The sequence below is a fragment of the Sulfuritalea sp. genome (assembly GCF_031426875.1).
GTDB lineage: Bacteria > Pseudomonadota > Gammaproteobacteria > Burkholderiales > Rhodocyclaceae > Sulfuritalea.
In genome coordinates, this window is record NZ_JASJPC010000003.1 from 1 (window position 1) to 55,426 (window position 55,426).

Sequence of the window (55,426 nt, forward strand, 5' to 3'; positions counted from 1 at the left end):
GTAGCGCAGCCTGGTAGCGCACTTGCATGGGGTGCAAGGGGTCGCGAGTTCGAATCCCGCCGCCCCGACCAGTAATACCAAGGGTTTCCGGTTAATCGCCGGAAACCCTTTTTCCATTTGCGGCCGCGATCGCCGCGGCTGCCCGAGCCCTTGAGGTAAGCTTGCGGCCATGCTTGTCGTCATCGCCCTCACGCTGAAAAAAGCCGTCGCGCTGTTCGCCTTGGTGGGGCCGGTCTCGATGATCCCGATCTTCCTCGCCGCGGCGGCCGGTCTGGATTCCGCCGGGAAAGCCCGCTTTGCGCGCACCATCGCGATCAGCGTCACGGTCGCCTTGCTGGTCGCCACCTTTCTCGGCATGCCGCTGCTGGGCCTGCTCGGCGTCACGCTGGGCGCAATGCAGGTGGGCGGCGGCGTCATCGTGCTGCTGCTGGCGATCGCCATGGTGCTGGGCAAGGAAACCAGCTTCAAGGGTTCGCCGCCGGTCATCGACGGCCATGAAGCCGGCAATGCCTCGATCGTGCCGCTGGCGGTGCCGCTGCTGGCCGGTCCGGCGGCATTCAGTTATGTCATGGGCAACAGCGCTTGGCACGACTACGCCGACTTGATCCATGTGGTCCTGCCGATATTCATCGTGGGCATCTCCTGCTGGGTGACCTTTCGCGTCGCGGCGCGGGCACACCGGAGAATTCGCCAGGCGACGCTGGATGTCGTCGAGCGCGTCGGCGGCTTCATCCTCGCGGCGATGGCGGTGGAAATGATGGCTACGGGCTTGCGCGGCCTGTTCCCGATACTGGTTCCCGGTGCCGGCTGAGGCCTGATGGCGGGCGCGGAACTCCTGGAGCTGCTGGTCACCCGAACCATGCCCTTCGGCAAGCACAAGGGGCGACTGATAGCCGATCTGCCCGGAAACTACCTGAACTGGTTTGCCCGCGAAGGCTTCCCGCCGGGCGAGATCGGTCGCCTGCTGGCGCTGATGCATGAGCTTGACCACAACGGACTGACGAGCCTGCTTGATCCGCTGCGCGAAAAGCCTGTTTCCGCACGGCGCAAGGACTAGCGGGTCCAAGTCGCGCCGTACTGCCAGCGCCAACTCTTGTCTTGATCGCGATTCGGGCTGTATGGGAAGCGGAAACAGGGGGCGATTCCCGCTCAATTTCCGGATTACGGGGTACCGGCCGGGGGCGCAGGATGATGGAAAACCCAAGCCTCAAGAGGAAACTTCCATGCGCATCGAATCCGTCGAACTGGTTGCCCTGCCCAACGCCCCGACCTGGCAGGAGAAGGTTTACCGTGCCCACCTCGATACCGGCGAGGACATGGATTTGTTCCAGCAGCACTGGGACGTGCCCTTGCCGCCCGAGAGTCTGGTCGGACTGACCGTGGATGAGGCGCGCAAACGGCGCAATGAACGGATGTTCGCTGTCGCCTCGGGTAATCACTGAGGCTTTCGATGGCCGCGTTCAGCCCGCCTGCTTGAAGGGCAGGTGGTTCGCGGTTTCCGCTTCGTAGTCCTGCATCGCCGAGTCTTCGCGGACGATGAAGTCGGCCACTGCGCGGCGCATGCCGGGATGGGCGATCCAGAACGCCGACCAGGTGGCGACCGGTTCGAAGCCGCGGGCGAGTTTGTGCTCGCCCTGCGCGCCGGGCTCGAAGCTTTGCAGGCCGTGGCGGATGCAGTAGTCGATGCCCTGGTAGTAGCACAGCTCGAAATGCAGGCCGGGCAATTCGATTTCGCTGCCCCAATGGCGGCCATACAGCGTGTCGGCATCGCGGTAGCAGATGGCCGAGGCCACCGGGGTCTGTCCGTGAAAGGCTACGAAGACGACCAGCCGCTTGGCGAGCAGGGCGCCGGCCTCGATGAAGAATTCCAGCGGGAATGCCGGGTGGTTGCCGTAGCGGGCAAAGGTGTCGCGATACTGGCGGTGGATCGCCCGCCAGAGTTCGGCATCGATTTCGTCGCCATGCCTGGCTTCCAGGCGCAGGCCGGACTCGGCGACGGCGCGGCGTTCGCGTTTGAGTTTCTTGCGCTTGTCGGCGGTGAAGCCGGCGAGGAAGTCGTCGAAATCGCGGTAGCCCCGATTGAACCAGTGGAATTGCACGCCACGCCGCATCAGCAGACCGGCCGCGGCCAGTCGGGCGCGATCCTCCTCTTCGACGAACAGGCATTGCCAGGACGACGCGCCGAGTTGGCGCGTGACGTCAAGCGCCGCCTCGATCAGTGCCGGCGCCACGGTGTCCCGTGCCAGGCCACGCCGCACCAGCAGGCGCGGGCCCGGCGAAGGCGTGTAGGGCATGCCGCTGACCAGCTTGGGGTAGTAGTCGAGTCCGGCGCGCTGCCAGGCCGATGCCCAGTTCCAGTCGCGCGAGAAGTCGCCGAAGGAATGGCTGCGCAGATACAGCGGCAGCAGACCGAGCAGCAGCTTGCCCTCGTACAGCGCCAGATGCCGGGCCTGCCAGCCCATCGCCGTGGCGCCAGCGCCAACTTTCTCGGCCGTGCCGAGGAAGGCGCGGCTGGCGAACGGATCATCGCCGTGGTCGAGCAGAGCCCAGTCCTCATCCGGGATGGCGGTGGCGGTGTGGTGGAGCACGATTTGCATGGTGGGCAATCCTACCTCGCGCCGCCTGCCGGTCGTGCATTCGACGCGCTTTTGCAGCCAGGCGGCTTGGCGCCATAGTCCCTTTCTGTTCCAGCCTTAGGACGCATGCCGCGATAAGCTAAAATATGCGCTGGATTTTTATCACTCCGGCTCTGACCCTCATGCGCATCCTGCTCAGCAACGACGACGGCTATTTCGCGCCGGGGCTCGCCCAGCTTGCGACCAGCCTCGGCGATCTCGGCCAGATTACGGTGGTGGCGCCGGAACTCAACCGCAGCGGTGCCAGCAATTCATTGACGCTGGACCGTCCGATGCACCTGCGCCGTGCGGCCAATGGCTACATGTACGTCAGCGGCACACCGTCGGATTGCGTGCATCTGGCGGTCACCGGCGTGCTGGATCACCAGCCGGACATGGTGGTGTCGGGCATCAATCTGGGCGCCAACATGGGCGACGACACGATCTACTCCGGTACCGTGGCCGCGGCGACCGAAGGCTATCTGCTCGGCGTGCCGTCGATCGCGATCTCGCTGGGCAGTTTTGCGGGCAAGCATTTCGACACCGCCGGCCGCGTGGCGCGCGAACTGGTGCAGCGCTTCTGCGCGACGCCGTTTGCCGAACCTGTGCTGCTCAATGTCAACGTGCCGGACCTGCCCTATGAGGAATTGCGCGGCATCCAGGTCACGCGCCTGGGACGCCGCCACAAGGCCGAGCCGGCCGTGAAATCGGTCAGTCCGCGCGGCGAGACGCTGTACTGGATCGGCGCTGCCGGTCCCGCGGCGGACGCCGGCGAAGGCACGGATTTCTACGCCGTGGAGCATGGCTGGGTGTCGGTCACGCCGCTGCAAATCGATCTCACCCATGCCGCGCAAATGGCCAGCGTGCGCAACTGGCTGACGCCGGACCGATGAATACCGCCGCGCTGACCGGCATCGGCATGACCTCGCAGCGCACCCGGACGCGCATGGTCGAGCGCCTGCGCGCGCAGGGCATAGGCGATGCGCGCGTGCTGCATGCCATGGGACTGGTGCCACGCCATATTTTCATCGAGCAGGCGCTGGCGAATCGCGCTTACGACGACACGGCGCTGCCCCTGGGATTCGGCCAGACCATCTCGCAGCCTTACGTGGTGGCGCGCATGATCGAACTGCTGATCGCCGGTCGCGAGTTGGGCAAGACGCTGGAGATCGGCGCCGGCTGCGGCTATCAGGCGGCGATTCTGGGCGTGCTGTCGAAGCAGGTATTCGCGGTGGAGCGCATTGCGCCGCTCCTGGCGCGGGCACGCGACAACCTGAAGCAGATCAAGCTGTCGCATATTCGCCTGAAACACGCCGACGGCAATCTCGGGCTGCCGGAAGCGGCGCCCTTTGATACCATCATATTGGCCGCGGCCGCGGCCGCGGTACCGCAGACTCTGCTGGCGCAGCTGGCGCCGGGAGGGCGGCTGATCATGCCGCTGGGCAGCGCCGAACAGGTGATCAGCCTGGTCGAGCGCAGCGCAAGCGGCTTTGTCGAAACCAGATTTGACGCGGTGCGCTTCGTGCCGTTGTTGCCGGGAGTCGAATGATCTCTAGACGCCTGATTCTGGCTGTGCTGCTGCCTGTCCTCGGCGGCTGCGCCAGCCATGCGCCCGCGCCGGTCGAGGAGCGCGGCGCGGCGCCGGCAGCGGCGCGGCCGGCTGAACCGGCGGCGGCAAGCGATCCCGGCGTCCGTTATCACACGGTCAAGAAGGGCGACACGCTTTACAGCATCGCGCTCGATCAAGGCCAGGATCACAAGGATGTGGCGGCCTGGAACAATCTCGACAATCCCAATGTGCTCAAGATCGGCCAGCAGCTGCGCGTCACGCCGCCGGACAATGCCGCGCCGGTCGCGGTGGCGAAGCCGGTGACTTCCAGCGCGCCGATCGAGGTCAAGCCGGCGACGGGCGCAACGACTGGCGGCAGCAACAGCGCAAGCCTGAAGCGCGAGCCCAAGGGCGGCAAGCTGGCCTGGTCCGATGCGGCGCTGGCCAAGGCGCAGCAGGCAGAGAAAGCCGGAGCGCCGGCGGAAGTCAAACCCGAACTGCGACCGACGGAACCCAAACCTGCCGAGAAGTCGGCCATCACCGGCGACGAGGTGGATTGGATGTGGCCGGCCAACGGCAAGCTGATCACTGCGTTTACCGAAGGCAGCAGCAAGGGGGTCGATATCGCCGGCAAGGCCGGCGATCCCGTGCTGGCGGCGGCCGGCGGCGTTGTCTCCTATGCCGGTGCGGGTTTGCGCGGTTATGGCAACCTGGTGGTATTGCGCCACAACGCGACTTATCTCTCGGTGTATGCCCACAACAGCAAACTGCTGGTCAAGGAAAAGGATACCGTCGCCCGCGGCCAGAAGATTGCCGAGATGGGCAGCACCGATACCGAAAGCCCGCGCCTGCATTTCGAAATTCGCCGCCAGGGCAAACCGGCCGATCCGCAGAAGTTTCTTCCGGCGCGCTGAGGGCCGATGAACGACGACGCCCTGCTTCCGGAACGCGACGCCGCCGACGCCGCCTCGGCCGCCGAGGCGATTGCGGATTCGCACGAATCCGGCTTCATCGAAGACATCACCCAGTTCTACCTGCACGAGATCGGCGCGACGCCGCTGTTGACCGCCGCCGAGGAAATCAAGCTGGCGCGTGCCGTGCGCGCCGGCGATTTCCTGGCGCGTCAGCACATGATCGAGGCCAATCTGCGGCTGGTGGTCAGTATCGCCCGCCACTACCTGCACCGCGGCCTGCCGCTCGACGACTTGATCGAGGAAGGCAACCTGGGCCTGATCCACGCGCTGGAAAAATTCGATCCGGAGCGCGGCTTTCGTTTTTCGACCTACGCCACCTGGTGGATCCGGCAAAACGTCGAGCGCGCGATCATGAACCAGTCGCGCACCGTGCGCCTGCCGATCTACGTGATCAAGGAGCTCAATATCGTTTTGCGCGCCATGCGCAGGCTTGATCGCGAGCGCGGCGCGGACGACGAGACGCCCGGCGCCATGCTGGAAGGCGTGGCCCGCCTGCTGGATCGTCCCGTCGCGGAAATCCGCCAGTTGCTGCTGCTCAACGAACGCTCCGCCTCGCTCGATTCGCCGCTCGACATCGATCCCGACTTGTCGATGTCCGATTCGATAGCCGACGAGGCGACCGAAGATCCAGTCGCCCATCTGGCACAGCACGAGGCCGAGTTGCTGGTGGCGGACTGGGTGGCACAGCTCACCGAGCGCCAGCGCCTGGTCGTCGAGCGCCGCTACGGCCTGGGCGGCAACGACGCGACGACGCTCGAAGTCATCGCCGGCGACCTGGGCCTGACGCGCGAACGCGTGCGGCAGATCCAGATGGAAGCCCTGTCCAAGCTGAGGAAACGCATCGCCCGCGACGGACTGACGCCCGATGCGCTACTTTGACGTCAGCAGTGCGGTCGCCAGGTCCATGACGGCTGCCGCGTAGAAGCTGCTGCGGTTGTAGCGCGTGATCACGTAGAAGTTGCGAAAGCCGAGGCGGTACTCGGTGGCCGCGTTGGGCGTGATCAGATCGATCAGGGCCGCCGGCCGGTCGGGAAACGCCTCGCCGGCGGCGTCCGTCGCCGTGTCGTCAGCGCCAACTCTTGTCAGTCGCACATTGGCCGTGGCCATCTGCCGCGGCGCGCGTTGCGGCGCGATACCCTCGTCGATCAGCGCCTGCACGCCGTCGCCGGCGATACCGACGACGACGGCGATCGGCGTCTCGTGTTCCCAGCCGTGGCCGGCTAGAAAATTCGCGACGCTGCCGATGGCGTCGGCCGGGCTGGCATCCAGATCGATGCGGCCGTCATCGTCGAAATCGATGGCGAAGCGGCGGCGGGAGGATGGCAGGAACTGCGGCAGGCCCAGGGCGCCGGCGTAGGAACCGGTGTAGGACAGCGGGCTGCGGTTTTCCTCGCGCGCCAACAGCAGCAGTTCTTCGAGCTCGCGGCGAAACAGCTCGGCCCGTGGCGGGTAGTCGAAGGCCAGGGTGGTCAGCGCGGCAAAGGTTTCGAAGCGGCCCGGCTGTTTGCCGTAGAAAGTTTCGATGCCGATGATGGCGGCGATGATCTCGGCCGGCACGCCGAAGCGCGTTTCGGCGGCGGCCAGTTGCGCGGCATGGAGATGCATGAAGTGCCGCCCCGCGGCGATGCGTTTCGGCTCGACAAAGCGCCCGCGGTAGGCCTGCCAGGAGCGCACGCCGGGATCCTTGGGCGGCATGATGGCCTTTATCACGGCGGCGATCGGCTGGGTCCGGCGGAACAGCCCGCCGAGCGCATCGGCATCGAAGCCGTGTTGCTGGCGCATGTGCTCGACGAAGGCTTGCACATCGGCGCGTTGCGCGTAAGTCCCGGCGCGCGGCTGCGCGCTGAAGACGGCCAGCACGATGAGGAGAAGCAGACGCCTCATGGCTTGAATGCGGCGATGCGGCGCTTGAGCCGCTCCAGGTCGCTGCCCTGCGGCGCGGGACCGTAGCGCAGGCCTGCATACAGCATGGCGATCTCGCGAATTCCCGCCGCATGGAGCGGCGCCTTGGCTGCGGCGCGTTCGGCAAAGGCCAGCGGTCCCTCCCAGGATTGCCAGGCAATGCCGCGCTTGGCCAGGCGGTGGGTGAAGCGCCGCCATGCCGCCAGGGCGGGATCGACGCGCAGGCGATTGCGCAGTATCCAGGCGGTCAGCCCGAGCATGACCGCACCGCACAGAACCGACAGCACCGCGGTCATGCTGCGCCAGTCCGGCGCGCTCATGCCGAGGCTGGCCAGCAGGTCGCGCTGGCGCTGCGGGTTGTAGCCGAGCACCCATTGATTCCAGCCGTTGGTCACCGCATCCAGCCGGTAGCGCAAGTCCTTGAGCCAGGCGGCGCGGGCCAGGAGGGGCAGGCCTTCGCCGGCGGGAATGGCCGCGGCCAGATTGCTGTTGATGCGGCTCGGCGCGGAAATCGCCGTCGGGTCGATACGCACCCAGCCGCGCCCGGCAATCCAGGCTTCGGCCCAGGCGTGGGCGTCGTACTGGCGCACCTCCAGATAACCGTCCACGGGATTGACTTCGCCGCCCTGATAGCCGGCCACCACTCTGGCCGGGACGCCCGCGGTGCGCAAGCTGAAAACGAAGGCGGCGGCGAAGTGCTCGCAAAAGCCGCGCTTGGTATCGAACAGAAACTCATCGACCATATCGGCGCCCAGCAGCGATGGATTCAGGGTGTAGATCAAGAGCTGCTGGTTGAACAGGTTCTCCGCCGCGGCCAGGATGGCCGCACCATCGTCGCCGTGCTGGGCGCGCCAGGCGGCACCGATGGCGCGGGTGCGGGGATTGCCGGCCTTCGGCAGGGCCAGCGCCGCACGCAACACGGCGGGAGATTCCTTCTCGCCGGCGATCGCCTCGGGCCAGGCGCTTTGCGTATAGCGCAGGCGATTGCGCACCGCCTGGCGGGCGATCGGCTGGTAGTCGATGGTCAAGGCGCTGTCCGCCGGCAAGGTGGCCGGCATTTCCAGCGCAAACAGCCAGAATTTTCCGTGCGGCTCCAGGGTCACTTCGTAGTCCACCGGGGTTCCCGATCCGGAGTATGGAACTGCCGGATAGGCGCCCCGGGTTTGCGTAACCCGCCAGCTGCGTCCGTCGAACGCAGGCATCACCGGGCCGCGCCAGTAAAGCTGCGATTGTGCCGGTACCGCGCCCTGGAAGCGCACCCGGAAGGCTATCGCATCCGACTGCGAGAGCTGGGCGATGGTGCCGGGCGCCATGGTGTCGGACAAACCCGAGACGGCCGAAAAGCGGTCCTGCGGCAGGCCCCAGAGCGGCCCCTGCACGCGCGGAAACAAGACGAACAGCAACAGCATGAAAGGCATCGCCTGCGCCAGCATCAATGCGGCACGCCGCAGCTGTTGCTGCGGTTGCGGGCGGTCATCGCTGGCGGCCAGCAGGGCGGCGGTGGTGATCAGTACCGTCAGGCCGGCCAGCAAGGCCGTGGCTATCGTCTGGGTGAACAGGAACTGGCCGAGGACCAGGAAGTAGCACAGCAGTGCAGTCGCCACGGCATCGCGCGCCGCGCGCAGTTCAAGCAGTTTCAGCGCCAGAAACATCACCAGCAGGGCGATGCCTGGCGTGCGACCCATGATGGTGCGGTATTGCAGGAAGACGCCGACCGTACCCGCCATCACCAGCAGGACCAGCAGCCAGCGCGGCGGCAAGTGCCACTGGCGCCAGGTCAGCGCGGCGCGCCAGGCGAACGCGCTTGTCGCGGCAAGCGAAAGCCACAGCGGCACCTGCTGCGCCAGCGGCGCGCTGGCGGCAAGGGCCGTGGCCAGCAGCCACCACGCCTGGCGGCCGCTGACGGGACGGTTAGCCCTTGCCATCCTGGTACAGCGCCAGCGCCCGCAGGCCGGCGGCAAGTTGTTCCGGGCCGTTGTCCGGGGCCAGCTGCAGCGCGGGCAGCCGCAAGCCCCAGGCCAGACCGGCGGCATCGGCATCGAGCATCCAGCGGGCGAGGATGGCCAGCCGCTGTTCGCTGGCGATCGCGTCGGGCAGGGTATTCCAGTCCAGCCAGATCTGTTGTGCGCTCGCACCCGAGAACAGTTTGGTCAGCAGCGGTCCATCCTGCTGCCGGGCGACGGCCTTCCACGCGACATGGCGCGGCGCATCGGCCACCTGGTGCTTGCGCAGGCCGGAAAAATCATCCGCGCCGCGGCCGTCCCTGGTCGAGCCTCGCGCCGCCTCGCCGCCCCAGGGCAGCGGGGGCGCCGTCGCGGCCGGGGCCGGATAGACCAGGCAGTTGAAATCGGGAACGGCATAGCTCCAGGCCCGCACCAGCCCCAGCGGCCAGGTGGTTTCGATGGTGGCGCGCGGCATGGGCAGCCAGCCGCGTTTTGTGGCGGCGACACCCAGGGTGGCCAGCGTGCTCGCATGCGGCCCGACATCGACTTCGAGCGGCGCATCGGCGTTGACGAACAAACGCAGGCTGGTGCGGGCATCGGGGCGCTGGCTTTTCAGGATCAGTGCAAACCGGGCCACATCGCCGACGAATACCGGCTCGCAGCGGCCGGGCCGGATTTCGAGCAGGGCAAGATTGCGAAAGGTGTGGAGTATGGTGACGACGCCCAGTCCGGCCAGGAGAAACACCAGCGCGTGACCGAGGCTCAGGTTGTAGTTCATCGCGCCGAGCAGGATGACCCCCAGCGCGGTGGCGTAGGCCAGTCCGGCCCGCGTCGGCAGGACATAGACGCGGCGCTGGGTGAGGATGATCGGCGCCGGCTCGGGCGGGCGCACCCGCAAGGCCCAGCGGACGAATGTTTCGTGCATCCGGTGGCGCAAGGCGGCGAGCATCAGGGATTATTCCCGCAGGCGCTTAGGGCAGCGGCACGGCTTCGATGAGAGCGGCAGCAACCGCGTTGGAATCGGTGTGGGCGACGTCGTCGGCGGGCCTCAGCCGATGCGAGATGACTCCGGGCAGCACGGCCTGCACGTCTTCCGGCAGTACATGGTCGCGGCCTTCGAGCAAAGCCCAGGCGCGCGCCACCGCCAGCAGCGCGAGGCAGGCGCGCGGCGACAAACCGGCCTGCCAGCGCGGCGTGGTACGGGTGTGTGCGGCCAGCGCCTGCACGTAATCGATCAGGGCGGCGGAGGCATGCACCGCACGCACCTTGTTCTGCAGATCGATCAGTTGCTGCGGCGCTATGCGCGGGCCCAGGTTGGCGACCATTTCATGACGATCGGCACCGGCAAGCAACTCGCGTTCTGCGGCGGCATCGGGATAGCCGAGTTCGATCTTGAGCAGGAAGCGGTCGAGCTGGGATTCGGGCAGCGGGAAGGTGCCGATCTGGTGTGTCGGGTTCTGTGTGGCGATGACGAAGAACGGCTGGGGCAGGGCACGGGTCTCTCCCTCCGCCGTCACCTGCCGCTCTTCCATGGCTTCCAGCAAGGCACTCTGCGCCTTGGGTGTGGCGCGGTTGATCTCGTCGGCCAGCACGACCTGGGTGAAGATCGGTCCCGGATGAAAATGGAATGCGCCGCTGCCCCGGTCGAAGATCGAAACGCCGAGAATGTCCGCCGGCAGCATGTCGCTGGTGAACTGGATGCGCTGAAAATCCAGGCCCAGCACGCGTGCCAGCACATGGGCCAGGGTGGTCTTGCCTACCCCCGGTAAATCCTCGATCAGCAGGTGGCCGCGCGCCAGCAAGCAGGCTACGGAGAGTCGGATCGGCCGTTCCTTGCCGAGGATGATGCGGTTGATATCTGCCAGGACGGCTTCGAGTTCGGGGAGTCGCATGGGGTCGGGGTTTTGCGCAGACTTTGATGGATAATATGTTTTTGCGCTTCATTGTAAGTCATCAGCCAAGACGCCCGTCATGACAATTACCGCCTTTATTTCCCATCGCGACTGCTGGCAGCACGACATGGGCGCCCACCATCCGGAATGCCCGGATCGCCTCGGTGCCATCAGCGATCGCCTGATCGCGTCCGGGCTCGATGTCTACCTGCAGTTCCACGATGCACCGCTGGCGGAGATGGATCAGTTGTTGCGCGTGCATGCACGTTCCTACGTAGACCACGTGCATGAGAGCAGCCCGGCCCACGGCATCGTCCATCTGGATCCCGATACCGCGATGTCGCCGGGCACCCTGCAGGCGGCCCTGCGTTCAGCCGGAGCGGGCTGCTACGCCACCGATCTGGTGATGCGCGGACAAGTGCAGAACGCTTTCTGTGCCGTGCGTCCGCCCGGCCATCACGCCGAGCGGGCGAAGGCGATGGGTTTCTGCTTCTTCAACAACGTCGCCGTCGCCGCGCGCCACGCACTTGAGGTGTGGGGGCTTTCGCGCGTGGCGATCGTCGATTTCGACGTGCATCACGGTAACGGTACCGAGGACATCTTTGCCGGCGACCCGCGGGTGCTGATGACGGGAATTTTTCAGCATCCGTTCTACCCGTATTGCGGAACCGAGAATCCGGCAGCCAACATGTGCAACGTTCCGCTGCCGGCGGGAACCCGCGGCGAAGAGTTCCGCCAGGTGGTCTACGACATATGGCTGCCTCGGTTGCGTGAATTCCGGCCGGAAATGATCTTCGTCTCGGCGGGCTTCGATGCGCATTACGAGGATGACATGGCGTCGCTGGGCCTGGTCGAATCCGACTATGCCTGGGTCACCGAACAGATCAAGCAGGTCGCCGGCGAGTTCTCCAAGGGGCGCATCGTGTCCTTGCTGGAGGGCGGCTACGTGCTTTCCGCACTGGCGCGCAGCGTTACCACCCACATCAAGGTGCTGGCTGATTTGTAAGCTGGTTTTGCAGGGTGCGCCGCAGGATGGCCATCAGTTAGAATTCATTCTTTTTTGCACTTACCTGGCAGCCGCTTGCGGCATGCAGTTTCGGATACGTTCATGAAGACCATACAAGGTTCCATTCCCGCCATACTCACGCCGATGCAGGACGACGGTTCGCTCGACCTGCCAGGCCTGCAGCGCCTGCTCGACTGGCATATCGACGAGGGCTCCGACGCTGTTGTCGTCGTCGGCACCACGGGCGAATCGCCGACGGTCAATTACGAAGAGCATTGCGCGCTGATCGAGACAACCGTGCGGCACGTCGCCGGGCGCATCCCGGTGATCGCCGGCACCGGCGCCAATTCCACCGCGGAAGCGATCGAACTGGCGCATTTCGCCAAGTCGGCCGGCGCCGACGCCCACCTGTCGGTCGTGCCTTACTACAACAAGCCGACGCAGGAAGGGCTTTTCAGGCATTTCAAGGCGATTGCCGAGGCGGTCGATTTGCCGCTGATTCTCTACAACGTGCCGGGACGTACCGTCGCCGATCTGAGCAACGATACGACATTGCGCCTGGCGCGGGTGCCCGGAATCGTCGGCATCAAGGATGCCACCGCCAATATCGAGCGCGGTAGCGATCTGTTGCAGCGCGCGCCGGCTGGCTTCAGTGTCTATAGCGGCGACGACGCCACGGCCATTGCCTTGATGTTGCTGGGTGGCAAGGGCTCCATCTCGGTTACGGCGAATGTCGCGCCGCGTTTGATGCACCAGATGTGCGCCGCGGCAATCACGGGCGATCTGGCGACGGCGCGGGAGGCCAATTTCCGCCTGCTTGGTCTGCATCGCAACCTGTTTCACGAAGCCAACCCGATTCCGGTGAAGTGGGCCGTACAGCAGTTGGGACTGATCGGCGGCGGCATCCGTTTGCCGATGATGCCTTTATCACCGGACTTCCATGAACGCCTGCGCGCAGCCATGCGCGAAGCCGGAATCGTCCTCTGACCAGGAAACTGATATTCAATGAACCGTCCATTCTCGCTGCTGTCCGTGTCGCTGTTGCTGATCGGCGTGCTTGCCGGCTGCAGCGGCAACATCCTTCCGGAATCGAAGAAGATCGAGTACAAATCCGCCGGCAAGCTGCCGCCGCTCGAAATTCCACCGGACCTGACGCAGCAGAGCCGCGACGAACGTTATGCGGTGCCTGACGTTTCCGCCAGCAAGGGTTCCGCTACTTACTCGGCGTATTCGAGCGAACGCGCCGGACAGGCGCGCACCACGACGGCCCAGGACCTCCTGCCGCAGGTGGACAAGATGCGCATCGAGCGTGCGGGTACCCAGCGCTGGCTGGTGGTCAGCGGCTCTCCGGAAAAACTCTGGCCCGGTGTCAAGGAGTTCTGGCAGGAGCTGGGTTTCCTGGTTAATGTGGAAGTCCCGGAAGCCGGGATCATGGAAACCGACTGGGCTGAAAATCGCGCCAAACTGCCGCAGGACGTGATTCGCAACACGCTTGGAAAAGTCTTCGACAGTCTCTATTCGACAGCGGAGCGGGACAAGTTCCGGACCCGACTGGAAAAGGGCGCCGAAGCGGGCACGGTGGAGGTCTACATCAGTCATCGCGGCATGTACGAGATATATACCAACGAGGGCAAGAGCGAGACTCGCTGGCAGCCGCGTCCAGCGGATCCGGAACTGGAAGCCGAGATGCTGCGGCGACTGATGGTCCGCTTGGGTGTTGACGAAACTCGTGCCAAGACGATGGTGGCTGCCGAGCAGCGACAGGATCGCGCCAAGCTGTCGCGCGCGACCGATGGGGCAGGCGCATTGCTGCTGGAAGAGGCGTTCGATCGGGCTTGGCGGCGCGTAGGGCTGGCTCTGGATCGCGTCGGATTTACGGTCGAGGATCGCGACCGCTCGCAGGGCCTGTACTTCGTGCGCTATGTGGATCCCGATGCGGACAGCAAGAAGAAGGACGACGACAAGGGCTTCCTGTCCAAGCTGATGTTCTGGAAGGGCGGCGCCGGTGACAAGCCGAACCAGGCCCAATACCGCATTCACCTCAAGACCGCCGGCGAATCGACCAGCGTGCAAGTGCTGACCCGTGAAGGGGGTGTTGATCGGTCGGATACTTCTCGACGCATCCTGGGCCTGCTGCACGAACAGTTGAAGTAGGCACGGTGCGCTTTGCGTCGCTCGGCAGCGGCAGCCGGGGCAACGCCCTGCTGGTCGAGGCCGGCAATACCTGTTTGCTGGTCGACGCCGGATTCGGTCCGCGCGAAATGTCGCGGCGGCTGGAGCGCCTGGGCCTCACGGCCGACGCCGTCGATGCGGTGCTGGTCACCCATGAGCATTCCGATCACATCGGCGGCGTTTTCGCCTGTGCCCGACGTTTTGGCTGGGCCGTGCTGCTGACGCATGGCACGCTGGCCGCGTGTGCCGATACCGGCGCCGATACGCGTATCACGATCATCGACAGCCACGAGTCGGCGTCAGTCGGCGATATTTGCGTGCATCCTTTTCCCGTTCCGCACGACGCCCGGGAGCCGGTGCAATTCACCCTTGCCGACGGCGCACGGCGCCTGGGCGTGTTGACCGATGCGGGCCATGTGACGCCGCATATGGTCGCCATGCTGGAGGCCTGCGACGCTCTGGTGCTGGAATGCAATCACGATACGGCAATGCTGGGGCAGGGACGTTATCCGCAGGCATTGAAGCGGCGGATCGGCGGTCCCTGGGGTCATCTCGACAATGCCGCCGCGGCCTCGCTGTTGTCGCAGATAGGGGCCGAAAAACTGCAGCATGTGGTCGCCGCCCATCTTTCGGAAGAGAATAATTCGCCGGCACTTGCCCAGGCGGCGTTGTCGGCAGTACTGGGATGCACACAGGACTGGATCGGGATTGCGACCCAGGATGAAGGATTTTCCTGGCGCGAGATTTGATGCAGCGAACCGCTGACCCGGAATCCCGCCCGGCGATTCATCCCCGGGATGGCGTTTCCGGCAGGAAGGTCGGGAACACAACAAAAAAGCCAGCCCGCAGGCTGGCTTTTTCTTGCCCGAAGGCAGGTGAAGATTTACTTCTTTGCGTCAGCAGCAGCCGGGGCAGCAGCAGCCGGGGCAGCAGCAGCCGGGGCAGCAGCGGCAGCCGGAGCGGCGGCCGGAGCAGCAGCGTCAGCAGGCTTCGCAGCGTCAGCGGCAGGTGCGGCAGCCGGGGCAGCAGCGGGAGCGGGAGCAGCAGCCGGAGCGGGAGCAGCGGCCGGAGCAGCGGGGGCTTCGGTTTTGCCACAGGCGGACACAGCCAGGGCGAGGAGGGCAGCTACGAGGAGAGAGTGCTTCATTTTAGTGAGATCCTTAACGTTATGGAGATACTTGGCCAATTGGTTGACCGCGACGTTGCCGTTTCAGTCAACGGATAATCATATCACATTAACAAACGTTGCGTTGTGCTGTGCAGGATATGCGAGATATTAATTTGTGCTTTCAAAGGCCGGTCGTATTGACCTGCAGGCAGGGATGGGAGAGTTCCCAGAGTTCCTCGTAGCGTTGCCGCCAGGGATTGATGTAGGCCGGGTCGTCGAGGATCAACGCGCTACGCGGTTGATCGATGTGAAACCGGCGGACGCCATGGCTTTCGTCCGCAAGTATGTGGGTGTCGGCCAGGTGGCGAAGGTTGTCAGGGCTCTGGCGCACCTCGATCACATGCGAAAAACGGAAAATGAGTCGCGTCAGGCGTGGCAAATTACGCTCCAGCGGACCAGGATCGTGCAGCACCATGCGTATCCCGTGTATGCCGCCGGCTCGCAGAAAATCCGTCAGCGCCACAAGACGTGCTGTGTCTTCGAACTTTAAAGCGACAAGATCGCGGTCGAAAATCAGGATTTCACGTTCCGCCCTGCTCAGAACCGTATCGCAGGCCCGACGGTACTCGGCTTCGCTGGTCAGCAATTGATAGTTGGGATCCATGACGAAGCTGCTCGAACCTCCTGATCGCCGATTCCGAAACGCCCTGGACTGTCGCGGATTGCGGCAGCAGACACGGGCATCTTTCTGCCGGGGTAACAGACAAGACCGCGACAAGACCGGGACCCAGGCGCCGATTATAATCGCCCCCTTTTGCTGAACAGGCTCCGACTTCATCATGCCGCTAGCAGATATCGAATCCCTGGATCACGAAGGACGCGGCGTCGCGCACGTTGATGGCAAGGTGGTTTTCATCGAAGGCGCATTACCCGGCGAAGCAGTCGACTACGCCAGCTACCGGCGCAAACCGAGTTACGAAAAGGCTCATGTCCTGCGCGTGTTGCACGCATCGAGCCAGCGGGTGGTGCCGCCCTGTCCGCACTTCGGCACTTGCGGCGGCTGCTCGATGCAGCATCTGCATCTGGCCGGCCAGACCGCCGCCAAGCAGCGCGTGCTGGAAGATGCTCTTTGGCATATCGCCCGCCTCAGACCCGAACAACTCTTGCCGCCGATCTCCGGTACCGGCTGGGGCTACCGGCTGCGCGCCCGCCTCTCGGTGCGCTACGTGGCAAGCAAAGGCGGCGCACTGATCGGTTTTCGCGAAAAGCACAGCAGCTATGTGGCGTTGATGGATTCCTGCCCGGTGTTGCCGCCGCATGTATCCGCATTGATCCCGGCGCTCAGGATCCTGGTCGAGGGCATGTCGCAACCGGACCGCATGCCGCAGATCGAAGTTGCCGTGGGCGGATCGCGCACCGTGCTGTTGTTGCGTCATCTGGAACCATTGACGTCCGACGACCTGGATCGATTGCGGCAGTTCGCCGACGAGCACGGGATCATCTGGTATTTGCAGGCAGGGGGCCCGGATACCGTGGTGCTGTTCCATCCGGCCGGTGCGAGCTTGCTGAGCTACGAGCTGCAGGACTTCGGCCTCGAGTTGCTGTTCCATCCGACCGAATTCACCCAGGTCAATCATGGAGTGAACCGCATGCTGGTGCGCCGCGCCATGGCTCTGCTGAAGCCGCAGGCCGGGGAGAGGATTGCGGATATGTTTTGCGGTCTGGGCAACTTCACCCTGCCTATCGCGCGCATCGGGGCGAATGTGCTCGGTGTCGAGGGCAGCGCCGCGCTGGTCAGCCGGGCCCGGCAAAACGCGACCCACAACGGCCTCGCGTCGCGCTGCGAATTTGCCGTTGCCAACCTGTTCGCGGCGACCGAGGAAAGCTTTGCCGCGCTGGGCGCCTTCGACAAACTGCTGATCGATCCGCCGCGCGAAGGCGCGATCGCGCTGGTCAAGGCGCTGCCCGCGGAAGGCGGTCCGCGCAGCATCGTGTATGTATCCTGCAGCCCAGCCACGCTCGCGCGCGATGCGGCGGTGCTGGTGCACGAAAAAGGCTACCGCTTGCAGGCTGCCGGCATTGCCAACATGTTTCCGCATACCTCGCATCTGGAGTCGATCGCTTTGTTCGGGAAATGACCCGTCGTTGAATGAAAAACGGCGACCGCAGTCGCCGTTTTTACATCTGGATCGCCGTGGCGTCAGCGCCAACTTTCCTCAATCGCGGTCCCCGGTGAACGCCATCAGCAGATTCAGCAGGCTGACAAAGACGTTGTAGATATCCAGATACACGGCCAGGGTCGCCGTGATGTAGTTGGTTTCGCCGCCCTGAACGATTCGGTTGATGTCGTAGAGGATGTAGGCGGAGAAGAGGACTACCGCGACTGCCGAAATTGCCAGCGCCAGTGCCGGAATCTGGAAGAAGATGTTCGCCACGATGGCGACCAGCAACAGGATCAGGCCGGAAAACAGGAACTTGCCGAGATTGGAAAAATCGCGCTTGGTGGTGGCTGCGACACCCGCCAGCGAAACGAAGATCGCGCCGGTACCGCCCGCCGCCATGGCGATCAGCGTGCCGCCGTTGGAAAATCCGAGCGCGGCTTGCAGGATGCGCGAAAGCATCAGGCCCATAAAGAAAGTGAAACCCAGCAGCAGTGCAACTCCCATGCCGCTGTTCTTGGTGCGCTCGATGCCCCACATGAAACCGAAGGCCACGCCGAGGAACAGCATGAAGGCGATAAACGGGTTGCCGGCCAGGAAGCTGAACTTCAACTGCACCCCGAGCAAGGCTCCGGCAATCGTCGGCGCCATCGATAGTGCGAGCAAGGCATAGGTATTGCGCAGAACCCGATACTGCCCTTGCGTGCGGTCCAGCGTAGTGGTTTGCGGATAGCTGCGGATGTTTTCCATAGTCTTTGAAACCCTCCTTTAAGATGATTCCAGCACATTGGACAGCCACGGGATGGCCGAGTTCCAGGCGCTTGCCCAGTGGCAATGCGCCGCAAATTATAGCGGTGGATTATTGCGCGCAGATTGGCTGCCTTTGCCGAACACTGCGGCCTCAGCCGTCCGCGAAATTCGGTTGCGCTGGTGCGTTGGGAAGTCTAAGCTGATCACAACAAGTCAGGGGAGGCGTCGTGGCGTCGCTTGATCGCATACGAACGGATGGTTTCCGGCGCTGGTACGAGCGCCAACTGATCGAGTGCCATGCCTGGCTGATCAGTTGGTTCCTTGGCGTTATCGTCCTGGTCAGCGGAATGGAACTGCTTGGAGATAGAGTCGCCTCGCGCACGCCGGGGCTGCTCTTGCTGTTGGGCGGGCTGGCCGTCACCCTGTACAGCTGGAAACGTTATCGTTTGATGCTGGAAGTTGCAGAGCGGCTTGGCGGACAGGCGGCATGCCCCAGCTGCAACGCCTATGCCAAGTTTGCCGTCATGTCGTCGGGACCGGCACCGCTGCCGGATGGCGGCGATCCGGCATTGGAAAATCACGGTGGCGGCGTCTGGCTGCGGGCGCAATGCAGGAAGTGCGGTCGCGAGTGGATGTTGAACAACAATTTTTGAGACATGACACCGACTGAAGGGCTGGATTCACAAGTCGGCACCGCTTTGCTGCGATTACTTATGACGCTGGTTGTAGCAAGCCTGTTGTGCGCGGGCTCCAGCGGATTCGCCCAAGCCGGCGAATTGGCCGCGGCTTATGCTCCCTCCGCCGCCTCCGCGACAGACGTATTGATCACGCCAAGCAATGGCGGGGGCGATAAGCGGACGAGACTTCGATCAACGGTGACTCTGGGGACGTCGCGGCCTGCTACTCATCCTCGTTTGGCGGGTAAGCCGAGTCCGGACGTTGCCAGCGAGCCTCCACGGCTGCGTCTGCAACGAAGTCTGGCGCCCGAGATGACCCCAGCTGGATTGACGATGAAACATGCGCTACCCGGCGGCGAACTCAACCGTGAAGGCATCGTGCGTGCCAGCCGGATACTGGTTCGCGACGGGACGATAGTTCTCGAAAGCGAGAGCAAAAGTTATGGCGAGACAGGGGCGCAAATTGTTCATTCGCCGGCATCATCCGTCAAAGACCCCGTGTCTGTCGAAGCAAGGAATCAACCGGCGCCCAAGCAAGGGGAATGAGGCAGTGAGCGCTCCAGTGCAGGAGTTGCGGACAAGCTGCGACGATGCCCAAGAGTTGGCGCTGACAGTACGGCGATACAAAAGCGCCCCGAAAGGCGCAATTTGCTGGCTGGATGGCGGATGGGGTGGGATTCGAACCCACGGAAGGCTTGCACCTTCGCCGGTTTTCAAGACCGGTGCATTCAACCGCTCTGCCACCCATCCGTCGGGCCGCGGATTTTAGCACCGCGGCCTTCCGTTCTTTGTCTCAGTTGAAACTTGAGAAATCCGGCTTGCGCTTTTCGAAGAAGGCGGCGAAAGCCTCCTTGGCTTCGGGGGACACCAGGCGTTCCCTGAAGACCCCGGCCTCGGCGTTCATGGTTTCCTGGATCAGGGCGCTTGGTGCGCGCTTCATCAATTGCTTGGTAAGTCGTAGCGACGATGCCGGTTGGGTGGTCAATTTGCGGCAGCGCTCAATGGCGTGAGCGAGCACCTGTGCATCGGGCAGCACCGCATTGGCGATGCCGACCTCAAGCGCCGTCTGCGCGGAGAAGACTTCGCCCAGCATCAGCATTTCGGCGGCGCGTGCGTGTCCCGCACGCAACGGCAACAGCAGGCTCGATGCGGCTTCCGGGGTCAGGCCAAGATTGGCGAAGGGCAGGGCAAAGCGCGCGCTGCTGCCCGCATAGACCAGGTCGCAGTGCAGCAGCATGGTGGTGCCGACGCCTATTGCGACGCCTTCGACTGCAGCGACAAAGGGCTTCTCCAGCCTGGAAAAGCCCTCGATGAAGCGGTATACCGGGGCGCTTTCATCCATCGGCGGCGTTGCCAGGAAATCGGCCAGGTCGTTGCCGGCGGTGAAATTGCCGCCGGCGCCGGAAATCAGGATGACGCGTACTGCCGGGTCAAGATCGGCGCCGGCCAGTGCATCTGCCATGCACTGATACATCTCCGCGGTGAGCGCATTCTTCTTTTCCGGGCGCGCCATTTGAATGTGGAACACGCCATCGGCAAGCTCCAGACGGACTGCGGCGCTCATTTCTTCGGACGCGACATGTAGGCTTCCATGGCTGCCTTGCGATCGTCATTGACCTTCTGCGCGTGAGGCCGTTCGCCGATCAGTTTCAGGTAGGCCTTGGCTTGCGGCAGGAACTCATCGATGAAATCACGGCCGTAGATCTTGCGCGTGGCCTGGCTGACCAGCGGCAGATGTACCCACGCCGCGCAATCGGCGTGGGTGAAGCTGTCCCCGGCGATGAAGGGTGCGAAACGGGTCAGCCGCGTCAGACTCCTGAGACCTTTTTCGAGCAGCAGCGCGACTTCCTTCTTGGTTTCCTCGGATACCGTGCCGCCGAAAAAGGCTTCAAGGTAAAGCCGGCGTGCCGGCAACTCAAGATGCAGCTCGATGTGTTCGATCAGTTCGCGGCAGCGCGCGCGCGCATAAATGTCGTGCGGATAGAGCGCGGGCTCGGGCCAACTGTCCTCGATGAACTCGGTGAGCACCTGCGATTCGCTGAGCACTCCCTTGGGCGTGCGCATGAAAGGCACCTTGCCCATCGGCGACTCGGCCAGCATCTCATCTCCCTGTGACGGGAAAACCACGGCTTCGGTGAAGGGAACGCCTTTCTCCAGCAGGGAGAGTTTGACCTTGTTGTAGTAGTTGCTGACGGCGAAGCCGCAGAGGGTGATCGGTGTAGTCAATTCATGCTCCAGAAAAACGATAATCGCGCAGGCGCTCGCGTAGTTGCAGTTTGGAAAGCTTGCCGGTGGCCGTGTGTGGCAGGTCGTCGACGAATACCACATCGTCCGGTATCCACCATTTCGCCACCTTGCCTTCGTAGAAGGCGATCAGTTCGTCGCGACTGACTTCCTGTCCGGCTTTCTTGACCACAACCAGCAGCGGGCGCTCGTCCCATTTCGGATGGGCGGCGCCGATGACCGCCGCCTCGGTGACCGCCGGATGGGCGACGGCAATGTTTTCAAGGTCGATCGAGGAAATCCATTCCCCGCCCGATTTGATGACATCCTTCGAGCGGTCGGTGATCTGCATGTAGCCATCGGGGTCGATGGTCGCCACATCGCCGGTGGGAAACCAGCCGTCGCGCAGTGCATCGCCACCTTCGCCCTTGAAATAGCCGCTGGTGATCCAGGGCCCGCGTACCAGCAAGTCGCCGAAGGCCTTGCCGTCATGCGGCAGGGCATTGCCGTTGCCATCGACAATCTTCAACTCGACGCCGAAGATGCTGCGCCCCTGCTTGAGCCGGATGCGGTCGCGCTCTTCCGCCGACAGCGCGAGATGCTTGTGCTTGTAGGTATTGACCGTGCCCAGCGGGCTCATTTCGGTCATGCCCCAGGCATGCAGCACGGTGATGTCGAACTGCTCGTCGAAGGTCCGGATCATGGCCGGCGGCGCCGCCGAGCCGCCGATCACCAGACGTTTGACCGTCGACAGCTTGAGTTTGTTGGCTTGCAGGTAATGTAGCAGTCCGAGCCAGATCGTCGGCACGCCGGCCGACATGGTGACGCCTTCTTCCTCGAACATCGAATACAGGCTGGCGCCGTCCAGATGCGGACCCGGCATGACCAGTTTGGCGCCGCTCAGTGCGCAGGCATAAGGCAGGCCCCAGGCATTGACGTGGAACATCGGTACTACCGGCAGGATGCAGTCCCGCGCCGAGGCGCCCAGTGCATCGGGCTGGCTGGCGCCATAGGCGTGCAGCACGGTGGAGCGGTGCGAATAGAGCACGCCCTTGGGGTTGCCCGTGGTACCCGAGGTGTAGCACAGCGAGGATGCCGTGTTCTCGTCGAACTCCGGCCATTCGAAGTCGTCACTTTGGGCCGCCAGCAGCTCTTCGTAGCACAGCAGATGGGGAATCGCATTGCTCGGCATTTCAGCCTGGCTGCACAGCGCGACCCAGCCTTTGACCCCGGGGCAATGCGGCACCAGCGCCTCGATCAGATTGGCGAAGTTGACGTCGAAGAAAATGAAGCGGTCGTCGGCATGGTTGACGATATAGGCGACCTGTTCGGGGAACAGGCGCGGGTTGATGGTGTGGCAGATCGCGGCCATGCCGGAAACCGCATAGTAGATCTCGAAATGTCGGTGGGTATTCCACGCCAGGGTGCCGATGCGGTCCTCGGCCTTGACGCCGAGCGACAGCAGCATGCGAGCCAGTTGACGCGAGCGGCGATGGGCATCGCTGTAGGTGTAACGATGCGTTCCGCCAACCGGTAGGCGGGACACGATTTCAGTATCGCTGTGATTCTGGGCGGCGTGTTGCAGGAGCCCTGAAATCATCAGCGGTCGGTTCATCATCAAGCCATGCATGGGCTGTACTCCTCTCTGTTGATCTGGTCATGTGCCAAATTCGACGGCAACCATAGCATTGGAATACGCGGGAGACAATCGGGAATTGAACTGCGCGGAAATCGGTTCCGCCTGACGGAACCGCGGCTGAACCCCGAAAACCTCGGGGCCGATCAGGCGAGGTCGTCGCGGTTGGCGTCCGCCCAACAGTTGGGCGTCTCGTAGAGCCGGATGCGCTCCAGGTGCAGATGATTGCCGTAGCTGTCGCGATAGAGTGGATCGAGAATCGAGAACGCGATGCGGGCGAGATTTTCCGCAGTCGGGACGGCGTCGAGCACGACCGTCTTGTGCTCCGGCATGCCGGCGAGGAAGTTCGCCACGACCGTATCGCCGCGCCAGACCAGAAAGGCATGGTCCCAGCGATCGACCACATGCCGCTTGGCAATCGCCTTGACCTCGGAAAAATCCATCACCATGCCATCGTCCGGACGTCCGGCGGCGTCAATGACGCCGCCGGCGAGCGTGATCTCCAGGGCGTAGCGATGGCCGTGCAGGTGGCGGCACTGGCTTTGATGATTCGGGATACGGTGGCCCGCATCGAATTCGAGGCGGCGGGTTATACGCATGATCGGAGTGGCCGTGTTTGTGGCAAAGTGTTCGCAGCTGCGCTGCCGATGGGCTGGCGCGCATTATAGCCGTGCGGCAGCGCCGTCCCGCCAGCGCCAACTCTTGGAAATCCCTGCAGCTTTTCATTCCCTCGTCCTGCCATGTCCCGCATCCTGCTCAAGACCGAAGACCATTCGCGCGACAGCGCCGGCATGCGCTATGTCTATCCGGTGATTTCACGGCGGGCCGGCGGTGTTTCGGTCGGCATCAACCTGAACCCGAACAATGCCTGCAACTGGCGTTGCATCTACTGCCAGGTTCCGGATTTGCAGCGCGGCGGACCGCCGCCGATCGATCTGGTACTGCTTGAGCGGGAACTGCACGATTTCCTGACTTGGGCCAATTCCGGCGACTTCATGGCCACGCGTGTTCCGCTCGGTGCCCGGCAACTGGTCGATGTGGCATTTTCGGGGAACGGGGAACCGACCAGCGCCATCGAGTTCGCCGACGCCGTGGCGGTCGTCCAGCGCGTGCTGGCCGTCCATGGCCTGACCGACAAAGTACTCGTGCGCCTGATCACCAATGGCAGCCTGCTCGATCGCAAAGCCGTGCAAACCGGCATTGCGCGCATCGGCAGCGCCGGCGGCGAAGTCTGGTTCAAGCTCGACAGCGGAACCGCTGCCGGGCTTACGCGCGTCAATGGCACTCGCGCCCGGCCTGAACTTGTGGCGCGACGGTTGGCGTGCTGTGCCGGATTGGCGCCGACCTGGGTACAGACCTGCTTGTTTCGCCTCGACAACGAATTACCGGCCGCCCACGAAGTGGACGCCTGGCTGGCACTGCTGGCGCCATTGGCACCGCTGCTGGCCGGCGTTCATCTCTATAGCCTGGCGCGCCCATCGCAGCAGAAAGAAGCGCCCCGGCTGGCGCGCATCGAAGCGGGATGGCTGGAAGAACTGGCGGAACGCGTCCGCCAAACCGGGCTGACGGTGCGCGTCAGCCCCTGATGCACGGAACGCTCAGTTGTTCTTCCTGCTCTTGCTTGCGGCCTTGGCTTCCTTTTTCAGTTCCTTGAACACATCCGACTTGGACGAGCGCAGATACTCGACGACTTCATAGTCTTCGCGCCGGATCTTCTGGATGTCGATCTGCTCGACGTGAACCAGCCGCAACAGTTGCTGAACCGGACGCGGCATGTTGCGTCCACTCTCGTAACGTGAGCCGCCGCTCTGGGTCACGCCCAACTTGGACCAGAACTGCTGCTGGTTCATTCCCAGCTTGCGGCGGATTTCGCGGGCATCAACCTTGTCATTGGCTTTCATTGAATTACTCCTTGAACTTATTGTAATCAGGTAAATACGTTGGGATTTGGATATCCCAATCTCTATTACCGAAGTAATAGAGATTCAACTATATGATAAATTCGTCTGCCATACAAGAAAATTGTAGTGACATTAGTACGAAGGTATAACTTCGGCAAGGAAATGGTTATTGACTTTTGGCCTGCTTGGGTAAAGGAACTATCGGGTAAAATTCGCGGCTTCCCAACGGACCAACCACGGCAATGGCTTTGATCGTTCAGAAATACGGCGGTACATCAATGGGTTCGCCCGACCGCATTCGCAGTGTCGCCAAGCGCGTCGCACGTTGGAAAGCGCAGGGGCATCAACTGGTGGTGGTGGTTTCCGCCATGAGCGGCGAGACCAACCGTCTGATCGCCCTGGCCAAGGATGTTTCCCCGCAGCCCGATGCACGCGAACTCGACGTGATGATTTCCACCGGCGAGCAGGTCACGATCGCGCTGCTGGCAATGGCGATCCGGGATCTCGGCCTCAAGGCCAAGAGTTACACCGGCGGCCAGGTCAAGGTGCTGACCGACAACACTTTCACCAAAGCGCGAATTCTGGAGATCGACGATGCAAACATCCGGCGCGATCTCGACGACGATGCGGTGATTGTGGTCGCCGGATTCCAGGGCGTAGACGCCGACGGCAACATCACGACGCTTGGACGCGGCGGTTCGGATACCTCCGCAGTGGCGCTGGCAGCAGCGCTGACGGCGGACGAATGCCAGATATACACCGATGTCGACGGCGTCTACACCACCGATCCGCGCATCGTTCCCGAGGCGCGCAAGCTGGATCGCATCACTTTCGAGGAAATGCTGGAAATGGCCAGCCTTGGCTCCAAGGTGCTGCAGATACGCTCGGTCGAATTCGCCGGCAAATACAAAGTCAAGTTGCGCGTGCTTTCCAGTTTCGAGGAAGAAGGTCAGGAGACCAGCGGCACGCTCATCACTTTAGAGGAAGATATGAACATGGAACAACCGATCATCGCAGGCATAGCGTTCAACCGTGACGAGGCCAAGCTCACCGTGCTCGGTGTGCCTGACCGTCCGGGCATCGCTTACCAGATCCTCGGCCCGGTTGCAGACGCGAATATCGATGTCGACATGATCATCCAGAACGTCGGTCATGACGGCACGACGGATTTTTCCTTTACGGTCAATCGCAGCGAGTTTGCCCGCGCCAAAAAGATGCTGGAAGACCAGATCAAGCCGCATGTCGGCGCGCGTGCGGTCGAGGGCGACAACAAGATCTGCAAGGTATCCGCCGTCGGCGTCGGCATGCGCTCGCATCCCGGCGTGGCCAGCAAGATGTTCCGCATCCTGGCCGAAGAGGGGATCAACATTCAAATGATATCGACGTCGGAGATCAAGATTTCGGTAGTGGTCGATGAAAAGTATCTCGAACTGGCCGTGCGCGTGCTGCACAAAGCATTCGAACTGGACCAGCCGGCCTGACACCGGCCCGCAAAGCGCTTTGCGCTCGCTCGGACAAACCCCGGCCTTGAGCCGGGGTTTGTCTTTATGTTTCCGGCAATTTGCGGAGCGCCTCGAGTCGGAATATCTCGTCAGAACACGCCCAGGACCAGGCCGGTCGCAAGCGCGGCGCCCAGTTCCTTGCAGCGCTCCAGGTCGGCCCCGCTGATCGTCTTCAGGGAAAGTATTTTCTCGGGCGTCTGCGCATGGGTGCAGACGATCAGGCTTTCTGCAACCCTGCGCAGGCGCCATCCGGTGGCGATGCGATCGATTTGCCGCGCGGCATTTTGTCCATCGCTGCCGGCACAGATCAGTGCAGCGTAGGGCCTGCCGTTGATCCGGTCGAGTGCGGGATAGTAGCAACGGTCGAAAAAATCCTTCATCAGTCCGGAGATCGCTGCGAGGTTTTCCGGCGTGGCGAAAACATAGCCATCGGCATCGAGGACGTCCTCCGCCTGAGCCTCGGACGCATGCAGCAGGCGTGTCTTTACGTCGTCCTCGGTCGCGGCGCCGGCCGCCAGCGCACGCGCCATCTGCTCGGTACCGCCGGTCATCGAGTGGTATACGACAAGCAGGATTTTCATTCAGCGGCGGGAGAACAGAACAGCAGCGCGTACGTACTAATCCAGGCCGGACAGAAAATAGCTTACCGAGCGAATTTCGTCCTCGGTTAATTTCGATGCTACCGAATGCATCAGGGTCTGGTCCGTGGTTCGTGAGCGATCGATGAAGCGGCGCAACTGCAATTCCAGGTATTCGGCGTGTTGTCCGGCAAGCCGTGGCAGCATTTGCCCGCCTCTTGCGGTAGGGCCGTGGCAGACCGCACATGCGGGAACGCCGCTATTGGGATTGCCCAGCAAATACACATTACGTCCTGCTTCGGCAAGCGCCTTGTCGGGCACCCGCCGCGGATTCAGTTTCTCGTCGCTGAAATGGCTTGCCAGTTGCACGATATCGTCGCCCGACAGATCAGCCAGTTGCGGCTCCATTACCGTGCTTCGCCGCGCCCCGCTTTTGAAATTGAACATTTGCTGAACGAGGTAGGCGGCGTTCTGCCCGCTCAGTTTTGGGAATAGGGAATTCGAACTTTGTCCGGTCGGACCGTGGCAGGTGCTGCAACGTTCAACGGCGATGTCGCGGATACGCTTGGCGTTTGTATTTGCTGCGCCGGCGCCGCCGCACACGGTCGCGAGGACCAGTACCGCCAGCTTTCGTCCAAACCCCAGTCCCATTCCATGTTCCTTCGCTCAATTCAAATGCCATTCTGGATCAGAATCATTTCCAGTTCCAGCGTCTCGGTTTTTGCCTTGGGTCAATTCCCGAAGGTTCGCTATTCTTTCCTCGCCGCTAGGATGTGTACTCAGGAATCGGATTGCGTTATTGCTGGGAGTCGTCAGCAACAGTTGTTGCAGGCGGACTGCGCCTTTTGCCGCAAAACCGGCGCGGCGCATGTAGTCCACGCCGGTGCTGTCGGCCTGGCGTTCATCGTTGCGGCTGAAGGCGCGATCGGCCAATGTCGCTGTTGCATCGGCTGCGAGGCTGGCGAAAGGCAGGCCGATCGTTGACAGCAGCAATCCGGCGAAGGAACTAGTCGTCTCTGTCCTTTCACGTCGGGCATTCATGTTTCGATGGTGATCGAGTCGAAGATGGGCCAGTTCGTGTCCAAACAGGGCGGCCCAGGCGTCGTCGTCCTCCGCGAGCAGGTGGACCATGCCCAGCGTGAACGCAATCATTGGTTGATTTCCATTGAAGAAAGCGAATGCGTTGATCGATCCGGAAGCGAGCAAGACCAATTCGGGTTTAGGACCCTTGCCGGCTGCTTGAAGCATCTTTTCACTGGTTGCATGAACGCGCTTTACGAGTCCGATCTCAACAGCCCCGTGGATCCCCTGCGAGTCGCGCAACAAGACCATGGGTTGATCAAGCCGCACCAAGTCGTCCAAACGCCATGCGGTGATTTCGGCGCGAGGTGAAGTCGGGGCGCCGCCATGTTGGCGGGAGTTGTCCTGTCCCCATGGGGGGCCGGATGCTGCACAACCCGATAGAAGAATGCATAGCGAACTCATCCCTGCGACGGCCCATGTCGAACGACCCATGCTAATCATCACCGGGATTCCACTTGGATTGGTGCAGTTTTGATACCTGGAACATTTTTTGCACAGTAAGTAACCGGAGTCGGGATCCGGCTTGGGAGATCCGCATGCTGAGCATAACAAAGACATGAGCTGGTTCGGCTGGTCAAACAACCTCAAGATATGGGTTCGCCTGGTAGCAGTCATCCTTGTCGGAACGATCTGCTCCGGTGTCGGGTTGATCTATTGGGGTACTTTGCAGCAAAAGAAGATTGCCGTTGATCAGGCGCAGGATTTCGCCGAGAGCGTTTATCAAATGACCATGGCCGGACTTACCGGCATGATGATTACCGGACAGGTCGCCCAGCGGAACATTTTTCTCGACCAAATCAGGGACAGCAACCATATCGAGTCGCTGAAGGTGTTTCGCGGCCGCCCTGTCGTGCTCCAGTTTGGGGAAGGGCATGCCGGCGAATTGCCCAACAGCGTCGCCGAGCGCGCTGTGCTGGATTCCGGCAAGGCCTATCACGAGATATTTGTGGGCACTGACGGAAGTGAGAAACTGCGGGTCATTCTGCCTGCGATTGCCCTGAGGAACTACTTGGGCAAGAACTGCATGGACTGCCACAAGGTGGAGCCAGGCACCGTGCTCGGCGCAGTCAGCATGGAGATATCACTGGCCCGCGCCAATCAAACTGCGCGTGTGTTTGCCGTCAGTGCTTTCAGCGTGGCTGCATTGCTTTGCATTCCGCTGACCCTGTTCATCTGGTACTTCATCTCGCATTGGGTGACCCAACCCCTGCGGCGAATGACACACGGTCTGACGCTGATTTCCCAGGGTGACCTGGAGGCCACGTCACATCTGCACAGTAGTGGCAATGATGAGATTGGGCAGGCGACCGAAGCCTTCAATCAGGTCATGGATAAGGCCAAGGAACTGCTCTCGGAGCAGCGCATGTCGCGGATTGTGTTCGAAAATTCGCTTGAGGGCATTGTCGTGACGGATTCCAGCTCACGGATTCAACTGGTCAATCAGGCTTTCGTCGAGACCACCGGCTACAGCGCGGAGGAAGTGATTGGATTGACTCCGGCGGTGCTCAAGTCAGGTCGGCAGGATGAGGCTTTCTATCGTGAGTTCTGGCGCGTCCTGCGCGAGAAGGGTGAATGGCGTGGCGAGATATGGAACCGACGCAAGAATGGCTCCGTATATGCGGAAAGACTAAGCATTGGTGCAGTGAAGAATGGGCAGGGTGAGGTCGAGCATTATGTGGCCATCTTTTCCGATGTCACAGAACGCAAAAAACGCGAGGAGCGGATCAGCTTTCAGGCCTTTCATGATTCCCTGACCGGACTGCCGAATCGCATGCTTTTCCTCGACCGGCTCGATCAGGTGCTGGCGCAGGCGAGGCGTTCAAAATCCGGCACAGTCGCCGTGATGTTTCTCGATCTCGACCACTTCAAGGAGATCAACGACACCATGGGGCATGAAGCCGGTGATGCCTGCCTCAAGGAAGTTGCCCACCGGCTGCGGCAGTGCGTGCGTGCTTCCGACACCGTTGCCCGCATGGGTGGTGACGAATTCACCTTATTGCTGCCGAAGGTCGCCGCGGAGGCCGATGTACGCGCGGTTGCGCAAAAAATCCTTGAAGCGATGAAGGTGCCGATCGTACTCGGGGGACAGGAAGTTACGATCACCACGAGTATCGGCATCAGTATGTTTCCGCGCGATGCCCAGGACGGGGAAACGCTGCTGAAACACGCAGATGCAGCGATGTACAAGGTCAAGAACAGTGGACGCGCAGGAATGTTTTTCTTTGTTCCCGATTTACTGGGAAGGCCGTCAAGCCCTAGCGCTTAGCATTCTGTGGATCCGCCGGGATTGTTCTCAGGGGATGAAACGCACGATTGACGTAATCTGCGACAGCATCGATGTCTTGTGAGGACAGAACACTTTTCCAGGCTGGCATGGAGGTATTTGGCAAGCCTTCGCGTACAACATCAACGAAGCGCTGTCGGGTGATTCGGCTCATGACTCCGGTATCCCGTAGATTGCGTGGATGCGGCTCAAGAAAGCTTCCAATCCAGTTCTTCCCCGTTCCGTCGGCGGCATGGCAGAAAGCGCAGTTTGATTGAAACAGCTTCTCCCCTTTTCGTTCCGATCGGGTCAGGCGCTTGAGCTTGGGCGGAATATCGTGCAGGGCGTAGGGACTGGCGCTGGTCGTGGCATCGACGTTTTGCGGTATCGTGTAGGAGAAATTGTTGCGTGGATAGGACAGCGGCCGGGCCTCCCAAACCATTTCCTGATCGGTGGAAGCACCCCTGTCATGGCATGTGATACAGGTATCCAGAAACAGCCGTTTGCCACGCGCTTGCTCGGGGCTTAGTGTCTCCCAGGCTTGGTTGAGTGGAATCGCACCCGTCGCAAACGGGAAGGCAGGGCGATAGCGCTCGTGATCCGGCCATCCATTTTCCGCGGTGTGATAGCGGGTATTTGTGGCTTTCCTGACAACGAACTCGTCAAATACAAATCGTGCCACTGCTCTAATTTCATCGTCGGACAACACAGAAGCGAAGGACTTCATCGCCGTCCCGGGGCGGCCATTCTTCAGTGTGGCGACAATTTTTGATTCCGACAGGGTCGCTTCGGAGGCACCCGTAAAATCAGCCGGAGGAGGCGCCAGGAAACTCGCCGCCACGGTTTTGGCATTGCCCGAGTATCCGTGGCAAAAATAGCAGCGGAAATTATAGATCAGGCGGCCTTCCGTGACCAAGTCGCGCGAAGACGTTGCGCTCGCCTGAAATGGCAGCACAGCCAAAATGGCGGCGAAAGCAAGCGCCCTCATGCAGGTTGGCTGCAACTACTTCGTCTTGGCTGATTTTTGCCCCGGCAGGATGAAGCGCCGAAACACGAACTCCGAGACATTGGCAAGTTCCTGCTCGCTGAGAACCTTGCTCCAGGCCGGCATTTCCGTTCCAAGGCGGCCGGTTGCCGTCGCGGCATAAACCGCTGGCCTGTTGAATGTCGAAATGAATCCGGGCTCGAGGAAATTGCGGGGCTTCGGGTTGATGAAATAAGCGCGTGGTCCCTTGCCGTCGCCAGTGACTCCATGGCAGGTCGCGCAGTTCGCCATGTAGAAACGGCCGCCTGCAACTGGATCACCCTTCAGTCCATTCGGCATCGGCTGCTTCATGTCCGTGCCAGAAGGCTTTGACGCTTTTGGCAGCGGGGCCCTCGACCCAGCCACGCGTCCGGCATGGGCATCGGTGCCTGATATGTCGGTCTGAGGAACCATCAGGGCGCTACGCACATAGTCAACCACGGCTTCAATGTCCGGTCCTGAAAGGCGACCGCCGAATCCCGCCATCGCCGTTCCAGGCCTGCCGCTGGTCACCGAAGAGATCATTCGTTCTCGGGTCAGTTCCGCACGAGCCTGGGGTGAGGCCAGGTCACGCGCCGGCAGCGATCCGCCGATGGGCAAATTGCTGCCTTGTCCCTGCGCTCCATGGCAGGCGATGCAGTTCTGCGCATAGATAGCCTTACCTTTCTGCAGCCGTGGATCCAGTATCACGATCATGAAGGTCTTGCGGATGTAATCGACGACACCCTCTATCTCGGCGCTGCTGAGTTGGGTTTTCCAGCCCACCATCGCGGTACCGGGCTTACCGTGGGTGGTGATGACGATCATCGTTTCCCGGCTCAGCTCCCCAGCGCTCGTGAAGTCCCGTGGCGGAGGAGTCAGGCTGTTCCGCGCACGACTGCGGCCGTCACCTCGGTCGCCGTGGCAGACCGAGCAGTAATTATGGTAAATCGCATCCGGCCTTGATTCGGCGCCTTTGGAATCATGTTTGCCTGCCAGGACTTCCGAGGAAGCAAGTGTTCCCAGTGCAATAGCGGCAAGTGCAGGCATGGCAAAAATTCTAAAAAGTCGAGATTGGATGGCTGTCATGGCCTTTAGGGAGCTCCGTGGAATTGTCTGCGCAAGGCGTGCATGGTAGAGCGAATCGATGTGATGCGGCAATGGCGAAAGCAGGTATCGCGCCTGAAAAATACTTTGGTGTGATTCTTGCGTTACTCCGTTGGTACTCCGCGTTCCTTGGCGGAGATTCAGGGCAATGCATATTAAAATGGATTTGGCCGTTTTCCGGATTTTGCTGGTCCTGGCTCCACTGGCCGTGTGGATGGTATCGCTTGTGCCCATGGAGGGAATCGCGGTTGCCAAAGACAGAGCAACAGGACAGGAAGTTTTCCTGCAGAACTGCGCCTTGTGCCACGTCAACGGCGTGGCAATGGCGCCGCGTATAGACAATCGGGCGGATTGGGAGCCGCGTTTGTCCATCGGGCGGCAAAATCTTTTGAATTCGGTGCTGCGTGGCAAGGGCGGAATGCCGCCGAAGGGCGGCAACGCTTCTATTTCCGATGCGCAGGCGGCGGCGGGTCTTGATTACATGCTGGGAAAGGTGGCGAGTTTGAAAGGCCAGACGCGAGTAGCGCATGAGCAGTAGCAGAACTGGTGTCCAGCAGATAATTGATCAACGGCAGGCAAGGGAAAATTGAATCTACAATGCAGCTACACTGGAATTCAATGAAAGAGCTAGCCTTAGCGATTGCTGGTGGTGTATTGCCCTTATCTAACTCCGATTCGGCTCGCCGTGGGGTCGATGTTGTTTTTCGTGACCGTCCATATGTACCTAGTGATTCCATCAATCGGGTTTGGATAGCTGCATGAAACTTGGGCTGCTGTCCCTGCGCGCAAATTGGCTCCTGTCGTGGGCGCTGATTGCTCTGGGCGGACTGCTGACGGTCGATGCCGTGGCGGATATTCGCGCGACGCCGCACAACTTGATCCGCTCGCGGGATAAAACAGTTAACGAGAGAGCGGTATGTGTCTTCTGCCACACCCCGGCAATAGATATCGGAGAGCTTCCGGCCGGTAGTACCGGCAACACGGGGCCTCGACACCCGCTATGGCAACAGTCGCTTGGCCCCGATCATGTGTTCGCGATCTATGATGATATTGGCCGTCTGGGGCTGGGCAAGCCATCGGTTGGTTCGCAATCGGTCGCGTGCCTGTCCTGCCACGATTCCAACCAGGCGTTCGAGCTGGGGCGCACCTCGGCGGATCACCCCTACGGAGTGCCATATCGTGGCGCAATCAAGCATACCGGGCGCTCCACTCAGACATTTCGGGGCAGTTCGGCGCAACCGTTCAAGGCCGCGGAGCATCTCACGGCGGTGGACGATTTTCGCGATGCCAGTCAAGGCTTGATTGAAGGCAGGGCGGTTTGGTGGGTTTCGCGGGACGGCGTGACGGCGCGTCGCACCCGCGCTGACTTACCTCTTTATGGGCGCCGGGAGGGTGCAAGCGGGGAAGAGGACGAGATTGATGTCCGTGGCTCGATCATTCCCTATATCGAATGCAGCAGTTGCCATGATCCACATAGTCAGGCGAGAACCTTTCTGCGAGTGGCCAATGACGGCAGCAAGCTTTGCCTGACCTGTCACGACAAGTAGCAAGGGCGAGATGATCATGGTGCGCTGTGCAGCGGCTTGAACGTATAAATAACCATCGGAGCAAATCAATGAAATCATCCTTTTCTCGGCTCGGCGGCTCGATTCTCATGCTGGCCACGCTGAGTTCGCTCTCGGGCTGCGTGGCGATCGATAAGCGCGACATGAGTCAGGTGGGCCGGGCTGCGAAGGAACTGGTATTTCCACTACCGCCGGATGAACCCAGGTTTGTTTTTGAGCGAACCATACGCGGCAGTGCCGATGTCACCCCGGAAACCGACGAAGGTGCATTGAGGCGCGCGTTGACCGGAGTGGCAAGCGTCGAAAACCAGCCTTTGGTGAAACCCTATGCGGTAGCGGTATATCGGGGCAAGGTCTTGGTGACCGACTCGGCCGCCCGAATGGTTCGCGTGTTCGATGTTCCCGGCCAAAGGCACTACCAGATCGGTGACGCCGATGTGGAAAACACAGTATTAAAACCGCTTGGCGTCGACGTGGACCGGAGTGGCATCGTATATGTCGCCGATGCGACCCGAAACCAGATCATGGTATTCGATATCGAAGGAAAATTCCTACGCAGAATTGGAGATCCGAAGATGTTCAAACGGCTGTCCAGCGTGACCGTGAGCCCCGACGGCAGCCGCATCTATGTGGTCGATATCGGCGGCGTGGATTCCGATCAGCATCGGGTCAGGATCTTCGATACGCGAAATGGGCAACATCTTTTCGACATCGGCAAGCGCGGGTCCAATCCGGGCGAATTCAATCTGCCGCGCGATGTGGCGATCGGCAAGGACGGGCGGATTTATGTTGTCGATGGCGGTAATTTCCGCGTACAGATATTTGACAAGGACGGCAAGTTCATCAAGACTTTCGGCCAGGCCGGGAAGCAACTCGGTGATTTCGCACGGCCCAAGGAAGTTGCGGTCGATTCCATCGGCAACGTGTATGTCGCCGATTCCGCCTTCGGCAACTTCCAGGTGTTCAACGCCGATGGAGAATTGCTGATGTTTGTCGGCGACCGCTCCGAAAAGGATGTTCCCGCCGGCTACATGCTGCCTTCAGGAATAACGGTCGACGAGAATGATCGCGTTTACTTCGTCGATCAATGGTTCTCCCGCGTCGACGTGTTCCGGCCCTATGCCATGAAACCCACCGATGGCTTTCTTGGAAGCGCAAAGAAAGCCAAGTGAACTCCGCCAACACATAATTTCCGAGTGCGCCACTTGGTTTCTTGTTCTCGGGAATATTTTTCTCGATTCTGGTGTAGTAGCCGGCGACGAACAGATTGTGGACACGCATTACAGGCACCGCCAGTTTGCCGAGGCCGTCTATCGGTGTGACTATTGTCACGACGACGAGCCCGTTTTGCGATTATTGGCCGAGCAATACTACTTCCGCCCTAGATGCTGACTGCTGGCACATAAAGTGCTTGATAGTGGGCGTAGAGTCGAATCAATGGTCTTGGTTCTCAAATTTAGGAGGATGGTCATGGACAAGCGTTTGAGTGGTTTCTTGGGCAGATATCTGCTCGGTTTGGGGGGGGCGTTGTTGCTGTCGGCGATGTCCATGGGAGTTCAAGCGCAGATCAGCGGTTCCAAGCATGACCTCACGTCTACCGGTGGTGCGGGTAACAAGGTCTCCGGTACGGGTGCCAACGGATCGCCGGAAATCTGCGTGTTCTGTCATACGCCGCACGCGTCGAACAGCAATGTCAATGCGCCCCTGTGGAACAAGGCAGTGAGCAGTTCCGTGCTGACGACTTACAGTCAGACCAATTCCTCGACCATGGATGGTTCGGTGACGACAGGCGGCGTGTCCCTGGCCTGCCTTTCCTGCCATGACGGTTCGCAGTCGATGGACGTCCTGATCAACATTCCGGGTAGCGGCGGCCTTTCGGCTGGCGTTCGGGCCTACAGCGCCGTGGGTTACACATGGAGCGCCACGGCCGACGCCAAGATCGTTCAGACTTCGGTCGCCAACCTGGGTGTGGACCTGACCAACGACCACCCGATCCAGGTGCCTTATTGCGGTGGCGGCATGACTCTCGCCGGTGGCGTAGGTGTTCTGACCGCCTGTGCCGACGCGGACTTCAAAGCACCGATAACCATGTCCGCCAATACGATTGCCTACTTCGACGGCAATTCGAACACCAAGCGGGACAAGGCCGACATCCAGTTGTATTCGCGGAACAGCGACTATTTCGTCGAATGCGGCAGCTGCCATGACCCGCACAATACGTCGAACGGCACATTCCTGAGAAAGTCGAACGCTGCCAGCGCGGTCTGCCTCACCTGTCACAACAAGTAATCAGCGACGAAACATCGGCCATCACAGCGGTACGGATTGTCAGGTAGCGATGGCCGGCTGACATACCGCCCTGGCTTCACCAAGTAACACAAGGCCCCGCGAGTTCGTGGGGCTTTTTTTTCGCTGCATGGTGCATGAAACCCATACGCTTTAAGATTGTCTACTTGCGGCTTGGAATTCAAGCGCGCCTACCAGGAGGAAACTATTGATGAAACGGCTTTCCGGTCCAACGCTTGCCGGATTCGGCGCGCTCATGATGTTTGCCTTTTCCTCGCCGGTACTTGGGCAGGCGACGGGACAGGCTTCTTCTGCAACCGCACCGGGAACGGTAGCTTCCGCAGCCGGTGCGTCTGCTCCTGCACCGGCCATCGAGCAGGGACTTTTCGCCCGGGTGAATTCCCGGCGCGTGACCCAAGGGGAGTTTCACGCCGCCTTCGGCGCTTATCTGCGAACGAAGTACTATCATGGCCGCGTGCCCGACGAAGACTTGCTGAAGGCGCGGGAAGTAGTCACCGATCATATTATCAATAGCATACTGCTGAGCGAGGAATCCACGCGACGCGGCATCCAGCCCAATCGCGAAGAAGTCGATCGGCGGGTAAACGCCTTCGAGCAACAGAATGCCCGGTCGCCAGAGTGGCAGCGGGACCGGGAACGCGTTCTGCCGCAATTGCGCAGCGAACTCGAGGAGCAGGTACGGGTCGCCCAGCTCGAAACCCAGGTCCGCGATGCCGTCAGCATGGCGCCGGAAGAGGTGCGGGCTTTCTATCTGGCGAAGCCCGAATTGTTTACCGAACCGGAGCGCCTGCGGGTTCATGCGATTCTGCTCGGAGTGGATCCCTCGTCGTCGGTTTCAGTCTGGAACGCGGCGATCGCCGAGGCGGAGGCCACAGTACGCAGGATTCGCGGTGGAGCGAACTTTGTGGATATCGCCCGCATGGTCTCCTCTGATCCCAGTTCCGCGCAAGGCGGCGACATGGGCTACGTACACATGGGAATGCTGCCCGAAGCAGTCCAGGCGGTTTTGGGAACCTACAAGAACGGTGAAGTCGGTGAGCCTGTCAGGGTTCTGGAGGGGATAGGAATATTTCGGGTCGATGAGCGAACACCGGCGACCCTGCGCGACTATGAGCAAGTCAAGGCGCGCGCGCAACAACTGGCAATGCGCGAAAAGCGGGATCAGGTCTGGAAGGACTTCGTCGCCTCGTTGCGCAAGAATGCGGACGTGGTCATTGCGGAAGGGCGTCCGGCGGCATTAAAGGCGCCAAATCAATAGACTGAGGAGGGCTTGCACCAAGCGCTCACTCAGCACGCAATGGCAACGGTTTGGCACAGTGAGGAAATCTAAGCGGGGCTGTGATCGCAGCCATTCCGATCGCCTGCTGCTGAGCTTGATCGGGGGCGCATTCTGCACCAGCGCGGCGTGGTCTCAGAGCAGTTCCGGCAGTGGTCGCCAGGAAGCAGCCCTGGTGGTGCCACGAGGGGCGGACATGAGGGCTGCGATCCGTTCCGGCGATCAGTTTTCGCTGCAGTTATCCCTGCTGCTAACACCGCCCGTCCGCAGCAAAACTCCGCCACGGAAGCGTGTCGCCGCCGGCGCGCGGCCCGAGCCGAGCCTTCGCCTGACCTTGTCGCAGAACCTGAGCTTGTCGCGCGCCATGCCGGGCAGCGTGACGGTCGTGGCCGGAGCTCCCGCAGCGGGTGGGCAGGGAACTGCCAGAGTTGGACGGGATCCGCAGCCGCGCGGGACGACGACAGACGGACCGGACGCGCCGGAACAACCCATACCCTTCGATCCACGTCCGGCATCGGCATCGGCACCGCGGCGCCCCACCGCTGGATCCGCTACGCCTGCCGGCGTGCAGAATGCTCCAGGCGACAGCCTTCCCGATATTGGCGAAACCCGATGGGGCATGGCGCCGATTCGCTGGGCAGGAAATACGGTGTCGAGTCTGAATTCGACGCAGGGGCAGGGTACGAATTTTCTCAACGATATAAATACCGTCGCGCTCCAGGCCAGCAGTTTTGTCGTCGCCCCCTATGTTGCGCAATGGAACGGATCGTTCAACTACAACCTGGGCAAGTCGACCTACTCGTCGACCGCCGGACAGAACGTCAAAGGAGTCAGCAGCGGGCTCAGTTATTCGCTCGGCGCCGATGTGCTGCCGCTCAGCCGTTATCCGCTCAGCGTCAATTTCACGCAGGGGAGTTCAGAAACCAGGGCCTTCGACGTGGGGCAGGAGACCCGCTTCAACAATATTTCGGTGCGTCAGCAGTACCGCCCCGAGGAAGGCCGTGAGCGCTATGGCGCATCGTTTAACCGCAACAGCTTTAGTACCGCGACCGGTACCAGTTCCACTACATCGCTGCTCGGGGATTTCTCGACCGGGGCGGAATTCGACTTCGATCATCTGCTGGAAGGCAGGCATGCGCTCAATGCCAATTTCGGGCTGACTTCGTCGGCTGCAGATCTGTCGGCCGAAAACTACCGTCGGCTGACCGGCAAGGTGAGCCATGGCTGGTGGGTGCATGAGGATCTGAGCATCAACAGCGCGCTGGAGTACACGCGGAACCAGACGACGTCAGCTCAAGGAAATGTATCCATCGAAAATGCGGCAAACCTGCTTCTGGGCACCACCAGTTTTACCTGGAGGCCGTACGAAGACCAGCCATTGACGTTGACCGGCGGTGGCAACCTTATTCACACGCAGGTAACCAGCAACGGCGCCAAGAGCAGTCTGTTGAACGTCGTCGGCAATGTCACCGGAACCTACCGTTTCAACAACAACCTCTCGGCTTCCGGGGGGGCGTCTGCGGGAATACTCGGTACATCGGAGGGGCCGCGCGCCTTCATCAACTCGCAATCGGCGGCTGTCTCCTACACCGGAAATCCCTTGCAACTGATGGGATTCAACTACGGCTGGGGCGTCGGCGGCGGCGCATCGAGGACGGCATCCAGCGCCGGTCAGAATTTCGTCGGTACCAGCGTCAGCGCCAACCACAGCCTTGGGCGTAACTTTATTTTCGGCGAGAGTCAGGCAGTCAATTTCTCCGCGAATCAGGGCCTTTCGCGATCCACCAGCGAACAGGGTCCGACGGTCACCATGAGCAATTCCGCGGCCGCTTCGTGGAGTTCGACGCTGAGCGCGGCGTTGCGCGGAAACCTGAGCGTGACGGTTTCCGATTCGATATCGAACGCCTCGACCGGCAACCATCATTTTCAGAGCGCCAACCTGACGGGCGGCGGCGCCTATCAGTTTACGCGACATGCCAGCCTGACCGCCAATGCGGGGCTGAACTGGAGCCGCTCCATTGCCAGTGTTTCCAACGTTGAAACCATTAATGGCGTGACCTTCGACAACTCGGCGCCGACGACGATGGGCACTTTCACCATCGGTTATACGCACCGCAATCTGTTTTCTTTCCCCCTGTTGAACTACACGGGCAATCTGATGTATGTGAACAGTTTCTCGAACCAGCGTCTGCAAGGCTCGCTTGCCGAGGCTCTGAACAGTCAGCAGAGCGTGTCCATGCAGCATCTGCTGGACTACCGGCTCGGAAAACTGGCCTTTAGCCTGAGACTGACGACTATCGATCAAGCTGGCAGGAAATCTGCTTCCATATTCGGCGCGGTCAGTCGGGATTTCGACGGAATCTTCAATGGCCGCTGGTAGAATTCAGACCGCAACATTTAAGCAAAAACATGCTTTTAGAGGAAGGTAATATGATCGGAAGATCCCCTTGGCAACGCTGGTTCGCAATCCTGCTCGCATTTGCCGCGATAGTCGCATTCGACACCGACGACGCGCGCGCAGAGTATGGGGATGTTGTAATAAATAATTACTCCGATGCCGCCGGCATGCGCCCGGCAATATTTCCCCACTGGTTTCATCGCGTCCGGTTCCGCTGCAAGGTGTGCCACGCAGATCTCGGCTTCAAGTTCAAGGCGGGAGGCAACGAGATCAACATGGTGAAGATCATCGACGGCCAGTTTTGCGGCGCCTGTCACAACGGCGAACTCGCCTGGTCGGTGGAGAACTGCAATCTGTGTCATTCGGCAAAGCCGGGTACACCGACGCAAGTGCACGAAAGCACGATCCAGAAACTGGCCCCTGCGGCACTACAGAAGAAATAAGGGACGGGCGATCATGAAAATTGAACGAGTTATTCTTCCCGTCCTGATGTCGGTATTTTTTGGAGGGGCGGCCTTCGCCGATGCCGGCAAGGATTTGTACAACAAGACGTGTGCGGTTTGCCATGCGGCTGGAATCGCCGGAGCGCCGCGATTTGGCAATGCGGCCGACTGGCAGCCCCGTCTGGCAGGCGGAACCGCTCGCTTGTATGCCAGCGCCCTGAAGGGTACGGCAAAGGGCATGCCGGCCAAGGGCGGCAACCTGACCGCATCGGATGGCGACGTCAAGGCAGCCGTGGATTTCATGCTGGCGTCGGTAAAGAAGACCGCGTCGGCGAGTCCGGCAAAGCCGGCTGCTGCACCCGCCGCTGCCCCGGTAGCGGCTGCTCCCAAGGCCGCGGCTGCACCTGCCGCGATGGCTGCTGCACCTGTTGCCGCGGCGGTCGCGCCAGTCGCAAAAATAGATGCGACGGCAAATACCTCGGGAGCATCGGCCGCCGATATCAACTCCTTCAACCGGCTCCTGAAGCCGATCGGCAAACGCAACCCGCCGCCCGCCGAGGACGGCATCCATGATCCGGCCAACGACGGTACTCTCGTCTTGATGGCCCCGTTGGCGGCATATGGCCCCCTGCCGAAAAGCCTGGCCGGCAATCGCGTCAACTGGGTAAAGGCGATCGATGAGAAAAAGATCAACCCGCGCTGGGACCGCCAGGATGCCAATGCCGCCCCCGTCGTCATCGATCTCAACATCGTGCGCGAAGTAAAAGGCTCGATGCCCGACGTGGTGTATCCGCACAAACAGCACACGGAATGGCTTGACTGCTCGAATTGCCATCCGGCGATCTTCGTGCCGCAGAAAGGCGCCAACGCGATCAGCATGGCGGCAATTCTCCTCGGCGAGAAATGTGGTGTCTGTCACGGCAAGGTGGCCTTCCCGGTTTCGGAGTGCCGTCTTTGCCATTCGAAGAAGAAAGAATTCCGTCCCGCCCAGGCAACTGCGCCGGCGACGAAGTGAACGAGGGATTACGATGAACAAGCCGATGGTCCTGCTGATTTCCCTGCTTGCCTGCGGGGGTGTGCTGGCTCAAACTCCGCCGCCGGCCAATGCGCCGGAAAGTGCCGCATCGCGTCTGGCCGGCAACAAGATCGACAAGGTGCAACTGACGTCCAATCTGGATTCGGTAGGCAAACTGCTGGAAAGCTCGTCTGCTGCGCGCCAGATCGATTCCAGCAAAGCGCCTGAGGCAATGCAGCGGCGCGATCGCGCGCGCGAACTGCATGGTGCCGCCAAGGCGGCGCTCGAACAGGGCAATCTGGAAAAGGCGTCCGCACTGCTGGCTGAATCGCGTTCCATCTTCTTCGATGCCGTGCGCTTTGCTGCGCCAGAAGAAGTTAGCGCAAAGAAACTCGAGAACGATTACCTGCTGCGTCTGGAAAGTGTGCAAGCCTTGCTGGGCGCCTACAAGCGGGTGTCCGACGAGAAGTCTGCCAAGGGCGTGAGCGAAACCGTCGCGCAGATCGAGAAGTCGATGGCCGCCGCGGCAGTGCTGGCGCACGAGCGCAAGTTCAAGGAGGCGCGTGTCGAGATCGATCGCGGCTATCTGGTCGCCAAGGCCGGGCTGACCAGCCTGCGTAGCGGCGATACGCTGGTACGCTCACTGAACTTCGCGACCAAGGAAGAAGAATATCACTATGAAATCGATCGGAACAATACGCATCAGATGCTGATCAAAGTTCTCGTCGATGACAAAAAAGCGAGCGGCGAAATGGTCCAGGCCTATCTTTCGAAGGGCCAGGCACTGCGCATCAAGTCAGACGAGGCGGCGTCGCGCAAAGCCTATGATGAGGCAGTCAAACTGCTGGAGGAATCTACCGCGGAGTTGGTGCGCGCTATTCGCAATGCGGGTATCTATATTCCCGGGTAAGCCGGCACAGCGGCGGCTTATCGCCGTTTTGGCGGTTGTAGCGAGTGCGGTGGCATGGGGTGACGAATGGGCTTCCCTGCGCAAGGATGGTGTTCACGATCCGCGCGGTCCCGCCGTAAAGATTCTGCAGGAGCCCGAAGTTGCGCTGTCCAAGCTGACGCCGGACACCGCCGGGAATATGGTGCGGTGGGTTCAATCCCTGGAAAAGGGCGAAATCAACCCCCGCGCCAATCTTCGGCCGGATACCAAGATTCGACTTTACGAATCGGATGTGCTGCTGAATCTAAAAGGCGGCATGCCGATCGTGCGCTTCCCGCATCGCCAGCATACGCTTTGGCTGGATTGCACGAATTGCCATGATCATCTGTTCAAGGCCGAGGCAGGGGCCACCAAGTTCTCGATGTTGAAAATTCTCGAGGGCGAACAGTGTGGCGTTTGCCATGGCGCTGTATCCTTTCCCCTGACGGAATGCTTCCGTTGTCACAGCGTGGCCAGGCCTGGCGACGGGAAACCCCGGCCCTCGCTGCCGATCGCGATTCCTGCCGGTGCGGTACCGCCCAAGTGAGCGGTACCGTGAAATTTTGGTGTCTTGTGTTGCTGGTCCCGGGCTTGCTCGCGATAGCGCCGCCGGCCAGTGCCGAATATGGAGATGTCGTGCTGAATCGTCGGGCCGAAAAGGAAGGTGTGCGGCCGGTGATTTTCCCTCACTGGTTTCACCGCATCCGTTTCCGATGCAAGGTGTGTCACGCCGAGCTTGGATTCAAGATGCGCGTCGGCAGCAATGATTTCAAGATGTCGGATATTGTCGAGGGACGTTTTTGCGGCGCATGTCACAACGGCGAGATTGCCTGGGCGCCCGACCAGTGCGATCTCTGTCACTCCGGCAAGCGCGGCTTGCCGACCGGAATTGTTGGCGGTCATGAAACCGGCGGCCCTGGACGCTGGTAGCCGCCGCGAGGCGCTGCGTCGTGCCGTCGCGCTGGCCTGCGGCCTGGCGATAGTTGGTTGTGGCGGGACGCCGAGCCGATCGGCTGCTGCTGCCAGCAATGCCGCCGGCAACGACGCCTGGCTCGAACCTTTGTTCGGAGTTACCGGTGGCCGCCTCACCGACAAGATCGATCCCAGTGGCATGCCCCTGCCGGGCGGCAATGAACGCCATGTCCCGTTCCTGTTTCCGGTGGCCGTGGTGGCCAGCCTGGGGGCGCTTTTCATCGCCGATGCCGGCCATGGCCGATTGTTTCGCTATCAGCACGCCGGTGGCATGATGGCCGCAGTGCCGGGAGTGCGGATCAATACTTCCAGCCGGCTGCGTGCCGGCGCCGGCGGCGAGGTGTATGTCCTCGATGGGGTTCTGGGCGTGATTCAGCGCTACTCGATGCTGGGTCAGCTGCAGTCTCCATTGCAGCCGCGCTTGCCCGCCAGCCACTACCTGGATTTCGATGTCGACCCACTGAGTGGACGGGTATTCGCCGTGGATTCGCTGACCCGGTATCTGGATCAGGTTGAACCCGTGGGGCGCCTGGCGATCGCGCATCTGCAACTCGATGCCGCGGGACCGGTGGCTCTCGACGGCGCCAGGCTGCTGACGGCGGATGCGCAGTGTCAGTGCGTGAATGAATGGCGCGACCGGCGTCTGGTGCGCAAGCTTGCCCTCGGACAGATTCGTCAACCCAAAGCCCTCGTGGCGGATAGCGGCGAGATCTACGTGCTTGACGGGTTCGACCGCAGCATTTCGCGGGTTTTCGAAGGCGGATTGGAAAAGCTGCTGCCGCAGCAGCTCAATCTAATCTCTCCGGAGCAGATTTCGGTATATGGTGGCATGATGTATGTAGCCGACGGCGCCAGCCGGACAGCTGCAGTTTTTCGCATACGACGGCGCCGGCGCTGATGCATCTGCAATCCCTACTCCTCACGATATTTCTGGTGGGCGCCTTGTCCGGTTGCGCTGGTGCGCCCAGCAAAGCCATTTTTGCGCTGGATGTCGACAGGATCCAGACCACGCGCCTGATGTTTCCGTCGGAAAGCGATGGCGTGGTGCCGCGCTATGTTTATCTCGGCCACCTCTACGGCGACCGCAATTTTTCAAAACCCGAATCCGAAGGCGGCGGTCTGCTCGACGCGATCGGGCGGGTTCTCGAATTCATCAAGGGCGAAGCGCCGCCCCGGGAACTCTACCGGCCGCAATCCGGCGTGGTCGATGAAGCGGGGCGGGTCCTGGTCACGGATCGCGGAACGCCCTCGGTTTTCGTCTTCAACGAAATGGAAGGCACGCTGAAACTTTGGCAGCAGGCTGAGGGATCGCGCAATTTCATCAGTCCGATAGCGATCGCCCTGGGCCCCGACGGCACAGTGTTTGTCACCGACAGCGAACTGGGGCTGGTGGCGCGTTTGGACAGAGAGGGCAATGCGCTGGAAGCCATCGGCAAGGGCCATTTGACCCGTCCGACGGGCGTCGCTTACGACCCGACGACGCGGCGGATTTACGTGGTGGATACCGCCGACCATCAGGTCAAGCTGTTCGACCTGCAGGGCAAACTTCTGGACGTGTGGGGAGAGCGCGGTGAAGGGCCTGGAGAATTCAACTACCCGACCTACATCGCGGTCGGCCACCAGAAGCTATACGTTGCGGATACGATCAACGCGCGAATCCAGACCCTGTCGGCCGAAACCGGCAAGCATCTTGCTACGGTTGGGAAGCTGGGTATGTTCGTGGGCAACATGGTGAGGCCCAAGGGCGTGGCGGCGGATAGCGAAGGCAATATTTATGTCGTCGAGTCCTTTTACGATCACTTGCTGATTTATAACCCGAAAGGTGAATTCCTGATGTCGATCGGCGGTGTCGGCAGCGATCCGGGCAAGTTTCATCTCCCTGCGGGAGTCTGGACCGATGCGCATAATCGTGTCTATGTGGCCGACACCCTGAACAGCCGCGTGTCGGTGTTCCAGTTTCTCGGCGGAGGAGCGGAGAGTGAATAGCTTCCTGCGGCCGCTGATCCTGCTGGCGGCTTGCGGCATCCTGGCGGTGCCGGCGGCCCATGCGGCGCGCCAGTCCGATGTGCGCAACACCAAGCACAACCTGTCCTCCAGCGGCGCCATCGGCAACACGAAATCATCGAGCGAAACCCAGGTCTGTGTCTTTTGCCACACGCCGCATGGCGCCAACGCCTCGGCGGTTGCCCCGCTATGGAATCGCAAGATAGGCGGCACCGCCGACACGGCGGCGACATATACCGCCACCTATACGCCCTACAACAGCGAATCGCTGGATGCCCGGATGGCGTCGATTCAGGCCGGCTGGAGCGGTCAGCCTCTGGGCAGTTCCAAGCTGTGCCTTTCGTGTCATGACGGCACCATTGCGCTGGGCAATGTCATCAACGCTCCAGGCTCGGGATTCGGCAGCGCAATCGAAGTCGGCGGCAGCACGTCGACCACCATGCCGGCGGGTACTGAGGGCTATACGCGCAATCTTGGACAGAACCTGGCCAACGACCATCCGATTTCAATCACCTACAGCACGGCATTGACCAACCAGGACGGTGAGTTGCGTCCCCTGGCATCGATGCCGCTGATCAATGGCACCCATCCCCTGGTGGGCACGCGCGGCGGCGGCCAGGGCAGCGGCCTCGGCAGCAGCACCTCGGGGACCGGGCTGTACGGGTCCACATCGACGCGCCCGGTGCTGCCGCTGGAGACAACCTCGGGCACCGGCGGCGGCACCGGCCAGATGCAATGCACCACCTGCCACGATCCGCACATCCGCGAGACCACGCTCACCACCGATGCGGCCGACGCGGCCGACATCACCAAGGAGCGCAACATCAAGTTCCTGCGTCGCAGCCGCTTCCAGATGGCGCAGCCCAGCGAATCCTACAGCGATGCAAATGACATCGTGTGCCTGTCCTGCCATCAGAAGGGCAACGACGGGACTGCGGCCAATTCCTTCAGTTGGGCCTATTCCTCGCACGCCAACTCGAACATCGCGACGCAGGCCTATACCTCCGGGGCGGCCGACACCAGGCAATTCCCCCAGGGCATGCCGGTGTGGAAGGTCGCCTGCCTGAATTGCCACGACACCCACACCGTCAGCGGCGCGCGCCGCCTGACCCGCCAGGGAGCAACCAGCGGTGTTTCCAAGCTCGAAGAGACCTGCTATCAGTGCCATCGGCTCCTCGCCAACTCGATACTCGGCAATGTCGATTCCGTGCCGGACATCTACACCGATTTTCAGTCGACTTACAAGATGCCGCTCACCAATGCTTCCGAGATACATGACATCGGCGGCAACAACACCACCGACTGCCCCGGCGGGATAGCCAAGTGCGGCGCGGACATGGTCGAGCGCCAGACCCTGCTGGCCAACCGCCATGCGGAATGCACCGACTGCCACAACCCGCATCGCGTGGTGCGGCTGCATCGCCTCGACGGCAAGGTCAGCACCACGGGCACATTCACCGCGGGGATCAATCCGGCGGTGCAGCAGGACGACAAGGAAGGCACGCATTTCCACAAGGACATCAGCGGCTACACGCACAGCAACGTGGCTTCGGGCGTCCTGCGCGGCGCCTGGGGCGTCGAGCCGCTCTATACCTACACCGACGCGAGCAAGTTCAATACGGCAATCCCCCAGAGCTACTACACCGCGCGCCGCGGCGACCCCGGCAGCGACAGCCTGTCGGCGACCGACGTGACCACCTATCCGGACACCAAGGCTTACGTCACCCGCGAGTACCAAGTCTGTCTCAAATGCCACTCCTCCTATGCCTACGGCGCCAGCCCGCCGACGGCCGGCACCTCGATCGGAACCAACGGTCTGGCCCAGTACACCGACCAGGCACGCGAGTTTCATGGGCCGACCGGGCACGACACCGAGTCGAATACCAATACCTGCCCCGGATCCGGTTGCATAGAACTTGGCGACGAGGCAGGGGCCGGCACCGGCTATGACCGGCACAACCATCGCTCCTGGCATCCGGTGATGAAGCCGACCGGGCGTACCGCGACATTGCGCGCGCTGACCGCCACCAGCGCCTTCCGCTTGCCGTGGAGCAATGCCGTGGGCAGCCAGACCATGTATTGTTCCGACTGTCACGGATCGAATGTCACTTCGACGACCTCCGTCGTGCCGGACGGGACTCTCGCCGGTACCGGCACCTCGACGGGCACGGGAAGTCCCTGGGGTCCCCATGGTTCGGCCAAACCCTTCATCCTCAAGGGGGACTGGACCCAGGAAAGCTCTTCCAGCAACGGGCCTCTCTGCACCAAGTGCCACAATCCGACCAGTTCATCCGGATTCTGCTGCGGTTCGGGCGACGGCAACCTGCATAGTTTTCACATCACGAGAGGGACCTCACCGCTGGAGTGCACCTGGTGCCACGTCGCCGTGCCCCACGGCTGGAAGAACAAGGCCTTGCTGGTCAATCTGAACGACGTCGGCGAGGAAGCGGGCTTTGCCGCGGGCAGCAGCTTTGAAATCGCGATCGGCGGTAATAGCAATAATTACACGCAGGGTCCCTACTACCTGCAAGCCAAGCTCAAGATAAGAAGCTTTGCCCGCGCCGGGCAATGGGATGAAGGCAATTGCGGGACATCGAGCACGGCCAAGACGACGGCGAACGGCCTGCTTAAACCCAACAGCCAGGGCAGCACCACGAATACCACGGGTAGCGGCAAGACCTGGATGACCAATATGTGTACCAACCCGCCGTGAGCGGCGGCGCGGTCAAGCGCCGACTCGACGCCTGGCCTCGAACTGTCGTGAGAGGGCCAGGCACAGCAGTGCGAAGTTCAGCGCAACGCCGACCATGGGGCCTGTCGCGCCGAATTCGCGTAAGCCGATGAGGCCGGCGCAGCACCCTGCCAGCAGCAGCACTTCCCACTTTCGATAACCGCGATCGCGCATGTCGGCCCACAGCCATGCGATCGCCGGCACCAGCAGCATCAGGTCGTAAAGATAGACCATGGGCACGGCCAGCAGGGTCGCCAAGCATAGAATCGCCGCATCGAGCCCGGGCAAGGGCGTGCGCTCGGGTTGCGACCACCAGGCCCAGCCGACCGCCACCAGCGCTACAGCGGCGGCCAGTATCTGCCCGCGCCAGGCCCAGTCGAGATCGAGCCCGGCCTGGTGCAAGGCGCCGAGCACCGAGGGCATCACGCTCCAGTTGTAGGCGCCCTGCTCGAAGCCGCGCAAGTTGGACGACAGCGTGCCGATGAAGCCGAACCAGGAGTCGGCACCGAACAGCAGACCTGCCGCGACGGCGCTTACGATCACGGTAATTGCCGCTGTCCAGAATGCTTTCCAGTGCGCGCCGCAGATCAATGCAATCGGAATCAACAGGCCGAAATGCGGCTTGACGCTGGCCAGCCCGATGCAGATTCCCGCCAGTATGGGGCGGGGCTGCAGCCAGACCAGGCCGAGGCCGATCAGTCCGGCGGTCAGAAAGCCGGTCTGGCCGTACATGATGTTGTAGAACACCGGCGGTGCGCCCAGCGCGATCAGCCAGAAGCTCTGGTCTTTGAGTATCGTCCGCATCGCCAGCAGGTAGGGAATCGCGGTGACGAGCAGCCAGGCAAACCAGGCGAGCAGGTAGGGCAGGTAGGCCAGCGGAATCGCCGCCGGAATGAAGGTCGGCGGGTACATCCAGGGGTGAAAGCCTATTGCCCTGGCTTGTTTTTCGCTAAGCTTGCCGTCGTAGGCGGCCTGAGCCGCGAGCAGGCTGGCCTGATACATTTCCCGCGGGCGGTAAAGGTCAACGGCGGCTTGTTGGCGCACCAGCATCGAGGCCGCGTAAAGCGAGGTGAAATCCGTCAGCAGCGGGGATTCTCCTTCTGCGGCGGCTTGTCGGCCATCACGATGAATCACGGCAACGGTAATCAGGTAGCCCATGAAAATAGCCAGACCCAGCAGCAGCATCCAGCGTCGAGAGGGCGTGCGCGAAATTTTCCGGAGATTTTCCATGACGCCGGATGCTACCTCAGGGCATCGCGCAGCGGCATTTCGCCGCTCGCGGCATGGGCTTCAAGAGTTGGCGCTGGCGCCACGGCGATGGCTGCCGGTGACTGACGATTGCGGCGACATGAGGCGCGAGACAGGGCGATGAGCACCGACACCATGCGCTGGCTGGACCGCTGGCTCGGCGTTCCGCTGTGCTTTCTGCTGTCGCTGGGCGCGCGCTGGCGCAATCGGCGGGCATCGGCCGCCAGCGCGCGGCCGCGGCGGGTGTTGTGCATCCAGCTCGCCGAAATGGGCAGCCTGGTGCTGGCCGCTCCCGCCGTGCATTGGCTGCAGGCGCGCGGCGTGCAGCCCTGGTTCGTCAGCTTTGCGCGCAACGGCGACTGCCTGGCGGTGGCGGGCCTGGCGCCCGCCGACCGGGTGTTCCTCTGGCGTACGCAGAATCCGTGGATTTTCGCCGCTGACTTTCTGCGTTTCCTGCGCTGGGCCTGGACTCTGCGCTTCGATGCGGCGATCGACTTCGAGCCCTGTTCGCGTTTTTCGGCACTGCTCGGCTGGCTCGCCGGCGCTCGCCTGCGTGCCGGCTACACGCAGGCGGGCGCCTATCGCGGCCGCCTGCACAGCCTGCCCGTGCCGTATCGCAACGACCGGCACATGAGCGAAAACTGCCTTGCGCTGGCGGCGGCGCTGCTTCCCAACGAAATGCCGCCGCAGCCGGCGCAGGCCGAACAGGCATGGCGCGCGCGGCTGCCCGCGGTGTCCGCGGCGACCGCTGCGGCGGGCGGCGAGCGGGTGGGCGCCTTGCTGGCGAAATGTTTTCCGGGCGGTGCCGGCGGCCTGCTGCTGCTCAATCCCAATGCCGGCGATCTGCTGCCGCAACGACGCTGGCCGCTGCAGCGCTACATCGAGCTGGCGTGCCGACTGCTGGAGCGATATCCGCAGCTGTGCATCGGCATCATCGGGGCGCCGGCCGAAGCCGCGACGGTGCAGGCGATGGCGACGGCGGTGGCTTCGCCGCGCTGCGCCAGCCTGGCCGGTGCGCTGTCGATCGTCGAACTGCCGGCCTTGTTTGCGCAAACCCGCCTGCTGGTGAGCAACGATTCCGGCCCGGCCCATGTCGCGTCGCTGACGCAGACGCCGAGCCTGGTCCTGTTCGGTCCCGAGACGCCGTTGCTGTATCGGCCGCTGGGTCAGGCGCGCGCGCTGTATGCCGGCCTGCCGTGCTCGCCCTGCATCCGCCTCGCCAACCAGCGCCGCAGCAGCTGCGAGAACAATCTGTGCATGCAGGCGATCAGCGTCGAGAGCGTGCTGGCCGAAGTCGGGATCGTGCTGGACGCCGCAGGCGAGCGCGATCGCCGTGTCGCCAGCGCCAACTCTTGAGCATTCACGGCCATGTATTCGGCATGATTCCGCGGCGGCGCATCGACATCGGCCGGGCCGACATCGGCGACCTGCTGGGCGGCATCGGCGACAGCCCGGACGCAGCGGCGGCGCAGGTGCGCGCATTCGAGCACCAGGCCTCCGCGATGCTCGGCGGGCTATGGGTGCGCGCCACGGCCAGCGGACGCGATGCGCTCGACCTGATCCTCGACGGCCTCGGCATCGGCGTCGGCGACGAACTGGTGGTTCCCGCCTACACCCTCGGTGAATTGATCGTCAGGCTGCAGGGCCGAGGCCTGCGTCCGGTGGCCGCCGATGTCGACGTGGACACGTTTGCGGTCACGCCGCAGAGCGTGGCGCGCGCCATCACCGCGCGCACCCGCGCCGTGGTGGCCCTGCACGTATTCGGCGCACCCTGCGACATCCGCGGCATTGCCGCGGTGGCGGCACAGCATGGCTTGCCGCTGATCGAGGACTGTGCCCATGCCTTCGGTGCCCGCATCGACGGCCGACCGGCCGGAAGCTTCGGCAGTGCGGCGCTGTTCAGCCTCGAAGTGGCCAAGCCGGTGGCGGCCTTCGGCGGCGGACTGCTGGCGACGGCGAGCAGCGAACTGCAGGCCGCGGCAGCGGCGCATCTCGACCGGCGCCGTTACAACGCCTGGCCCGCCGCGCGCAAGGCGCTGATCAAGTGTCTTGAAGAATTTGCGGTGCGCAGTCCGGCCTACGGGCTGGCTGCGCGCATGATGTTTCGCGAGCAAGAGGCCGGCGGCTTTGAGCAGTTCTACCGCGGCCTGCATGACCGGGTGCGGCCGGCCGACGTCGCCTTCAGCGGCTTTCAGGCGCGCCGCGGGCTGCGGCGGCTCGCCGGGCTGGCGCAGCGCAATCGGCATTTGAACCTGCTGTGGGGCGAACTGGCGGCCGGTCTGCCGCCGGAATTCGCTGCACAGGCGCGGGCGCGTTGCGGCGAGCCGGCGGCCTACAACTTCGTTGCGCGCTACTCGGGCGACCTGCCGCGGCTGCGTCGGCGTGCGCAGGCGCTGGGCCTCGATCTGGCGATTCACGGCGAGGTGCTCGACGACGTTGCGCCGATGCTGGGCCAGACCGATTGCCCCGGCGCTGCGCAGGTGTTTGCCGAGGCCGTGGCGATCCCGCTGCATCTCGGCATCGATGCGGCGCGACTGCGGCGCATGGGCGAGATTCTTGCCGCGGTGAGCCGGCCATGAACGGCGTCGTCCTCTTGCGCGTGGATCGTGTCGAGGGCAGCGGCGGGCACCCGCGCCATTTGCATCCCGCGCTCGACTTGAAGATTCTCGAAGCCGGGCTCAAGGCCGCACACGGGATGGCGGCGACGCTGGTCGATGGCTGGCTGCTGCCGGGGGGGCCGCAGGCCTGGGTGGCCGGTGCGCTGGCGGCGCGGCCCCGCATCGCGGTGATCAAGGCCGAGACCTGGTGCCTGCCGGAAGCCATCGAGTGCGCGCTCAGTCTGCGTCATGCCGGCGTGCTGACCATCGCCATCGGCCAGCAGGTCTCGCATGTCATGCGCGCGCCGGCCTTGCGCTGGCGCGAAGCCTTCGACCTGGCGCTGGCCGGCGATGCCGAAGAGGAACTTCTGGCCCTGCTGCCGCGTCTGCTGGACGATGATAATTTTTCGCGGCAGGGGTACTGGCGGCAGTTCGAGCAGGGCCACCACTTCGCGGCGGCCGCCCCGGAGTGCTTGCCGCGCCCGGTATTTTCGGCTGCCGAAATGACGGCCTTCGCCTTTCCCTTTCCGCTGCCGGGCAAGCCGTTGCGCCGCTGGGCCTATGTCCTCAGCGCCAGCGGCTGCCCGCATCGCTGCCGCCATTGCTCGACCGTAGTGCGCAAGAGTTCGGGCGACCGGCTGCGCACGCGCGATCCGGCGCAGGTGGCCGACGAGATCGCGGCGCAGCTCGCGGCCGGCGCCGAGGCGATCGCCTTCGAGGACGATACGTTTTTCGTCGACCGGCGCCATTTCCTCGCGATCTGCGACGAACTGGTCCGGCGCAATATTGCGGCACCCTGGATCGCCAATGCGCGCCCGGACGAACTGGACGAGGAGCGCGTCGCCGCCGCCGCTGCCGCCGGAGCCCGCCTGTTGAAGCTCGGCATCGAGACCGTGACGCCGCGGCTGCTGGAATCGATGGGCAAGGCCCGGCACGGCGCCGCGTGGAAACTGCAGACGGAACAGGGGCTCGCGCGCCTGAAGCGGCAAGGCATCGGGTCGGTCGGTCTGTTTTTGGTCGGTTTGCCGACCCAGACCGCGGACGAGGTCGAGGCCACGCTGCGCTGGGCGCAGGAACTGGCGCCGGACTACGTCCAGGTGCAGATTTTCCGCAGCTATCCGGATATACCGTGGTGGCAGGATTTGCCGGCGCCGCTGCGGGATGCCGGGGGAGCCTATCACTATGGTCCGAGCCTCAACACCGCTGCCGCGATTGCGGCCGATGCGCTGCCCGGGCTGCAGCGCGATTTCTATCGGCGCTATTACCTGCGCGCCGGTTTCGTGCTTCCACATGCGCGTCGCTGCTGGCGTCATTACTGCCACCCGGCAGGCATCGCGGCAGCGCTGGGGCGGCTGCGCTACATGGCGCGGCGCGATGCCTCCGCGCCGCAGGCGGCCGAGGGAGTGCAAGCCTTTGTCGACTGAGCGCGAAGCCCCGCTGGCGGCCGGCGACCTGGCGGCGGAAAACCTGCCGCCCAAGTCGCGCCTGCTTGCGCTGCTGGCCTCGCTGCGCCTGACCCTGTTCAGCCTGCTGCTGTTGCTGGCGGCCGTCGTCTATATCTACGACCACGAGGGCGAGGCGGACGCGACCCTGCCGCTGGTCCTGCCCTTGTCCCTGCTGTCGATCAATCTCCTCGCCGCGGTGCTGAGCAACCGGACCTTCCGCCGGCAACTGCCCCTGCTGGTGTTTCATCTGGCCTTGCTGGCGATCATCGTCCTGGTCGCCATCGGTCGGCTTACCTATCTGCGGGCCACCACCGAAGTCGTTACGGGCGGCGAGCACCTGTCCCTGGAGCGCGTCGAGGCCGGTCCCTGGCACTCGGGCGCCAGGGACGCACTGCATTTCGAGAGCCTCGGTTTCACGATTCAGTACAAGCCGGGCCTGCAGCGCGACGCGACCGTGAACCAGGTGCGATGGCGCGACGAGGCGGGAATCCCACACACTGAGGAAATCGGCGACCAGGTACCGCTGGTGATCCGCGGCTACCGCTTCTATACATCGTCGAACAAGGGCTTTGCCGCCTTGTTCCGCTGGGAGCCGCAGCAAGGCGAAAGCCAATTGGGCTCGGTCATTTTTCCCAGTTACCCGGTCAACAAGGATGACCAGTCAACCACCTGGCGCCTGGGAACGGAGGAGCTTCGCGTCAGGCTCAACATACCCGGGCAGTTGATCGATCCGGCAGCCGCCAGCGGCTTTCGCCTGCCGGACCGGCACGATGTCAGCATCGAATTTCCGTGGCGGGTGGCGATCCTGAAACCCGGCGAATCGGTCCTGGTTCCTGCGGGCCGCCTGGTCTATGTCGGCTTGACCACCTGGATGGGTTACAACGTGTTCTACGACTGGACCATGCCCTGGCTGCTCGCGGCCTGCGCCCTGGCGGTGCTGGCGCTGGCCTGGCATTTCTGGCGCAAGTTCGCGCTCAAGCCCTGGCAGGCCGGATAGCCGCGGGCGACGCTCAGCGGCGGCGGCGGCGCTTCTGCTGCGGGGCTTCCTGATCCTGGGCCGCGAAGAAGTGCGCAATCGCGGTCAGGTCGGCTTCGCTCAAACCCCGGTAGGCCTCGTCCATCAGGTAGGGAAACTTTCGCTCGCCGGCGCTGTAGGCCAGCGTCTGCGCGATCAGATATTTCAGGTCCTGGGCGGCGGTCAGCGGCGCTTCCTTGTCCGAGTCGCGCCCGTTGTCCAGATGGCAGTCGGCGCAGCGCTTGAGATAGAGCGCTTCGCCGCCGGCGACGAGTTCCGGACTGGTCGCCGATTTGGGACGCTGCGCCTTTTGCTGCGCGTAGTGCCTGGCCAGCGGCGCGACGGCGGCGGCGGGGATGTCGCGGTGGTCCTTCACCTTGGTCGATCGCTTGCCTTCCCGGAAGGCATTGATCATGTTCGTCAGCAGGAACTCGGACTGGCCGTTGAGATGCGGTATGCCGGGCTTGAAACCGAGGCCGTCGGTGCCATGGCATTCGCTACAATTGCTGGTAAGGTTTGTGCTTGTCGTTTCCTGCGCGCGGCCGGCCGTGGAACCGAACATCAGCACCGCGGTCAGTAGGCAGGTGCCAGCAAGGCTTTTCCTGACGGCTGAGGCCGATAAACGTTTTCCCATATTTGACAATCCTTGATTTGATGAGTCTGGCACCCGCGATATCTTACCGCCTCCCCGTTTTGGCCGAGGCCGCCTCTGTCCGGTCCGCAGGGTGATTCCCAAAATATGGAACAGCGCGAACTGCAGATTCTCTGGGTGGCGGTGGTGGCCTATGTGCTCTCCGGCGTGGTGGCGATTTTTGGCGTGGTGCTGAAAAAGTCGCCGCATCGCTTCGTGCTCGGCACGCTGGTGCTCGGCACGGCATTGCTCAGCGTTTCGCTGGGCTTGCGCTGGGAGCGCCTGGGGCACGGGCCTTTCATCACCATGTTCGAGGTCTTGGCGAGCAATGTCTGGAGCTTCGGGCTGATCTTCGCGCTGGCCTATTGGCGCTACCCGCCGATCCGGGGGACCGCGGCGGTGGTGATGCCGATAATTTTCGTCATGCTCGGCTGGATGACGCTTTCCAGCACGCACGAGGGGCATTTCCCGCAAACCTTCCGCACGCCCTGGCTGTATATCCATGTCGGCCTGTCCAAGGTTTTTCTCGGCACCGTGCTGGTGGCGGTGGGCATGGCCGGCATCATCCTGCTGCGCCGGGCCGGCATCGGGCTTTCGCGCTTCGAGAAGCTGCCCGCCGACGAACGCCTCGACGACCTGGCATACCGCTTCATGGCGCTGGGCATCATCTTCCAGACCCTGATGCTGATTTCCGGCGCGATCTGGGCACAGGATGCCTGGGGTCGCTACTGGGCCTGGGATCCGCTCGAAACCTGGTCCTTCATCACCTGGATCATGCTGGCCTTCGCCCTGCACTGGCGCCTGACCA

At 62.3% G+C, this 55,426-nt stretch carries 56 protein-coding genes and 1 tRNA gene (1 of these 57 cut by a window edge); 36 read left to right on the plus strand and 21 right to left on the minus strand.

The window, feature by feature from the left end:
- The first annotated feature begins 169 nt into the window (after positions 1-169).
- From RMO95_RS00940 to RMO95_RS00950, 3 genes are all read left to right on the plus strand, one after another.
- Positions 170-811 carry a MarC family protein gene (locus RMO95_RS00940; protein ID WP_310448708.1) on the plus strand — a complete coding sequence of 214 codons (642 nt, stop codon included), beginning with the start codon at positions 170-172 and terminating at the stop codon, positions 809-811.
- A gap of 6 nt (positions 812-817) precedes the next feature.
- Positions 818-1,057 carry a DUF3820 family protein gene (locus RMO95_RS00945; protein ID WP_310448709.1) on the plus strand — a complete coding sequence of 80 codons (240 nt, stop codon included), beginning with the start codon at positions 818-820 and terminating at the stop codon, positions 1,055-1,057.
- A 166-nt stretch (positions 1,058-1,223) separates the two neighbouring features.
- A complete protein-coding gene (locus RMO95_RS00950) occupies positions 1,224-1,442 on the plus strand; it encodes a hypothetical protein (protein ID WP_310448710.1) in 219 nt (72 codons plus the stop codon).
- An 18-nt stretch (positions 1,443-1,460) separates the two neighbouring features.
- On the opposite strand, the gene RMO95_RS00955 is transcribed toward RMO95_RS00950, so the two are convergent.
- Positions 1,461-2,597, minus strand: a complete 1,137-nt coding sequence (locus RMO95_RS00955; protein ID WP_310448711.1) for a GNAT family N-acetyltransferase — start codon at positions 2,595-2,597, stop codon at positions 1,461-1,463.
- A 161-nt stretch (positions 2,598-2,758) separates the two neighbouring features.
- Between RMO95_RS00955 and surE the strand changes: the two genes are divergently transcribed.
- Genes surE through rpoS form a run of 4 tightly spaced genes read left to right on the plus strand, consistent with a single transcriptional unit; the run spans position 2,759 to position 6,017 of the window.
- Positions 2,759-3,508, plus strand: a complete 750-nt coding sequence (surE, locus tag RMO95_RS00960; RefSeq protein WP_310448884.1) for a 5'/3'-nucleotidase SurE — start codon at positions 2,759-2,761, stop codon at positions 3,506-3,508.
- Complete coding sequence (locus tag RMO95_RS00965) at positions 3,505-4,164, plus strand: protein-L-isoaspartate(D-aspartate) O-methyltransferase (RefSeq protein WP_310448712.1); 660 nt, start codon at positions 3,505-3,507, stop codon at positions 4,162-4,164. The genes surE and RMO95_RS00965 overlap by 4 nt, the downstream gene beginning before the upstream one ends.
- Positions 4,161-5,078 (plus strand): peptidoglycan DD-metalloendopeptidase family protein, encoded by a 918-nt coding sequence (locus tag RMO95_RS00970; RefSeq protein WP_310448713.1) that lies wholly within the window; start codon positions 4,161-4,163, stop codon positions 5,076-5,078. Before RMO95_RS00965 ends, RMO95_RS00970 begins: the two co-directional genes overlap by 4 nt.
- Before the next feature lie 6 nt (positions 5,079-5,084).
- Positions 5,085-6,017 carry an RNA polymerase sigma factor RpoS gene (gene rpoS / locus RMO95_RS00975; protein ID WP_310448714.1) on the plus strand — a complete coding sequence of 311 codons (933 nt, stop codon included), beginning with the start codon at positions 5,085-5,087 and terminating at the stop codon, positions 6,015-6,017.
- Here rpoS and mltB read toward each other — a convergent pair.
- Genes mltB through RMO95_RS00995 form a run of 4 tightly spaced genes read right to left on the minus strand, consistent with a single transcriptional unit; the run spans position 6,009 to position 10,875 of the window.
- The gene (gene mltB / locus RMO95_RS00980) at positions 6,009-7,022 is read right to left on the minus strand and encodes a lytic murein transglycosylase B (protein ID WP_310448715.1); all 1,014 of its coding nucleotides are present in this window, start codon (positions 7,020-7,022) and stop codon (positions 6,009-6,011) included. The genes rpoS and mltB overlap by 9 nt on opposite strands.
- Positions 7,019-8,965 (minus strand): DUF3488 and transglutaminase-like domain-containing protein, encoded by a 1,947-nt coding sequence (locus tag RMO95_RS00985; RefSeq protein WP_310448716.1) that lies wholly within the window; start codon positions 8,963-8,965, stop codon positions 7,019-7,021. The genes mltB and RMO95_RS00985 overlap by 4 nt, the downstream gene beginning before the upstream one ends.
- Complete coding sequence (locus RMO95_RS00990) at positions 8,952-9,932, minus strand: DUF58 domain-containing protein (RefSeq protein WP_310448717.1); 981 nt, start codon at positions 9,930-9,932, stop codon at positions 8,952-8,954. Before RMO95_RS00990 ends, RMO95_RS00985 begins: the two co-directional genes overlap by 14 nt.
- Positions 9,933-9,954: 22 nt before the next feature.
- Entirely contained in the window at positions 9,955-10,875 is a 921-nt protein-coding gene (locus tag RMO95_RS00995) for a MoxR family ATPase (protein WP_310448718.1), read from the minus strand.
- Between the two features lie 127 nt (positions 10,876-11,002).
- Between RMO95_RS00995 and RMO95_RS01000 the strand changes: the two genes are divergently transcribed.
- From RMO95_RS01000 to RMO95_RS01015, 4 genes are all read left to right on the plus strand, one after another.
- The gene (locus RMO95_RS01000; protein WP_409574916.1) at positions 11,003-11,881 is read left to right on the plus strand and encodes a histone deacetylase family protein; all 879 of its coding nucleotides are present in this window, start codon (positions 11,003-11,005) and stop codon (positions 11,879-11,881) included.
- Between the two features lie 102 nt (positions 11,882-11,983).
- The gene (gene dapA / locus RMO95_RS01005) at positions 11,984-12,868 is read left to right on the plus strand and encodes a 4-hydroxy-tetrahydrodipicolinate synthase (RefSeq protein WP_310448720.1); all 885 of its coding nucleotides are present in this window, start codon (positions 11,984-11,986) and stop codon (positions 12,866-12,868) included.
- Positions 12,869-12,886: 18 nt separating this feature from the next.
- Entirely contained in the window at positions 12,887-14,035 is a 1,149-nt protein-coding gene (gene bamC, locus RMO95_RS01010) for an outer membrane protein assembly factor BamC (RefSeq protein ID WP_310448721.1), read from the plus strand.
- Between the two features lie 5 nt (positions 14,036-14,040).
- A complete protein-coding gene (locus RMO95_RS01015) occupies positions 14,041-14,802 on the plus strand; it encodes an MBL fold metallo-hydrolase (protein WP_310448722.1) in 762 nt (253 codons plus the stop codon).
- Between the two features lie 37 nt (positions 14,803-14,839).
- Here the strand turns inward: RMO95_RS01015 and RMO95_RS01020 are convergent, their stop codons facing one another.
- Together RMO95_RS01020 and RMO95_RS01025 are read right to left on the minus strand one after the other, a co-directional pair.
- Positions 14,840-15,148, minus strand: a complete 309-nt coding sequence (locus tag RMO95_RS01020) for a hypothetical protein (RefSeq protein ID WP_310448723.1) — start codon at positions 15,146-15,148, stop codon at positions 14,840-14,842.
- 194 nt (positions 15,149-15,342) lie between these two features.
- A complete protein-coding gene (locus RMO95_RS01025) occupies positions 15,343-15,825 on the minus strand; it encodes a hypothetical protein (RefSeq protein WP_310448724.1) in 483 nt (160 codons plus the stop codon).
- Positions 15,826-16,000: 175 nt separating this feature from the next.
- On the opposite strand from RMO95_RS01025, the gene rlmD reads away from it, so the two are divergent.
- On the plus strand, positions 16,001-17,299 hold the full coding sequence (rlmD, locus tag RMO95_RS01030) for a 23S rRNA (uracil(1939)-C(5))-methyltransferase RlmD (RefSeq protein ID WP_310448725.1): 1,299 nt from the start codon (positions 16,001-16,003) through the stop codon (positions 17,297-17,299).
- Between the two features lie 78 nt (positions 17,300-17,377).
- Here the strand turns inward: rlmD and RMO95_RS01035 are convergent, their stop codons facing one another.
- The gene (locus tag RMO95_RS01035) at positions 17,378-18,070 is read right to left on the minus strand and encodes a Bax inhibitor-1/YccA family protein (protein WP_310448726.1); all 693 of its coding nucleotides are present in this window, start codon (positions 18,068-18,070) and stop codon (positions 17,378-17,380) included.
- Positions 18,071-18,297: 227 nt separating this feature from the next.
- Between RMO95_RS01035 and RMO95_RS01040 the strand changes: the two genes are divergently transcribed.
- Together RMO95_RS01040 and RMO95_RS01045 are read left to right on the plus strand one after the other, a co-directional pair.
- Positions 18,298-18,723: a hypothetical protein gene (locus RMO95_RS01040; RefSeq protein WP_310448727.1), complete on the plus strand. Its 426-nt coding sequence runs from the start codon at positions 18,298-18,300 to the stop codon at positions 18,721-18,723.
- A 357-nt stretch (positions 18,724-19,080) separates the two neighbouring features.
- Positions 19,081-19,293 carry a hypothetical protein gene (locus tag RMO95_RS01045; protein ID WP_310448728.1) on the plus strand — a complete coding sequence of 71 codons (213 nt, stop codon included), beginning with the start codon at positions 19,081-19,083 and terminating at the stop codon, positions 19,291-19,293.
- 114 nt (positions 19,294-19,407) lie between these two features.
- On the opposite strand, the gene RMO95_RS01050 is transcribed toward RMO95_RS01045, so the two are convergent.
- From RMO95_RS01050 to queD, 5 genes are all read right to left on the minus strand, one after another.
- Positions 19,408-19,497 (minus strand) — tRNA-Ser (locus RMO95_RS01050).
- Positions 19,498-19,540: 43 nt separating this feature from the next.
- Positions 19,541-20,311, minus strand: a complete 771-nt coding sequence (locus RMO95_RS01055) for an enoyl-CoA hydratase (protein ID WP_310448729.1) — start codon at positions 20,309-20,311, stop codon at positions 19,541-19,543.
- Positions 20,308-20,973: a glutathione S-transferase gene (locus RMO95_RS01060; protein ID WP_310448730.1), complete on the minus strand. Its 666-nt coding sequence runs from the start codon at positions 20,971-20,973 to the stop codon at positions 20,308-20,310. The genes RMO95_RS01055 and RMO95_RS01060 overlap by 4 nt, the downstream gene beginning before the upstream one ends.
- Position 20,974: 1 nt before the next feature.
- Positions 20,975-22,600 carry a 3-(methylthio)propionyl-CoA ligase gene (locus tag RMO95_RS01065; protein WP_310448731.1) on the minus strand — a complete coding sequence of 542 codons (1,626 nt, stop codon included), beginning with the start codon at positions 22,598-22,600 and terminating at the stop codon, positions 20,975-20,977.
- A gap of 152 nt (positions 22,601-22,752) precedes the next feature.
- Positions 22,753-23,205: a 6-carboxytetrahydropterin synthase QueD gene (gene queD, locus RMO95_RS01070; RefSeq protein ID WP_310448732.1), complete on the minus strand. Its 453-nt coding sequence runs from the start codon at positions 23,203-23,205 to the stop codon at positions 22,753-22,755.
- A 141-nt stretch (positions 23,206-23,346) separates the two neighbouring features.
- On the opposite strand from queD, the gene RMO95_RS01075 reads away from it, so the two are divergent.
- Positions 23,347-24,192 carry a radical SAM protein gene (locus RMO95_RS01075; RefSeq protein ID WP_310448733.1) on the plus strand — a complete coding sequence of 282 codons (846 nt, stop codon included), beginning with the start codon at positions 23,347-23,349 and terminating at the stop codon, positions 24,190-24,192.
- Positions 24,193-24,204: 12 nt separating this feature from the next.
- On the opposite strand, the gene RMO95_RS01080 is transcribed toward RMO95_RS01075, so the two are convergent.
- On the minus strand, positions 24,205-24,507 hold the full coding sequence (locus tag RMO95_RS01080) for a helix-turn-helix domain-containing protein (RefSeq protein ID WP_310448734.1): 303 nt from the start codon (positions 24,505-24,507) through the stop codon (positions 24,205-24,207).
- A 242-nt stretch (positions 24,508-24,749) separates the two neighbouring features.
- Between RMO95_RS01080 and RMO95_RS01085 the strand changes: the two genes are divergently transcribed.
- Positions 24,750-25,988 carry an aspartate kinase gene (locus tag RMO95_RS01085; protein WP_310448735.1) on the plus strand — a complete coding sequence of 413 codons (1,239 nt, stop codon included), beginning with the start codon at positions 24,750-24,752 and terminating at the stop codon, positions 25,986-25,988.
- A gap of 110 nt (positions 25,989-26,098) precedes the next feature.
- Here RMO95_RS01085 and RMO95_RS01090 read toward each other — a convergent pair whose 3' ends face one another.
- From RMO95_RS01090 to RMO95_RS01100, 3 genes are read right to left on the minus strand one after another with little or no spacing between them, the layout of a single operon-like run.
- A complete protein-coding gene (locus RMO95_RS01090; protein WP_310448736.1) occupies positions 26,099-26,590 on the minus strand; it encodes a flavodoxin family protein in 492 nt (163 codons plus the stop codon).
- 36 nt (positions 26,591-26,626) lie between these two features.
- Positions 26,627-27,238 carry a c-type cytochrome gene (locus tag RMO95_RS01095; protein WP_310448737.1) on the minus strand — a complete coding sequence of 204 codons (612 nt, stop codon included), beginning with the start codon at positions 27,236-27,238 and terminating at the stop codon, positions 26,627-26,629.
- Positions 27,239-27,253: 15 nt separating this feature from the next.
- Entirely contained in the window at positions 27,254-27,919 is a 666-nt protein-coding gene (locus RMO95_RS01100) for a M48 family metallopeptidase (protein ID WP_310448738.1), read from the minus strand.
- A gap of 307 nt (positions 27,920-28,226) precedes the next feature.
- Here RMO95_RS01100 and RMO95_RS01105 point away from each other — a divergent pair, with 307 nt between their 5' ends.
- Positions 28,227-29,936 carry a putative bifunctional diguanylate cyclase/phosphodiesterase gene (locus tag RMO95_RS01105; RefSeq protein WP_310448739.1) on the plus strand — a complete coding sequence of 570 codons (1,710 nt, stop codon included), beginning with the start codon at positions 28,227-28,229 and terminating at the stop codon, positions 29,934-29,936.
- Here RMO95_RS01105 and RMO95_RS01110 read toward each other — a convergent pair.
- Positions 29,926-30,921, minus strand: coding sequence for a c-type cytochrome (locus RMO95_RS01110; RefSeq protein WP_310448740.1), 996 nt, complete (start codon positions 30,919-30,921; stop codon positions 29,926-29,928). The genes RMO95_RS01105 and RMO95_RS01110 overlap by 11 nt on opposite strands.
- A gap of 15 nt (positions 30,922-30,936) precedes the next feature.
- The gene (locus RMO95_RS01115) at positions 30,937-32,025 is read right to left on the minus strand and encodes a c-type cytochrome (protein WP_310448741.1); all 1,089 of its coding nucleotides are present in this window, start codon (positions 32,023-32,025) and stop codon (positions 30,937-30,939) included.
- 166 nt (positions 32,026-32,191) lie between these two features.
- On the opposite strand from RMO95_RS01115, the gene RMO95_RS01120 reads away from it, so the two are divergent.
- The 14 genes from RMO95_RS01120 to RMO95_RS01190 all read left to right on the plus strand — a co-directional run bounded on the left by RMO95_RS01120 (position 32,192) and on the right by RMO95_RS01190 (position 47,664).
- Complete coding sequence (locus RMO95_RS01120; protein ID WP_310448742.1) at positions 32,192-32,581, plus strand: c-type cytochrome; 390 nt, start codon at positions 32,192-32,194, stop codon at positions 32,579-32,581.
- 220 nt (positions 32,582-32,801) lie between these two features.
- On the plus strand, positions 32,802-33,590 hold the full coding sequence (locus RMO95_RS01125) for a cytochrome c3 family protein (RefSeq protein ID WP_310448743.1): 789 nt from the start codon (positions 32,802-32,804) through the stop codon (positions 33,588-33,590).
- 68 nt (positions 33,591-33,658) lie between these two features.
- Positions 33,659-34,780, plus strand: coding sequence for a 6-bladed beta-propeller (locus tag RMO95_RS01130; protein WP_310448744.1), 1,122 nt, complete (start codon positions 33,659-33,661; stop codon positions 34,778-34,780).
- A 298-nt stretch (positions 34,781-35,078) separates the two neighbouring features.
- Positions 35,079-35,897: a cytochrome c3 family protein gene (locus RMO95_RS01135; protein WP_310448745.1), complete on the plus strand. Its 819-nt coding sequence runs from the start codon at positions 35,079-35,081 to the stop codon at positions 35,895-35,897.
- Between the two features lie 208 nt (positions 35,898-36,105).
- Positions 36,106-37,173 carry a peptidylprolyl isomerase gene (locus RMO95_RS01140; protein WP_310448746.1) on the plus strand — a complete coding sequence of 356 codons (1,068 nt, stop codon included), beginning with the start codon at positions 36,106-36,108 and terminating at the stop codon, positions 37,171-37,173.
- A gap of 214 nt (positions 37,174-37,387) precedes the next feature.
- On the plus strand, positions 37,388-39,571 hold the full coding sequence (locus RMO95_RS01145) for a hypothetical protein (protein ID WP_310448747.1): 2,184 nt from the start codon (positions 37,388-37,390) through the stop codon (positions 39,569-39,571).
- 50 nt (positions 39,572-39,621) lie between these two features.
- Positions 39,622-40,032: a c(7)-type cytochrome triheme domain-containing protein gene (locus RMO95_RS01150; RefSeq protein ID WP_310448748.1), complete on the plus strand. Its 411-nt coding sequence runs from the start codon at positions 39,622-39,624 to the stop codon at positions 40,030-40,032.
- A 46-nt stretch (positions 40,033-40,078) separates the two neighbouring features.
- Positions 40,079-41,047 carry a c(7)-type cytochrome triheme domain-containing protein gene (locus tag RMO95_RS01160; protein ID WP_409574917.1) on the plus strand — a complete coding sequence of 323 codons (969 nt, stop codon included), beginning with the start codon at positions 40,079-40,081 and terminating at the stop codon, positions 41,045-41,047.
- A 25-nt stretch (positions 41,048-41,072) separates the two neighbouring features.
- Entirely contained in the window at positions 41,073-41,957 is an 885-nt protein-coding gene (locus RMO95_RS01165) for a hypothetical protein (protein ID WP_310448749.1), read from the plus strand.
- 49 nt (positions 41,958-42,006) lie between these two features.
- Positions 42,007-42,522, plus strand: coding sequence for a c(7)-type cytochrome triheme domain-containing protein (locus tag RMO95_RS01170; protein WP_310448750.1), 516 nt, complete (start codon positions 42,007-42,009; stop codon positions 42,520-42,522).
- Complete coding sequence (locus tag RMO95_RS01175; protein WP_310448751.1) at positions 42,519-42,905, plus strand: c(7)-type cytochrome triheme domain-containing protein; 387 nt, start codon at positions 42,519-42,521, stop codon at positions 42,903-42,905. Before RMO95_RS01170 ends, RMO95_RS01175 begins: the two co-directional genes overlap by 4 nt.
- On the plus strand, positions 42,877-43,845 hold the full coding sequence (locus tag RMO95_RS01180) for a hypothetical protein (RefSeq protein ID WP_310448752.1): 969 nt from the start codon (positions 42,877-42,879) through the stop codon (positions 43,843-43,845). The genes RMO95_RS01175 and RMO95_RS01180 overlap by 29 nt, the downstream gene beginning before the upstream one ends.
- A gap of 35 nt (positions 43,846-43,880) precedes the next feature.
- Positions 43,881-44,933 (plus strand): 6-bladed beta-propeller, encoded by a 1,053-nt coding sequence (locus tag RMO95_RS01185; RefSeq protein ID WP_310448753.1) that lies wholly within the window; start codon positions 43,881-43,883, stop codon positions 44,931-44,933.
- Positions 44,926-47,664, plus strand: coding sequence for a cytochrome c3 family protein (locus RMO95_RS01190; protein ID WP_310448754.1), 2,739 nt, complete (start codon positions 44,926-44,928; stop codon positions 47,662-47,664). Before RMO95_RS01185 ends, RMO95_RS01190 begins: the two co-directional genes overlap by 8 nt.
- A gap of 12 nt (positions 47,665-47,676) precedes the next feature.
- On the opposite strand, the gene RMO95_RS01195 is transcribed toward RMO95_RS01190, so the two are convergent.
- A complete protein-coding gene (locus RMO95_RS01195) occupies positions 47,677-48,912 on the minus strand; it encodes a glycosyltransferase family 87 protein (protein ID WP_310448755.1) in 1,236 nt (411 codons plus the stop codon).
- 138 nt (positions 48,913-49,050) lie between these two features.
- Here RMO95_RS01195 and RMO95_RS01200 point away from each other — a divergent pair, with 138 nt between their 5' ends.
- The 4 genes from RMO95_RS01200 to RMO95_RS01215 are packed head-to-tail and all read left to right on the plus strand — an operon-like array spanning position 49,051 to position 53,969.
- The gene (locus tag RMO95_RS01200) at positions 49,051-50,286 is read left to right on the plus strand and encodes a glycosyltransferase family 9 protein (protein ID WP_310448756.1); all 1,236 of its coding nucleotides are present in this window, start codon (positions 49,051-49,053) and stop codon (positions 50,284-50,286) included.
- A complete protein-coding gene (locus RMO95_RS01205) occupies positions 50,283-51,509 on the plus strand; it encodes a DegT/DnrJ/EryC1/StrS family aminotransferase (protein ID WP_310448757.1) in 1,227 nt (408 codons plus the stop codon). Before RMO95_RS01200 ends, RMO95_RS01205 begins: the two co-directional genes overlap by 4 nt.
- A complete protein-coding gene (locus RMO95_RS01210; protein WP_310448758.1) occupies positions 51,506-52,951 on the plus strand; it encodes a radical SAM protein in 1,446 nt (481 codons plus the stop codon). The genes RMO95_RS01205 and RMO95_RS01210 overlap by 4 nt, the downstream gene beginning before the upstream one ends.
- The gene (locus RMO95_RS01215; protein WP_310448759.1) at positions 52,941-53,969 is read left to right on the plus strand and encodes a cytochrome c biogenesis protein ResB; all 1,029 of its coding nucleotides are present in this window, start codon (positions 52,941-52,943) and stop codon (positions 53,967-53,969) included. The genes RMO95_RS01210 and RMO95_RS01215 overlap by 11 nt, the downstream gene beginning before the upstream one ends.
- A 13-nt stretch (positions 53,970-53,982) precedes the next feature.
- Here RMO95_RS01215 and RMO95_RS01220 read toward each other — a convergent pair whose 3' ends face one another.
- On the minus strand, positions 53,983-54,621 hold the full coding sequence (locus RMO95_RS01220) for a hypothetical protein (RefSeq protein ID WP_310448760.1): 639 nt from the start codon (positions 54,619-54,621) through the stop codon (positions 53,983-53,985).
- 105 nt (positions 54,622-54,726) lie between these two features.
- On the opposite strand from RMO95_RS01220, the gene ccsA reads away from it, so the two are divergent.
- Positions 54,727-55,426: the 5' portion of a cytochrome c biogenesis protein CcsA gene (ccsA, locus tag RMO95_RS01225; RefSeq protein ID WP_310448761.1), read on the plus strand. 116 nt of this gene lie beyond the right edge of the window; 700 of the gene's 816 nt are visible here — the first part of the coding sequence; the start codon lies at positions 54,727-54,729; its stop codon lies beyond the right edge, outside the window.

What these genes read in the sequence shown, in the direction of transcription:
- RMO95_RS00940 (WP_310448708.1), top strand. Translation starts at nt 170, where the DNA reads ATGCTTGTCGTCATCGCCCTCACGCTGAAAAAAGCCGTCGCGCTGTTC.
- RMO95_RS00945 (WP_310448709.1), top strand. Translation starts at nt 818, where the DNA reads ATGGCGGGCGCGGAACTCCTGGAGCTGCTGGTCACCCGAACCATGCCC.
- RMO95_RS00950 (WP_310448710.1), top strand. Translation starts at nt 1,224, where the DNA reads ATGCGCATCGAATCCGTCGAACTGGTTGCCCTGCCCAACGCCCCGACC.
- RMO95_RS00955 (WP_310448711.1), bottom strand. Translation starts at nt 2,597, where the DNA reads ATGCAAATCGTGCTCCACCACACCGCCACCGCCATCCCGGATGAGGAC.
- surE (WP_310448884.1), top strand. Translation starts at nt 2,759, where the DNA reads ATGCGCATCCTGCTCAGCAACGACGACGGCTATTTCGCGCCGGGGCTC.
- RMO95_RS00965 (WP_310448712.1), top strand. Translation starts at nt 3,505, where the DNA reads ATGAATACCGCCGCGCTGACCGGCATCGGCATGACCTCGCAGCGCACC.
- RMO95_RS00970 (WP_310448713.1), top strand. Translation starts at nt 4,161, where the DNA reads ATGATCTCTAGACGCCTGATTCTGGCTGTGCTGCTGCCTGTCCTCGGC.
- rpoS (WP_310448714.1), top strand. Translation starts at nt 5,085, where the DNA reads ATGAACGACGACGCCCTGCTTCCGGAACGCGACGCCGCCGACGCCGCC.
- mltB (WP_310448715.1), bottom strand. Translation starts at nt 7,022, where the DNA reads ATGAGGCGTCTGCTTCTCCTCATCGTGCTGGCCGTCTTCAGCGCGCAG.
- RMO95_RS00985 (WP_310448716.1), bottom strand. Translation starts at nt 8,965, where the DNA reads ATGGCAAGGGCTAACCGTCCCGTCAGCGGCCGCCAGGCGTGGTGGCTG.
- RMO95_RS00990 (WP_310448717.1), bottom strand. Translation starts at nt 9,932, where the DNA reads ATGCTCGCCGCCTTGCGCCACCGGATGCACGAAACATTCGTCCGCTGG.
- RMO95_RS00995 (WP_310448718.1), bottom strand. Translation starts at nt 10,875, where the DNA reads ATGCGACTCCCCGAACTCGAAGCCGTCCTGGCAGATATCAACCGCATC.
- RMO95_RS01000 (WP_409574916.1), top strand. Translation starts at nt 11,003, where the DNA reads ATGGGCGCCCACCATCCGGAATGCCCGGATCGCCTCGGTGCCATCAGC.
- dapA (WP_310448720.1), top strand. Translation starts at nt 11,984, where the DNA reads ATGAAGACCATACAAGGTTCCATTCCCGCCATACTCACGCCGATGCAG.
- bamC (WP_310448721.1), top strand. Translation starts at nt 12,887, where the DNA reads ATGAACCGTCCATTCTCGCTGCTGTCCGTGTCGCTGTTGCTGATCGGC.
- RMO95_RS01025 (WP_310448724.1), bottom strand. Translation starts at nt 15,825, where the DNA reads ATGGATCCCAACTATCAATTGCTGACCAGCGAAGCCGAGTACCGTCGG.
- rlmD (WP_310448725.1), top strand. Translation starts at nt 16,001, where the DNA reads ATGCCGCTAGCAGATATCGAATCCCTGGATCACGAAGGACGCGGCGTC.
- RMO95_RS01035 (WP_310448726.1), bottom strand. Translation starts at nt 18,070, where the DNA reads ATGGAAAACATCCGCAGCTATCCGCAAACCACTACGCTGGACCGCACG.
- RMO95_RS01045 (WP_310448728.1), top strand. Translation starts at nt 19,081, where the DNA reads ATGAAACATGCGCTACCCGGCGGCGAACTCAACCGTGAAGGCATCGTG.
- RMO95_RS01055 (WP_310448729.1), bottom strand. Translation starts at nt 20,311, where the DNA reads ATGAGCGCCGCAGTCCGTCTGGAGCTTGCCGATGGCGTGTTCCACATT.
- RMO95_RS01065 (WP_310448731.1), bottom strand. Translation starts at nt 22,600, where the DNA reads ATGCATGGCTTGATGATGAACCGACCGCTGATGATTTCAGGGCTCCTG.
- queD (WP_310448732.1), bottom strand. Translation starts at nt 23,205, where the DNA reads ATGCGTATAACCCGCCGCCTCGAATTCGATGCGGGCCACCGTATCCCG.
- RMO95_RS01075 (WP_310448733.1), top strand. Translation starts at nt 23,347, where the DNA reads ATGTCCCGCATCCTGCTCAAGACCGAAGACCATTCGCGCGACAGCGCC.
- RMO95_RS01080 (WP_310448734.1), bottom strand. Translation starts at nt 24,507, where the DNA reads ATGAAAGCCAATGACAAGGTTGATGCCCGCGAAATCCGCCGCAAGCTG.
- RMO95_RS01085 (WP_310448735.1), top strand. Translation starts at nt 24,750, where the DNA reads ATGGCTTTGATCGTTCAGAAATACGGCGGTACATCAATGGGTTCGCCC.
- RMO95_RS01090 (WP_310448736.1), bottom strand. Translation starts at nt 26,590, where the DNA reads ATGAAAATCCTGCTTGTCGTATACCACTCGATGACCGGCGGTACCGAG.
- RMO95_RS01095 (WP_310448737.1), bottom strand. Translation starts at nt 27,238, where the DNA reads ATGGGACTGGGGTTTGGACGAAAGCTGGCGGTACTGGTCCTCGCGACC.
- RMO95_RS01100 (WP_310448738.1), bottom strand. Translation starts at nt 27,919, where the DNA reads ATGGTCTTGTTGCGCGACTCGCAGGGGATCCACGGGGCTGTTGAGATC.
- RMO95_RS01105 (WP_310448739.1), top strand. Translation starts at nt 28,227, where the DNA reads ATGAGCTGGTTCGGCTGGTCAAACAACCTCAAGATATGGGTTCGCCTG.
- RMO95_RS01110 (WP_310448740.1), bottom strand. Translation starts at nt 30,921, where the DNA reads ATGAGGGCGCTTGCTTTCGCCGCCATTTTGGCTGTGCTGCCATTTCAG.
- RMO95_RS01115 (WP_310448741.1), bottom strand. Translation starts at nt 32,025, where the DNA reads ATGACAGCCATCCAATCTCGACTTTTTAGAATTTTTGCCATGCCTGCA.
- RMO95_RS01120 (WP_310448742.1), top strand. Translation starts at nt 32,192, where the DNA reads ATGCATATTAAAATGGATTTGGCCGTTTTCCGGATTTTGCTGGTCCTG.
- RMO95_RS01125 (WP_310448743.1), top strand. Translation starts at nt 32,802, where the DNA reads ATGAAACTTGGGCTGCTGTCCCTGCGCGCAAATTGGCTCCTGTCGTGG.
- RMO95_RS01130 (WP_310448744.1), top strand. Translation starts at nt 33,659, where the DNA reads ATGAAATCATCCTTTTCTCGGCTCGGCGGCTCGATTCTCATGCTGGCC.
- RMO95_RS01135 (WP_310448745.1), top strand. Translation starts at nt 35,079, where the DNA reads ATGGACAAGCGTTTGAGTGGTTTCTTGGGCAGATATCTGCTCGGTTTG.
- RMO95_RS01140 (WP_310448746.1), top strand. Translation starts at nt 36,106, where the DNA reads ATGAAACGGCTTTCCGGTCCAACGCTTGCCGGATTCGGCGCGCTCATG.
- RMO95_RS01145 (WP_310448747.1), top strand. Translation starts at nt 37,388, where the DNA reads ATGAGGGCTGCGATCCGTTCCGGCGATCAGTTTTCGCTGCAGTTATCC.
- RMO95_RS01150 (WP_310448748.1), top strand. Translation starts at nt 39,622, where the DNA reads ATGATCGGAAGATCCCCTTGGCAACGCTGGTTCGCAATCCTGCTCGCA.
- RMO95_RS01160 (WP_409574917.1), top strand. Translation starts at nt 40,079, where the DNA reads ATGTCGGTATTTTTTGGAGGGGCGGCCTTCGCCGATGCCGGCAAGGAT.
- RMO95_RS01165 (WP_310448749.1), top strand. Translation starts at nt 41,073, where the DNA reads ATGGTCCTGCTGATTTCCCTGCTTGCCTGCGGGGGTGTGCTGGCTCAA.
- RMO95_RS01180 (WP_310448752.1), top strand. Translation starts at nt 42,877, where the DNA reads ATGAAACCGGCGGCCCTGGACGCTGGTAGCCGCCGCGAGGCGCTGCGT.
- RMO95_RS01195 (WP_310448755.1), bottom strand. Translation starts at nt 48,912, where the DNA reads ATGGAAAATCTCCGGAAAATTTCGCGCACGCCCTCTCGACGCTGGATG.
- RMO95_RS01200 (WP_310448756.1), top strand. Translation starts at nt 49,051, where the DNA reads ATGAGCACCGACACCATGCGCTGGCTGGACCGCTGGCTCGGCGTTCCG.
- RMO95_RS01210 (WP_310448758.1), top strand. Translation starts at nt 51,506, where the DNA reads ATGAACGGCGTCGTCCTCTTGCGCGTGGATCGTGTCGAGGGCAGCGGC.
- RMO95_RS01220 (WP_310448760.1), bottom strand. Translation starts at nt 54,621, where the DNA reads ATGGGAAAACGTTTATCGGCCTCAGCCGTCAGGAAAAGCCTTGCTGGC.